General features: G+C 31.1%; 54 protein-coding genes, 1 pseudogene and 1 other annotated feature (1 of these 56 only partly in view). Of the genes and pseudogenes, 19 read left to right on the forward strand and 36 right to left on the reverse strand.

Annotation, left to right across the window (positions count from 1 at the left end):
- Positions 1-15 precede the first annotated feature (15 nt).
- The 8 genes from C7N41_RS01220 to C7N41_RS01255 all read right to left on the reverse strand — a co-directional run bounded on the left by C7N41_RS01220 (position 16) and on the right by C7N41_RS01255 (position 7,184).
- A complete protein-coding gene (locus tag C7N41_RS01220) occupies positions 16-1,059 on the reverse strand; it encodes a C39 family peptidase (RefSeq protein WP_167390220.1) in 1,044 nt (347 codons plus the stop codon).
- A 168-nt stretch (positions 1,060-1,227) separates the two neighbouring features.
- Positions 1,228-2,853, reverse strand: a complete 1,626-nt coding sequence (locus C7N41_RS01225) for an ABC-F family ATP-binding cassette domain-containing protein (protein WP_105963917.1) — start codon at positions 2,851-2,853, stop codon at positions 1,228-1,230.
- Positions 2,854-2,989: 136 nt separating this feature from the next.
- The gene (locus C7N41_RS01230) at positions 2,990-3,640 is read right to left on the reverse strand and encodes an SDR family oxidoreductase (RefSeq protein ID WP_105963918.1); all 651 of its coding nucleotides are present in this window, start codon (positions 3,638-3,640) and stop codon (positions 2,990-2,992) included.
- Positions 3,641-3,795: 155 nt separating this feature from the next.
- Positions 3,796-4,146, reverse strand: coding sequence for an iron-sulfur cluster biosynthesis family protein (locus C7N41_RS01235; protein ID WP_105963919.1), 351 nt, complete (start codon positions 4,144-4,146; stop codon positions 3,796-3,798).
- A gap of 96 nt (positions 4,147-4,242) precedes the next feature.
- Positions 4,243-5,664, reverse strand: coding sequence for a PH domain-containing protein (locus tag C7N41_RS01240; RefSeq protein ID WP_105963920.1), 1,422 nt, complete (start codon positions 5,662-5,664; stop codon positions 4,243-4,245).
- Complete coding sequence (locus C7N41_RS01245; protein ID WP_105963921.1) at positions 5,654-6,115, reverse strand: PH domain-containing protein; 462 nt, start codon at positions 6,113-6,115, stop codon at positions 5,654-5,656. The genes C7N41_RS01240 and C7N41_RS01245 overlap by 11 nt, the downstream gene beginning before the upstream one ends.
- A gap of 4 nt (positions 6,116-6,119) precedes the next feature.
- Positions 6,120-6,605, reverse strand: a complete 486-nt coding sequence (locus tag C7N41_RS01250; RefSeq protein WP_157944935.1) for a methylated-DNA--[protein]-cysteine S-methyltransferase — start codon at positions 6,603-6,605, stop codon at positions 6,120-6,122.
- Positions 6,606-6,707: 102 nt separating this feature from the next.
- Complete coding sequence (locus tag C7N41_RS01255; protein WP_105963923.1) at positions 6,708-7,184, reverse strand: C40 family peptidase; 477 nt, start codon at positions 7,182-7,184, stop codon at positions 6,708-6,710.
- A gap of 204 nt (positions 7,185-7,388) precedes the next feature.
- Between C7N41_RS01255 and C7N41_RS07725 the strand changes: the two genes are divergently transcribed.
- Positions 7,389-8,687, forward strand: coding sequence for a DUF3290 family protein (locus C7N41_RS07725; RefSeq protein WP_140936088.1), 1,299 nt, complete (start codon positions 7,389-7,391; stop codon positions 8,685-8,687).
- A 56-nt stretch (positions 8,688-8,743) separates the two neighbouring features.
- Here the strand turns inward: C7N41_RS07725 and C7N41_RS01265 are convergent, their stop codons facing one another.
- The gene (locus C7N41_RS01265) at positions 8,744-9,346 is read right to left on the reverse strand and encodes a nitroreductase family protein (protein ID WP_105963925.1); all 603 of its coding nucleotides are present in this window, start codon (positions 9,344-9,346) and stop codon (positions 8,744-8,746) included.
- A gap of 141 nt (positions 9,347-9,487) precedes the next feature.
- Between C7N41_RS01265 and C7N41_RS01270 the strand changes: the two genes are divergently transcribed.
- Positions 9,488-9,811 (forward strand): DMT family transporter, encoded by a 324-nt coding sequence (locus tag C7N41_RS01270; RefSeq protein ID WP_105963926.1) that lies wholly within the window; start codon positions 9,488-9,490, stop codon positions 9,809-9,811.
- A 33-nt stretch (positions 9,812-9,844) separates the two neighbouring features.
- Here the strand turns inward: C7N41_RS01270 and trhA are convergent, their stop codons facing one another.
- Entirely contained in the window at positions 9,845-10,516 is a 672-nt protein-coding gene (gene trhA, locus C7N41_RS01275; protein WP_105963927.1) for a PAQR family membrane homeostasis protein TrhA, read from the reverse strand.
- Between the two features lie 114 nt (positions 10,517-10,630).
- On the reverse strand, positions 10,631-11,017 hold the full coding sequence (locus C7N41_RS07760) for an aggregation-promoting factor C-terminal-like domain-containing protein (protein ID WP_225362831.1): 387 nt from the start codon (positions 11,015-11,017) through the stop codon (positions 10,631-10,633).
- A 226-nt stretch (positions 11,018-11,243) separates the two neighbouring features.
- Here C7N41_RS07760 and C7N41_RS01285 point away from each other — a divergent pair, with 226 nt between their 5' ends.
- The 7 genes and pseudogenes from C7N41_RS01285 to C7N41_RS01315 all read left to right on the forward strand — a co-directional run bounded on the left by C7N41_RS01285 (position 11,244) and on the right by C7N41_RS01315 (position 19,426).
- The gene (locus tag C7N41_RS01285; protein ID WP_105963928.1) at positions 11,244-12,155 is read left to right on the forward strand and encodes an ABC transporter ATP-binding protein; all 912 of its coding nucleotides are present in this window, start codon (positions 11,244-11,246) and stop codon (positions 12,153-12,155) included.
- Positions 12,155-12,901, forward strand: coding sequence for an ABC transporter permease (locus C7N41_RS01290; RefSeq protein ID WP_105963929.1), 747 nt, complete (start codon positions 12,155-12,157; stop codon positions 12,899-12,901). The genes C7N41_RS01285 and C7N41_RS01290 overlap by 1 nt, the downstream gene beginning before the upstream one ends.
- Before the next feature lie 133 nt (positions 12,902-13,034).
- The gene (locus C7N41_RS01295) at positions 13,035-13,832 is read left to right on the forward strand and encodes a hypothetical protein (protein ID WP_105963930.1); all 798 of its coding nucleotides are present in this window, start codon (positions 13,035-13,037) and stop codon (positions 13,830-13,832) included.
- 152 nt (positions 13,833-13,984) lie between these two features.
- A complete protein-coding gene (locus tag C7N41_RS01300; RefSeq protein ID WP_105963931.1) occupies positions 13,985-14,437 on the forward strand; it encodes a MarR family winged helix-turn-helix transcriptional regulator in 453 nt (150 codons plus the stop codon).
- A gap of 337 nt (positions 14,438-14,774) precedes the next feature.
- On the forward strand, positions 14,775-16,151 hold the full coding sequence (locus C7N41_RS01305) for an amino acid permease (RefSeq protein ID WP_225362832.1): 1,377 nt from the start codon (positions 14,775-14,777) through the stop codon (positions 16,149-16,151).
- Between the two features lie 349 nt (positions 16,152-16,500).
- On the forward strand, positions 16,501-17,823 hold the full coding sequence (locus C7N41_RS01310) for an amino acid permease (RefSeq protein WP_105964078.1): 1,323 nt from the start codon (positions 16,501-16,503) through the stop codon (positions 17,821-17,823).
- A gap of 125 nt (positions 17,824-17,948) precedes the next feature.
- Positions 17,949-19,426, forward strand: a pseudogene (locus C7N41_RS01315) (APC family permease).
- Between the two features lie 40 nt (positions 19,427-19,466).
- Here the strand turns inward: C7N41_RS01315 and C7N41_RS01320 are convergent.
- The 6 genes from C7N41_RS01320 to C7N41_RS01345 all read right to left on the reverse strand — a co-directional run bounded on the left by C7N41_RS01320 (position 19,467) and on the right by C7N41_RS01345 (position 25,820).
- A complete protein-coding gene (locus tag C7N41_RS01320) occupies positions 19,467-20,807 on the reverse strand; it encodes an FAD-dependent oxidoreductase (protein WP_105963932.1) in 1,341 nt (446 codons plus the stop codon).
- 125 nt (positions 20,808-20,932) lie between these two features.
- A complete protein-coding gene (locus C7N41_RS01325; RefSeq protein WP_105963933.1) occupies positions 20,933-22,156 on the reverse strand; it encodes an MFS transporter in 1,224 nt (407 codons plus the stop codon).
- A gap of 114 nt (positions 22,157-22,270) precedes the next feature.
- Positions 22,271-22,672 (reverse strand): hypothetical protein, encoded by a 402-nt coding sequence (locus C7N41_RS01330; RefSeq protein WP_105963934.1) that lies wholly within the window; start codon positions 22,670-22,672, stop codon positions 22,271-22,273.
- Between the two features lie 19 nt (positions 22,673-22,691).
- A complete protein-coding gene (locus C7N41_RS01335; protein WP_105963935.1) occupies positions 22,692-23,912 on the reverse strand; it encodes an MFS transporter in 1,221 nt (406 codons plus the stop codon).
- A 128-nt stretch (positions 23,913-24,040) separates the two neighbouring features.
- Positions 24,041-25,411 (reverse strand): hypothetical protein, encoded by a 1,371-nt coding sequence (locus C7N41_RS01340; protein WP_105963936.1) that lies wholly within the window; start codon positions 25,409-25,411, stop codon positions 24,041-24,043.
- A gap of 94 nt (positions 25,412-25,505) precedes the next feature.
- Positions 25,506-25,820, reverse strand: a complete 315-nt coding sequence (locus tag C7N41_RS01345) for a SemiSWEET family transporter (RefSeq protein WP_105963937.1) — start codon at positions 25,818-25,820, stop codon at positions 25,506-25,508.
- Positions 25,821-25,995: 175 nt separating this feature from the next.
- Positions 25,996-26,231: a binding site (T-box leader), on the forward strand.
- Positions 26,232-26,381: 150 nt separating this feature from the next.
- Here C7N41_RS01345 and brnQ point away from each other — a divergent pair.
- Positions 26,382-27,764 carry a branched-chain amino acid transport system II carrier protein gene (gene brnQ, locus C7N41_RS01350; protein ID WP_167390221.1) on the forward strand — a complete coding sequence of 461 codons (1,383 nt, stop codon included), beginning with the start codon at positions 26,382-26,384 and terminating at the stop codon, positions 27,762-27,764.
- Positions 27,765-27,801: 37 nt separating this feature from the next.
- On the opposite strand, the gene C7N41_RS01355 is transcribed toward brnQ, so the two are convergent.
- Both C7N41_RS01355 and C7N41_RS01360 read right to left on the reverse strand, forming a co-directional pair.
- Entirely contained in the window at positions 27,802-28,770 is a 969-nt protein-coding gene (locus C7N41_RS01355; protein ID WP_157944937.1) for an NAD(P)-dependent oxidoreductase, read from the reverse strand.
- 58 nt (positions 28,771-28,828) lie between these two features.
- On the reverse strand, positions 28,829-29,392 hold the full coding sequence (locus C7N41_RS01360) for a hypothetical protein (protein WP_105963940.1): 564 nt from the start codon (positions 29,390-29,392) through the stop codon (positions 28,829-28,831).
- 144 nt (positions 29,393-29,536) lie between these two features.
- Here C7N41_RS01360 and C7N41_RS01365 point away from each other — a divergent pair, with 144 nt between their 5' ends.
- Positions 29,537-30,322 carry a tyrosine-protein phosphatase gene (locus C7N41_RS01365; protein WP_157944939.1) on the forward strand — a complete coding sequence of 262 codons (786 nt, stop codon included), beginning with the start codon at positions 29,537-29,539 and terminating at the stop codon, positions 30,320-30,322.
- A gap of 19 nt (positions 30,323-30,341) precedes the next feature.
- On the forward strand, positions 30,342-31,277 hold the full coding sequence (locus C7N41_RS01370) for an alpha/beta hydrolase (protein WP_225362833.1): 936 nt from the start codon (positions 30,342-30,344) through the stop codon (positions 31,275-31,277).
- Positions 31,278-31,313: 36 nt separating this feature from the next.
- On the opposite strand, the gene purB is transcribed toward C7N41_RS01370, so the two are convergent.
- Positions 31,314-32,609 (reverse strand): adenylosuccinate lyase, encoded by a 1,296-nt coding sequence (gene purB / locus C7N41_RS01375; RefSeq protein WP_105963942.1) that lies wholly within the window; start codon positions 32,607-32,609, stop codon positions 31,314-31,316.
- 261 nt (positions 32,610-32,870) lie between these two features.
- On the opposite strand from purB, the gene C7N41_RS01380 reads away from it, so the two are divergent.
- Both C7N41_RS01380 and C7N41_RS01385 read left to right on the forward strand, forming a co-directional pair.
- The gene (locus C7N41_RS01380) at positions 32,871-34,169 is read left to right on the forward strand and encodes an adenylosuccinate synthase (protein WP_105963943.1); all 1,299 of its coding nucleotides are present in this window, start codon (positions 32,871-32,873) and stop codon (positions 34,167-34,169) included.
- A gap of 16 nt (positions 34,170-34,185) precedes the next feature.
- Positions 34,186-35,145, forward strand: coding sequence for a GMP reductase (locus C7N41_RS01385; protein ID WP_105963944.1), 960 nt, complete (start codon positions 34,186-34,188; stop codon positions 35,143-35,145).
- Positions 35,146-35,457: 312 nt separating this feature from the next.
- Here C7N41_RS01385 and C7N41_RS01395 read toward each other — a convergent pair whose 3' ends face one another.
- The 13 genes from C7N41_RS01395 to C7N41_RS01455 form a co-directional block, all read right to left on the reverse strand.
- The gene (locus tag C7N41_RS01395) at positions 35,458-36,390 is read right to left on the reverse strand and encodes a dihydroorotate oxidase (protein WP_105963946.1); all 933 of its coding nucleotides are present in this window, start codon (positions 36,388-36,390) and stop codon (positions 35,458-35,460) included.
- A 17-nt stretch (positions 36,391-36,407) separates the two neighbouring features.
- Entirely contained in the window at positions 36,408-39,584 is a 3,177-nt protein-coding gene (gene carB / locus C7N41_RS01400; RefSeq protein WP_105963947.1) for a carbamoyl-phosphate synthase large subunit, read from the reverse strand.
- A complete protein-coding gene (locus tag C7N41_RS01405; RefSeq protein ID WP_105963948.1) occupies positions 39,584-40,663 on the reverse strand; it encodes a carbamoyl phosphate synthase small subunit in 1,080 nt (359 codons plus the stop codon). The genes carB and C7N41_RS01405 overlap by 1 nt, the downstream gene beginning before the upstream one ends.
- Positions 40,663-41,931 carry a dihydroorotase gene (locus C7N41_RS01410; protein WP_105963949.1) on the reverse strand — a complete coding sequence of 423 codons (1,269 nt, stop codon included), beginning with the start codon at positions 41,929-41,931 and terminating at the stop codon, positions 40,663-40,665. The genes C7N41_RS01405 and C7N41_RS01410 overlap by 1 nt, the downstream gene beginning before the upstream one ends.
- The gene (locus tag C7N41_RS01415; RefSeq protein ID WP_105963950.1) at positions 41,931-42,851 is read right to left on the reverse strand and encodes an aspartate carbamoyltransferase catalytic subunit; all 921 of its coding nucleotides are present in this window, start codon (positions 42,849-42,851) and stop codon (positions 41,931-41,933) included. Before C7N41_RS01415 ends, C7N41_RS01410 begins: the two co-directional genes overlap by 1 nt.
- Positions 42,852-43,210: 359 nt before the next feature.
- Complete coding sequence (apf, locus tag C7N41_RS01420) at positions 43,211-43,786, reverse strand: aggregation-promoting factor (protein ID WP_105963951.1); 576 nt, start codon at positions 43,784-43,786, stop codon at positions 43,211-43,213.
- Between the two features lie 408 nt (positions 43,787-44,194).
- Positions 44,195-44,827, reverse strand: coding sequence for an aggregation-promoting factor (gene apf, locus C7N41_RS01425; protein ID WP_318530558.1), 633 nt, complete (start codon positions 44,825-44,827; stop codon positions 44,195-44,197).
- A 235-nt stretch (positions 44,828-45,062) separates the two neighbouring features.
- The gene (locus C7N41_RS01430) at positions 45,063-45,608 is read right to left on the reverse strand and encodes an aggregation-promoting factor C-terminal-like domain-containing protein (RefSeq protein ID WP_105963953.1); all 546 of its coding nucleotides are present in this window, start codon (positions 45,606-45,608) and stop codon (positions 45,063-45,065) included.
- Positions 45,609-45,957: 349 nt separating this feature from the next.
- Positions 45,958-47,343, reverse strand: a complete 1,386-nt coding sequence (locus tag C7N41_RS01435; protein WP_105963954.1) for a Na+/H+ antiporter NhaC family protein — start codon at positions 47,341-47,343, stop codon at positions 45,958-45,960.
- 412 nt (positions 47,344-47,755) lie between these two features.
- Positions 47,756-48,076: a thioredoxin gene (gene trxA / locus C7N41_RS01440; protein ID WP_105963955.1), complete on the reverse strand. Its 321-nt coding sequence runs from the start codon at positions 48,074-48,076 to the stop codon at positions 47,756-47,758.
- 11 nt (positions 48,077-48,087) lie between these two features.
- Positions 48,088-48,825 (reverse strand): TerC family protein, encoded by a 738-nt coding sequence (locus C7N41_RS01445; RefSeq protein WP_105963956.1) that lies wholly within the window; start codon positions 48,823-48,825, stop codon positions 48,088-48,090.
- A gap of 72 nt (positions 48,826-48,897) precedes the next feature.
- Complete coding sequence (locus C7N41_RS01450; RefSeq protein ID WP_105963957.1) at positions 48,898-49,563, reverse strand: glycoside hydrolase family 73 protein; 666 nt, start codon at positions 49,561-49,563, stop codon at positions 48,898-48,900.
- A 20-nt stretch (positions 49,564-49,583) separates the two neighbouring features.
- The gene (locus C7N41_RS01455; RefSeq protein ID WP_105963958.1) at positions 49,584-50,027 is read right to left on the reverse strand and encodes a MerR family transcriptional regulator; all 444 of its coding nucleotides are present in this window, start codon (positions 50,025-50,027) and stop codon (positions 49,584-49,586) included.
- Between the two features lie 231 nt (positions 50,028-50,258).
- Here C7N41_RS01455 and C7N41_RS01460 point away from each other — a divergent pair, with 231 nt between their 5' ends.
- Positions 50,259-50,726, forward strand: coding sequence for a C40 family peptidase (locus C7N41_RS01460; RefSeq protein ID WP_105963959.1), 468 nt, complete (start codon positions 50,259-50,261; stop codon positions 50,724-50,726).
- A 70-nt stretch (positions 50,727-50,796) separates the two neighbouring features.
- Here C7N41_RS01460 and C7N41_RS01465 read toward each other — a convergent pair whose 3' ends face one another.
- Positions 50,797-51,057, reverse strand: a complete 261-nt coding sequence (locus C7N41_RS01465; RefSeq protein WP_105963960.1) for a hypothetical protein — start codon at positions 51,055-51,057, stop codon at positions 50,797-50,799.
- Positions 51,058-51,261: 204 nt separating this feature from the next.
- Between C7N41_RS01465 and C7N41_RS01470 the strand changes: the two genes are divergently transcribed.
- Together C7N41_RS01470 and C7N41_RS01475 are read left to right on the forward strand one after the other, a co-directional pair.
- Positions 51,262-53,382, forward strand: a complete 2,121-nt coding sequence (locus tag C7N41_RS01470) for an LTA synthase family protein (RefSeq protein WP_105964080.1) — start codon at positions 51,262-51,264, stop codon at positions 53,380-53,382.
- 107 nt (positions 53,383-53,489) lie between these two features.
- Entirely contained in the window at positions 53,490-54,257 is a 768-nt protein-coding gene (locus C7N41_RS01475; protein WP_105963961.1) for a potassium channel family protein, read from the forward strand.
- On the opposite strand, the gene C7N41_RS01480 is transcribed toward C7N41_RS01475, so the two are convergent.
- Positions 54,254-55,249, reverse strand: a complete 996-nt coding sequence (locus C7N41_RS01480) for an NAD(P)/FAD-dependent oxidoreductase (RefSeq protein ID WP_105963962.1) — start codon at positions 55,247-55,249, stop codon at positions 54,254-54,256. The genes C7N41_RS01475 and C7N41_RS01480 overlap by 4 nt on opposite strands.
- 81 nt (positions 55,250-55,330) lie before the next feature.
- Between C7N41_RS01480 and C7N41_RS01485 the strand changes: the two genes are divergently transcribed.
- Both C7N41_RS01485 and C7N41_RS01490 read left to right on the forward strand, forming a co-directional pair.
- A complete protein-coding gene (locus tag C7N41_RS01485; protein ID WP_105963963.1) occupies positions 55,331-56,125 on the forward strand; it encodes an alpha/beta hydrolase in 795 nt (264 codons plus the stop codon).
- Between the two features lie 185 nt (positions 56,126-56,310).
- Positions 56,311-57,273, forward strand: a complete 963-nt coding sequence (locus tag C7N41_RS01490) for a nucleoside hydrolase (RefSeq protein WP_105963964.1) — start codon at positions 56,311-56,313, stop codon at positions 57,271-57,273.
- Positions 57,274-57,319: 46 nt separating this feature from the next.
- On the opposite strand, the gene C7N41_RS01495 is transcribed toward C7N41_RS01490, so the two are convergent.
- Positions 57,320-57,671, reverse strand: the 3' portion of a protein-coding gene (locus C7N41_RS01495) for a Cof-type HAD-IIB family hydrolase (RefSeq protein WP_105963965.1). The gene runs 452 nt beyond the window's last position; the window shows 352 of its 804 coding nt (coding positions 453-804); the start codon falls outside the window, past its right edge; its stop codon occupies positions 57,320-57,322.

Genomic DNA, 57,671 nt, shown 5'->3' on the forward strand with positions numbered 1-57,671 from the left:
TTTTTACTTAATTTTTTATTTAACTAAAACTGCTTTACGTCCTTCTTGATTATACAATTTCATAAATTGCTTTGTAGAAGTCCAGAAAACGGGTTTGTTAGTAGTTCTATAAGTGGCCCTCCATGAAGAAGGATCGGCCATTTTGAAGTATCCACGTTTATAACCAACTACTACTAAAGTATGACCAGTTGCTGTTCTCATACGATATCCAGTTGCAGCAATTACCGGATTACCATGTTGAACTTCATCAATAATCTTAGTCTTAGAAGCACCGGTTATATTATATACACCATCATAATATCTTCTACCAAATGGTGCTAACGCACTAGGATAAATGGTCCAATCTTGTTTAGTATGGTTTACAGCATATGGATTCCCCACAAATCCTTTATTAGGATCATATTTTGCACGAGGCATTTTTTTCAAAAAGCCATTTAAATTAATATTTTCTCCAACACCCTTAGTTGATAAAGCCATCTTTAAAGCCGTTGCTTCACAACCGTTAGGTGCATCAAATGGAAAATGTTGACTAGTATATGTAAATGGAATTTCATATACATTAGTCGTAGATAAATAAGTAGCATTAATCCAACCTTGATCTTGACCCCGATATTTAATTTGATAATAGGTTCTTTCTTTAGCTCTTGCGACATTCGTCAATTGAACTAATTGCCCCTTCAAGTTTAAAGTTTTTTTAACACGAGTACCACGATTATAAGGACCCACAAATGATTTGATTCCATTAACATTTACATTTCTGGCATTATAGTTAACTGCTGAAGAATATGTAAAATTAACATGATCAACAAATTTATTTTTTTCAGCTTCTTTTCTAGCCGCTTCCTGTTTCTCAGCTTCTTGTTTAGCTTGGGCTTGTTTTTCAGCTTCTTGTTGTTCTTTTTGCTTATCGTCATTATTTTGACTTTCATTACTGGTAGATTGAGCAGTAGCAATATTATTGCTATTAGTATCAGCATGTGCCAAAGAAGATTGACCACCTACAACAAATGCAGTAGCTAAAAACAACGTCAATGCAGATGATGACAATATTCTTTTCATATATTTCAACTCCATCCAATTATTGTATAACTACAATATAATACAAAAAACAAATAAATAATAATAATAACCACTTATGTAAATAAATTTTAATACTCAGGTAATATTATTGTTCTAATAGCAAAAAAAGACACAGTAAAGTCATATTTACTGTGTCTTTTTTATTTTTTATTTGTATAGTTGTTCTACTTGCTTTTGAATATCAGAATTATTCATAAAGTCATTGTAGCTAGTATCAGCTCTTTGAATCATGCCTTTATCGGATACTTCGATGATATGATCAGCAATAGTTTGAATGAATTCACGGTCATGAGAAGTAAAGACAATTGAGCCATCAAATGGAATTAAACTGTCATTTAAAGCAGTAATTGATTCCATATCTAAGTGGTTAGTAGGATCATCCATAATCAAGACATTACCCTTTTGCAACATCATCTTGGATAGCATGCAACGAACCTTTTCTCCCCCTGATAATACCTTAATTTGTTTTTGAATATTATCACCAGAGAATAACATACGACCTAAGAAACTACGTAGGAATGGATCATCACTTTCTTCTTTTGAAGCAAATTGTCTTAACCAATCAATAATGGTTAATGAGTCGTCATCAAAATCAGAGTTAATATTTCTAGGCATATAGGAACGACGGGTAGTTTGTCCCCAAACAACTTCTCCGGTATCTGGTTTAATTTTGCCAGCAATAATTTGCATTAAAGTCGTAGTAGCTAAATCATTACGACTAGTAATTGCAGTCTTTTCACCAGGACGAAGGGTAAATGTAATATTATCTAAAATCTTCTTACCATCAATAGTCTTAGATACATTATTAACACTTAATAAGTCATTTCCTAAGTCACGTTCTTTTTCGAACTTAATAAATGGATATTTACGTGAAGATGGTTTGATATCATCTAAAGTAATTTTATCCAATTGCTTTTTACGTGAAGTAGCTTGCTTTGATTTAGAAGCATTAGCTGAGAAACGAGCAATAAATTCTTTCAATTCTTTAATTTGATCTTCTTTTTTAGCATTTTCATTTTGTTGCATTTTAGTAGCTAATTGACTAGATTTTAACCAAAAATCGTAGTTACCAACATATAGTTGAATTTTTTGATAGTCCACATCACACATCATTGTACATACTTGATTTAAGAAATATCTATCATGAGATACAACAATAGCAATATTTTCATAATCAGCTAAAAAGTTTTGTAACCAGTCAATAGTATGGTTATCTAAACCGTTAGTAGGTTCATCAAGTAATAAAATATCTGGATTTCCAAATAAAGCTTGTGCAAGCAAAACTTTAACTTTTTGGCCTTCAGTTAATTCACTCATCTTTTGATGATGTAATTCTTCAGGAATTCCAACACTTTGTAGTAATTGGGATGCATCAGAATCAGCATTCCAACCGTCCATCTCAGCAAATTCACCTTCTAATTCAGCAGCTTTTACACCATCTTCATCAGAAAAGTCAGGCTTTGCATACAAAGCATCTTTTTCTTTCATAATTTTATATAGCTTTTCATAACCTTGAATTACAGTATCTAATACTTCGTAATCTTCAAAGCCATAATGATCTTGACTTAAACTTGATAATCGTTCATTAGGTCCGATTGAGATATTACCGCTAGTGGGCTCAATTTTACCTTCTAGCATCTTCAAAAAGGTTGACTTACCGGCACCATTGGCCCCAATAACTCCATAACAGTTACCGGGCGTGAACTTAAGATTAACATTTTCATATAATTTTTTACCTGAGAAATGTAATCCCATATCTGATACAGTTATCATTTCATACCTCCATCTAATTAAATAATAAAAAACGTCCCTAGTTCTAAATATAGAATCAAGGACGTTAATATTTTATTGATTCAATTTATAACTCTGATAACCTTATCACATGCAAATAAACAAAACAAGTTTATTATTATAGGACATCTGATATGTTCTTATCACCAGAAGTAATTTCGTAAATATTATTTACGGTATTATCATCACCTAAGATTTCAACAACTGAGTTAGCAACATCAGCTCTTGGAATATCCATCTTAGAGTCGGCTTCACTTGTTAAAACAATTTTACCAGTTTCAGCATTGTTAGTTAATGCAGTTGGACGTAAGATAGTATAATTTAGTCCACTATTCTTCAAATATGCATCAGCATAATGTTTTGCAACATAGTAACCTGGTAATCCTGAATTAGGCCAGAAGGAACGATTATCCGCACCAGCAGCACTAACCATTACATAACGTTTAATGCCAGCATTATTGGCAGCAATCATGGTCTTAATAGCACCATCTAAATCAATGCTTAAGGTCATATCATCACCTGTAGCTCCACCAGATCCAGCAGAGAAAACAATTGCTTCAGCACCGCTTTGTTTAAATGCTGTTGTCATGTCTTCAGGACTTGATGTTAAATCAAAAAGTGTTGGTTCAACATTTTCCATATCTTGATATTCATCAAATTGATTTTCATTTCTTACACCAGCCAAAGTAGCGTAACCTTGCTTGCCTAATTTTTCAACCATTTGTTTACCTACGTGACCATGAGCACCTACAACGAATACTTTTTTCATTTTAAACTTCCTTTCTTAAAGTAAGTACTAACATACTACCAGTCTATAAATCATATTTAAAATATTTAGTTCATAAGATTATAAAAACGTCTCTATCAATTTAGAGACGTTTTTATAAAATTGTTTTTTCGTTTAATTAAGTCGAGTATTTTTATTTATTTAACTTTTCTTTCATCTGAAATTGGAACATTTTCATCAATAATTCCAGCATCGCCAGATAATTGTAAGATGTTCATCTTAAGATCTAATTTCAAATTTTGATCCATATATGACTTGCTGTAGCCTTTAATATAAATTGGACCAAGATCTGAATCCATACTTTCATCAAAATCGTGGTCGTCTAAATCAGGGTCTACTGCAATGAAATCAAAAGATGTATCAATTGCACAAGAACCAGCATCAGAGTACTTTCCAACACCATCATCTAAACTTAAAAAGAATTTTGCATTACCAGAAATATTGTCTTGAATCTTTTTCTTTGCTGCATCTGTAATTGTTAATTTCATATCAATACCCCCTACAATTTATATTACAAAATACATTGTACACGTTATAAATCTTGTGTCAATGTTTTGTGTACAAAATATTTCGATATTTATAAATTATTGATTCTGATACCAATTATATATTGATCTAGCCACATTTAAATCAATATATTTAGCAATAATTTCGCCAGAAGCATCTCCTCTTCTTTCAGATATTTTTAAATGGGCTAAATTCTTTTTTTGCATCCAAATACTTTCCCTTAAAGTTATTGATTGAATACGATGCCAATTTATGAAATGTAAATGGCGATTAAATAATCGACAGTTTTCAATTACTAAAACATCATTTTTAATAAGCTTGACCCCATTATGAACATGTCGATAGAATCCGTTAAATATAACTAAACCTAACAGTATTACTTCTATAAAAATAAACATAGCTAACCAACTAGTTCCATTTAATAATAACGGTAACGGCATTAAAAGGATCCATGAACTATTTCTGATAAATAACCAAATAGAATAATTACGTTTACCAAAAATTTTAGGTTCTTCTTTTGGTAAATTGTCAAAAAATTGATTAGTAATTGGATATAACTTTTTAGCATTTAAAACTGGAATAATAACTGGGTCTTTAGTGTTGGTATTTTCTTTTTGATCAGAAATAATAGTTATTTTAACAGTGGTTATTTTGAATAAGCGTCGAATAATATTTTGCGTAAAATTTATGCTTTGAATACGATTAGTCTTTATTTTAACGGTTTCTTGTTTTAATAATCCCCTACTAAAGGTTAAATAGCCATCTTTTTTAGTAAGTGTAAAGCGATAGTATTGAATCCATATTGAAACATAACTAACAATAAAAGCAACTATCAATAAAATAAGAAATTCTATTATAACTATGATAATTCCCTTACTACCTAAATAGTTAAAAACTTCATCCTTATACTTAGAAGAAATTGCAAATGAATAACGTTGATAAAATTCACACAGAATGAAAATTCCAAATAAGCCTCTAAAACTAGTTGCGGCAAATAAATTCATTGAATGATTAGAAATATTATATTGTGCATCAAACTTATTATGATTGTCATCTTTTGCTTTATTACTAATATCTTCAGCAATATCATTATTTGCAATCAATCTTTTATGCTCTAGCATTTGGGCTACATTTTCATTCACCGCAACTAGATCGATATTAGAATCCGCATGACTAGCATTATCAACGATTACCTCTTCTAAATTAAATGGTTTCAAAAAGAACCATTGCTTGCGATGAATATTCTGGATTTTTTCATAAGGCATATGTATTTCTTTCTTAAAAAAAATGCCATGTTTTATCAATAATTGGTTATCCAAAATAGAATAACGATATGTAAAATAAGATATAATTTTATATGCTAATAAAAATAAAGCAAAGATGGGTGTTATCCAAATAAAATGAATCCATATACTTAATAGAAGTATTGAGATAACTTGCGAAAAATAATTTTTCAAACCGAATAATAATGCTAATGGATTTAAAAGTTTATTTTGCATTTCTGGCCTCCATTGCTAGATCCATTACTTGTTTTCTAATGGTTTGTGCTTCTTCATGTGTAACAGCTTCAATTTTATGATTATCACCAGCAGTATCAACATAAACACTATTTAAATTTTGCATTCTTAACAATGGTCCCTGATTCAAATTAACATTTTGCACTCGTGCAATTGGAATGGAAGATAACTTTCTGAAGAAAAAGCCCTTTTGAATCTCAACGTATTCTTCTGAAATTTTATATTTATTAAATGCATACCGGTATGGAATTAAAGATAATTCACATATTAGTTCTAAGATTCCCAAAGCTAAAATAATAAAAGATAACCAAATTGGCCATTTAATCAAAGTGAATAAAAATCTGGATCCTATAAAAGCTATCATCCAAAAAATAAAAGTAATAATTGAAGCTTGCATCCATATTTTTTTAACATTTTCAGGTAATTTTTTCATAAAACTACTCCTTTTCGATATTTAAAAGATATTTAATAAATGCAGAGTTATTTCTAAGGCTATTTTCGTAATCAACACCTGTAATTCGATGACTTGGGATTAAGATAATTAATGGGTTAGATAAAATTGCTGCTTCAACTTGTGATTTACTTTCAGCAAACTGATTGGCAAAATCATTTAAATCAATTGTTTCACCATATTTAATAGTAGTAATTTCTGACCATACTTTCTTTTGAAATTCATTACCTATTAAATTCATTGGTAAGTCAAAGTATTTTCGATTACCATCTAAATATTCACGGATTTGAATCTTATATTCTTCAGTTTGTTCATTTCCATATTTAAATTCTGCTGCTAAATTTGGAAAAAAATCATAAATCTCAGAAATACCACAATTAGGATTATTAACAAAACTTATACCACTATCATTAGCAGTAATTATTAATTGAATATTATTATATTCAATCTTGTCCCATAATAGTTGCTCCATAAACGCTTTTTCATTCCTATCTATATTATACATATGAACATATTACCATAGTATTAAGCAGCTACATAGCAATAGAAAAAAGCAGATAGAAATATATCTGCTTTATTTCATAATTCTAGAATATCCAACTGCATGCCACCAAGGAGCTTTAACATTTTCACGAACTACTCCCCTATTTTGTGAATCAATCATTTTTCCTTTTCCAATATACATCCCAACATGATAAATACTACGTTTATTACCACCAAAGAAAACTAAATCGCCTGGTTTCAAATGATGTTTAGAAACCTTTTTACTACTTTTATATTGACTTTGAGCTGTTCTAGGTAAATTTTTACCAACTCCATGTTTATAGACATATTTAACAAATCCAGAACAATCAAATGATTTGGGACCAGTTGAACCATATACATATTTTTTACCCAATTGTTTTTTAGCAATCTTATATACTTTATTAAAATTCTCTTGTTGACGGTGTTCATTCGCAGAAGCTGTCTGTGTATTAACTATACTAAATGTAAATAAGCCTATTAATAATGATACAAATAATAATATTTTAACCATCGGTATAGATTTCATTTATTTACCTTCCTTATTAATAATAGTTTTTCATACGTTCTTCAATTCAGTATTTAGAATTATAGGACAAAAATAATACCATTCGGATACACGTAGGTATCAAAACGATTAAAAAATTATTACTAAATATTACTTAGTAGCTTAAAGTAATGAAAGGACTTATAATATAAGGTGTAGCAAATCTTATTAATACAGGTGATTTTTTTGGATTTATATTCTTATCATTATTTAACTCACCCTAATACTTTTATCTATTACATATTACTAGTATTAGCAATTATCGTTGGTGGGTTTATTGTCTTTAACGGATTCAAATATATGCGTGATCGAACTAATTTAAAATATCGTGATATGTTTATCATGCTTATTTTATTTGCGGTATTAGCAATTAGTTTATTATGTGCTAATATATTGCAACAAAATAATTCTAATAGTCAAAATTCACAAACTGTGACTATGGTACAAAGAATTAGTAAAGACATGAAAGTTCCAAAGTCAAAAATATATACAAGTAGTACCCAACTAACTAATGGCATGACTATTTTAATTAATAAAAAGTATTATGAAGCTAACTTCAATTCAACATTTAATAGTTATAATTTAACCAAGAGTGGTTTGATTGATAATAATGTGAATATTCATAACGATGCACAATTAAATTTAGGACCAATTAATCAACAATATCTAACGATATTCTTTAAACTATTAATTGGGTTCGTAATGTTAGTAATTCAAATTAACCTTTCTGGGAAAGGTAATTTAGCACCTTCTAATGCCGTGGATCAACTACAAAACTATGTTCTTGGTGGTATTATTGGTGGTATGATTTATAGCGAATCAGTTACTACCCTACAATTCTTTATTGTGCTACTAATATGGTCATTAATTATCTTTGTTAGTCGTATTTTAATTCGCCAGAGTCAATTCTTCCGGAAAATGCTGGCAGGTGAACCTAAGAACATTATCAAGAATGGATTTATCAATGTTGATACTGCATTAAGAAATGGTCTTTCTGCATCTGATTTAGCATTTAAATTAAGAACTCAAGGTGTTCACAATTTTAAAGATGTCCAATCTGCAGTTCTGGAACAAAATGGTCAATTAACAGTTAATACATTTGGTGATGAATCAATGAGTTATCCGGTCATTACTGATGGTAGTGTCAATATGGATGTTCTTGAAAGAATGGGCCATAGTGAAGAATGGATTAATAACTTAGTAGAAGAAAGCAATAAAGAGATATCACAAATTTTCTTAGGTCAATATGTCGATGATCACTTAGTTATCATTTCATACCCTACTAAGCCTAGAAGACCTTGGTACTATGAACTTGGTGAACAAATGTCTACATTTAGTGCTAACCATAGTATTACCCCAGATCGTCTTAAAAGATCAAAATCAATGAAAAAATTGAAGGCATTTTCTCAAAGAAGACATCATGAAGGTAAAAATGATGAAAATCAAAGCGAGAAGAAAACCCCAAATCATCGTAATCGTAAATAACTAAATAAAAAGGACACTCACAAATAAATGTGAGTGTCCTTTTTTAATCAATAAGATTATTTAAAAATTTTGAAACGTTTATCATCATCCATGTAATCTTTGTCACCAGCTGGTGATTCAATAGAACCAAAGTCCATTTCACCACGTAATTTCCAGCTTTCAGGAATATCAAATTCTTTAGCAACATCTTCGTCAATTAGTGGATTGTAGTGTTGTAAGTTAGCACCAATTCCATTTTCAGCTAAGCCAGTCCAAACAGCATATTGAGCATTACCTTGTGATTGTTCTGACCAATCATAAAAGTTTTGTGCATATGATGGGAATTTATCTTCCAGGCCATGTACAACATCCATATCAGTAAAGTATAAAATTGTTCCAAATGCATTACTAAATGAATTAATCTTTTCAGTAGTTGCTTTAACTGCATCTTCTGATTTTAAATGTGGTTTTAAATTATTTAACACGATATCCCACAATTTTTTGTGATAATCATTAAATAAAATAACGGCACGGGTTGATTGACTATTAAATGGTGTAGGAGCTTGTTTAATAGTTTCCTTAATAAAATCAGAAATTTCTTCAGGAGTTTGATCAACATTTTTACCTAAAGCGTAAATAGTACGACGTTGTTTTTGTAAATCTAATAAACTTGTCTTCATAAAAAGATCCCTCTTTCTTAAATTATTAAATAAATTATAACACTTACTTTTTATAAGTAAAGTTTTTTAATAACTTTTTAAACATTTATAATTATCAATGTTATGATTTATTTATAATCATATTTTATTGAGGTAAAGAAAATGTTCTATTATTTATTCCTATTTTTAGCCATTATTGGTGAAATTATTGGCACCAATTTATTAAAAATGTCCATGGGATTTTCTAGAATCGTTCCAGCAATAGGTGCAGTTATTTCCTTTGTATTATGTTTTTACTTCTTATCAATTGCTATGATTAAAATTCCTTTAAACATTACATATGCTGACTGGAGTGCAATTGGAATCCTAGTAACTACAATTATCGCAATTTTTGTGTACAAGGAACCAACTAATATTGCATCTATTATTGGAGTTGCATTTATCATTGTGGGCGTTATATTACTAAATCTATTTAGTCCAAAATAAATACCGTTAAGTTAATAACTTAACGGTATTTTTTTAAACATATAAATAAATGGAAAAGTACATCATAATTGTTCCTAAAAGTACAAATAAGTGCCAGATAACATGACCAAAAGGAATTTGTTTAAAACTATAAATTACAGCTCCTAAAGTAAAGGCAATGCCTCCAAATAACAGTAAAAAGAAACCTGTAACTCCTAAATATTGATATAACCTAACAATTCCTAAAAGGCACATCCACCCCATTACTACATACATCACTGTGGATAAAGTTTTATATTTACCCATCCAAATTGATTTATATACTATTCCCATAATGGTTACTGCCCAAATGATTCCAAAAATAGTCCATCCTAGCCATCCTTGAATAGCAACTAAGCAGTATGGAGTATAAGTTCCAGCAATTAGTAGATAAATGGCTGAATGATCAAAAATTTGGAATAATTTTTCAGCACCTGTGAAATATAAGCTATGAAATAAAGTTGATGCTAGATAAAAAAGGATTAATATTCCACCATAAATTGAAAAAGTGGTGATTCGCATAGCACCACCTTCGAACGAACCATGGACAATTAGACAAATAGCTCCAGCTATCGCTAATAATACCCCTATTCCATGAGTAATGGCACTAAATATTTCATTTAATAAAAAATATTTTTTACTACCTACCCAAGTAATATTGTTAGCAGTTGTATTATCATTTTTCATTTAATCATTCCTTACGTGTTATTTATTTATATTATATAACCACGTAATCTAGTTTTCAATACTAGATAATAGATAGTAAAAAAATAATCCCCATAAATGGGAATTATTAAATATTTAATACCAACCATGTGAAAGCCAAAAGTTTTTGGCTCCAAGCCATGAACCATAACGACTATTAGCGTAATGATCAGCAGTAAGTTCTTGATTACGTGCTGAATAGTTTCCATGATAAGAAGCAATTGATAATTGATATTTACCATAACAAGTACCATTGCTTGCATTATATGATCCACCTGATTCACGAATAGCAATAAAACGTTTGGCAGCTGCATTAGCAGCAGATAAATTATTATGTTGACGTCTATGATGTCTATGTATATGTACGATATTTTGTCTATGTCTAGTATTAGCACTAGCATTATTTTGTGGTAATAAAAACAAAATCGCAGCGAATAATGTAACCACACTTAAAAGTGATATAAATGCTTTATTCGAATGCATATATGTTTTTCCCTCCTTGAAATTACATAACGTAGCTTACATTATATTTCTTACGAAACGATTATATTAAAGTTACATTTTGTTTACATTTCTTTGCAAATTGAAATATATTTACAAATTTAACCCATAGATTATCATACTCTAATAATTCATCTTGACTTTCTAATTAAATTGCAATATAGTTAGTTACATAAGTAAATAACTAATTAATAAAGGAGATTATTTTATGAAAGTGCTTGAAGTACAAAACTTAAACAAAAAGTTTGGGCAAAAGCAAGCTTTATTTAACGTTACATTTGACGTTGAACCAGGTACTATCTTAGGACTTATCGGTCCTAATGGTGCTGGTAAATCTACAATTATGAAAAGCATTGTTGGTTTAACCAGTTATAATTCTGGATCTATTAAAATTAATGGTGAAAGTTTAACTAAAAATAACCGTAAGAGTTTAAAAAATGTTGGTTCTATGATTGAATCACCTGCTCCTTATTTAAGCTTAACTGGTTATCAAAACCTAAAATTGTTCAATGATGGATCAACTACAGATGGTGAAATTCAAGAAATTATGAAAGATACACAAATTAATTCATTCTGTAATCGTAAGGCTAAAAAATATTCACTAGGTATGAAACAACGTTTAGGAATTGCTATTTCATTGTTAAATCATCCTAAATTATTAATCTTAGATGAACCTATGAATGGTCTTGATCCTCAATCAACGCATGACTTACGTGACTTATTATTGAAGTTATCAAAACGTGGTATTAGTGTATTGATTTCAAGTCATTTACTTGATGAATTAGCTCGTATTGCTGATTACTATGTTGTAATTAATCATGGTCGTGTTGTTAAGGAATCAGATGCTAAGTCATTCCTATCAAGTGGTAAAAACAATATTAAATTTACCACTAACGATAACGAAAAAGCATACAATGCATTATTACAAGCTGGTTTTAAGGCTAAGATGAGTGATAAGACCGTTGAGCTTAAAGACGATGGCGATTCAATGAATAAAGCATTAGCTGCTTTAAATGATGCTGGTCTTGAAATTCAAGATGTTTCTAAGGACAAAGCTGACCTAGAAGAATCACTATTAAATCTATTAACTGAAGATAACCAAAAGGAGGAAACTAAATAATGTTAACTCTATTAAGACAAGAAATTTATAAACAAATTCATGGTAAGTTTTATATTGGTTGGCCAATTGTAATGCTCTTGGCCTCATTAACTGCCGGATATTTTCTTACATCTGGAAAAAATCATGTTGATCATCAAGCATTTGCTTTTAATGTTTTTAACGATAATATGGATTTAGTACTTATTGCAATGGTTGTATTTGCAAGTACTATTATGATTGGTGATTTTGCAAATAACACCGTTAAATATTTATTTTCGCGCCAATTTTCCAGATTACAAATTTTCATTTCTAAACTAGTTACTACATTCTTTATGTATATTTATTTAATTGTAATGAGCTATATTTTCACATTTATATCAAAAATGATTTTTGATCGTTCTGGTGATATGGGAATAAAATATATTAATCAAAATTTATTTAGTATTTCATGGTTGCTATTATTAATAATTCCAATGGTAATGTTAGTAAGTAACATTGTTAAAAATAATGGTGTAGCCATTGCATTAGGAATTGTATTCTTCTTTGCTTCAAGCATTGTTACTGCATTCTCAATGGTTCTAATGAAAAAATGGGACATGTTAAAGTTTAATCCATTTAACTTTTTAAATGTATCTACTCAATTTGTTGATCATAGTGCAAAAACGGTAACAAATCTTTCATTAACTCAAATGGAAATTGGAACTGTTGTATATGCTCTAATTTTTACAGCAATTGCATACGTTATCTACAATCATAGAAACGTTTAATTCAAATTAAAAAATTAAATTAAAGCACCCTTTTTATCTTAATAAATTGGGTGTTTTTCTATTGACTAGTTTTATGAACGTGATAAACTCATGACATGATTAACTTTCGTTAAAGACCTAGGAGGTCAAAAAATTGAGTGATTTATTAAAACAAGAAATGAATAGTCGTAATCGTAGAATTTTTAGTTTTATGGCATTAGGACTATTCATAGTGACTATTATTATGGCCATTACTGGGATGGAAACTAGAACCTTAGATGGTTGGAAATGGATGAACCAATTTGGCGCTGTAACTGGTGTAATTGAATTATTAACTACTATTATCGTTGCTACCAGATTTGCCGGACAAGAAAGCAATGCTCAGGTTAAAGAGAACATGAAGAATCATAGCAAGTCTTCAATCTTTTTTTCAAAAGTAATTACAATTTTAATTTCATATTTGATTCTATTATTAGTAGCAATTATTGCTGTAATATTGATGAAGTACTTAGTATTCCCTCACAAGCCTTTGGCTGGAACTTTAGCCCAAGAATTAAGTTGGGCAGTTCTTGGTAACATTGCTTATTTCTTTATTTTTCAATCATTCGTCATGATGATAATTGGATTTTGTAAAACTTGGTATGGCGCAATTGCTTTTGGAGTTGCATGTACTTGGATTACAGAAATCATCGCTGGTATTTTCATGATTTTCATCTATACACACCGTAAATTAATTTACAATCCATTTAACTTCTTTTTCGTTGAAAAGCAAATTCAAGATGGTATGAAACATATGATGACTAGATTGCAATTACCAATGATCATTAAAGGATCATTATTATATGCCTTAATTTTCTTTATAATTGCATTTATCATCTTTGTTTATTTCCGTAAATTTAATACATGGAATGATGATGAAGAAAAAAATAACCAAGATACTAAAGAAGCATAATTAACAAATAAGTAAAGCATCGTAAATATTAATTTACGGTGCTTTATTTGTTTGCTTGACCAATTTTGATTTAGTGATATATTTTATATTGTATGCAATTTATTGATACGCTATACTTTTATACATACTAGCAAAGAAAGGAGTTATATAATATGACAAATAAGATCACATTAGATAATCAAATCTGTTTTCAAATTACCAGAGCACACCAATTATTTAACAAATTTTATCAAGAACCTTTAAGTAAATTCAATTTAACATATGTTCAATACATTACCCTATTATCATTATGGGAAAAAGATGGGGTTACTGTAAATTATCTTAGCCAAAAATTGGGCTTATCTAATGGGACATTAACTCCATTATTAAAGCGACTAGAAAAAGCTGGTTGGATTACCAGAACTCGTGATAAAAAAGATGAACGTCGAGTATTAATTAAACTAACCGAACATGGTGCTAAACAAGAAGAACCTATTACAAGTACTGTTCAAGGTTGTTTAAATAGTTTAGATTATGATGATGAAACTTTCAACAACACAATGAATACTATCTTAGACGTTCAAAATCGCCTTGAAAAATCTGAAGAAGCAAAAGAAAATAGCTAATATTGTTTTTATTATATTGACATCTGTCTATTCTCAGTATACAATTATAACAATTAATGAGAAAAGACATGACTATATTTACTAATGTTTCAGAGAGATTTAGCATCTTCTGTAAGTTAAATCATCATTAAAATATAATTACCACTTTTCAAAATATTTTTGGCGGATAATGCCAAATCAGATTGTTCTGTTAACGACTAATGAGAGTATATAGTGCTTTTTGCGCTATATAAATATGGGTGGAACCACGTAAAATTGCGTCCCTAGTACATTAATTTGTGCTAGGGACTTTTTTATTTTCCTATAAACTCAAATATTTTAAAGAAGGTGAATAGTTATGGCAGATAAAAACAATAATTTAGAAAGAAAACTTAGTGCTCGTCATATGAAAATGATTGCATTAGGTGGAACTATCGGTGTAGGACTATTTATGGGGGCTAAATCAACCATTGATTGGACAGGGCCTTCTGTTCTATTGGCATATGGAATCGCTGGATTATTCTTATACTTAATTATGCGTGCATTGGGAGAAATGCTATATGTTCATCCCATCACTGGATCATTTTCACAATTTGCTTCCATGTATATGCATCCTGTTTTTGGTTTCTTAACTTCATGGAGTAATATATTTCAATACTTAGTAGTTGGAATGTCCGAGGTAATTGCAATTGGTACATATATGCAATTTTGGTGGCCTAGTCTCCCTAATTGGTTACCAGGAATTGTTGCAATCATTTTCTTATGTATAGCTAACTTAATTTCTGTTAGTGCATTTGGTGAATTAGAATATTGGTTCGCACTAGTAAAGGTTGTAACTATTGTTGCAATGATAATTGTAGGATTGGTTTTAATTATCTTTGGCTTTAATGGAATCGGTCCTACTGGTATTTCAAATATTTGGAAATTTGGTTTCTTTGCTCATGGATTTAAAGGTTTCTTCTTTGCGTTAGCGATTGTAATTGCTTCTTATCAAGGAATTGAATTAATTGGGGTGACTGCCGGTGAAGCTGAAGATCCTAAACATACATTAGTGAAAGCTATTCAAGATACAATTGGTAGAATCTTAATTTTCTATATTGGTGCCATTTTTGTAATTTTAAGTATTTATCCATGGGATAAAATCAATTCTATTGGTTCTCCATTTGTCGAAACTTTCTCACAAATTGGAATTACATCTGCAGCCGCAATTATTAATTTTGTGGTTGTAACTGCTGCTCTATCCGGATCTAATTCAGGAATTTATAGTGCTAGTCGTATGTCATATCTATTAGCACAACATCATCAAATCCCTAAAGTATTTAAAAAGTTAAATAAACATGGTGTCCCCTTTGTAGCCGTTATTAGTATTTCGGCTGGTATTTTATTAGGACTTGTATTAAATGTTGTTCTTCCAATGATCAACCCTTCTGCGAACCAAATTTTCGTTTATGTATACAGTTCATCTGTATTACCTGGAATGGTACCTTGGTTTATCATTTTAATTTCACAAATTAGATTTAGAAAACAACATCCAGAAGAATTAAAAGGTCATCCATTTAAAATGCCTTTATCACCTTATACAAATTACATTACTTTAATTTTCTTACTAATTACATTGGTATTTATGTTTATTAATAATTCAACAAGAGTCCCATTAATTATTGGTATTATCTTCTTGATTATAATGACAATCATTTACTTTATGAAGTACAATAATAAATCTGAAAATAACTAATCGATAAATGCACAATAATTGACAGATTAAGATATATATAATATATTTCTTAATGCTAAAATTATGTAAAAGTAGAAATATATCTTACTGGGAAGTAACAATAAAAAGTTTATCAGCAAGGTACAAGCACAGTTTTTGAAAATTTTTTCGATAAAATGATTTGTATTTTATGATATATAAATAATAAATTTCCATTTTAGAACATTTATTAGTAACATTGTTACCCAATCCCTAGTACAATAGATAGTGTACTAGGGATTTTTCTACATAATATATTTATAGGATGGTGAAAATATTGGCAGAAAAGAAAAAAGAGGAAGAATTAGAAAGAAAGCTTAGCTCTAGACATATGCAAATGATCGCCCTTGGTGGAACCATCGGTGTTGGTTTGTTTATGGGTGCCAAGTCAACAATTGCTTGGACTGGTCCTTCTGTATTATTAGCATATGGAATTGCTGGAATTTTCTTATATTTAATTATGAGAGCCCTCGGAGAAATGCTTTACGATAATCCAATTAGTGGGTCATTCTCCCATTTTGCAACTGAATATATGCATCCAGTTTTCGGTTACTTAACCGCTTGGAGTAATATTTTCCAATGGATTGTTGTTGGTATTTCAGAAATGATTGCAATTGGAACATATATGCAATTCTGGTGGCCAGGAATACCATCATGGGTACCCGGCATCATCGCAATTGTATTCTTATGTATTGCTAATTTAATCTCTGTTAGCGCATTTGGTGAATTAGAATACTGGTTTGCACTAATCAAAGTTGTTACTATTATTGTTATGATTGTTATTGGTGCTGTTGTTATTGTTCTAGGTTTCAATGGAGTTGGTCCTACTGGAATTTCTAATTTATGGTCACATGGATTCTTTACAGGTGGTGTAAAAGGATTCTTCTTTGCCCTATCAATTGTCTTTGCTTCATACCAAGGAATTGAATTAATTGGGGTTACTGCTGGTGAAGCTGAAGATCCTAAGCATACTTTAGTTAGAGCAATTCAAGATACAATTGGTAGAATTTTAATTTTCTACATTGGTTCTATTTTTGTTATGTTAGCAATCTATCCATGGGATAAAATTGTTAATATCGGTTCTCCATTCGTTGAAACATTCGCAAGAGTTGGAATTAGTTTTGCTGCATCAATTATTAACTTTGTTGTTCTAACTGCTGCTTTATCTGGTTCTAACTCAGCTATTTATAGCTCAAGTAGAATGTCATATTTATTAGCACAAAATGGTCAATTACCAAAACGTTATAATAAAATGAATAAACATGGTGTGCCATACATTTCAGTTATTTCAATTGCTACTGGAATTTTAATTGGTGTTCTATTAAACGTAATCCTACCACTTTTCTATAAGGGTGCTAGTCAAATTTTCGTTTATGTTTACAGTTCATCAGTGCTACCAGGAATGGTTCCATGGTTCGTAATTATTATGTCTGAATTAAAATATCGTAAGTTATATCCAGAACATATTAAGAATCACCCATTCAAGATGCCTTTTGCACCTTTCTCAAATTATCTAACTTTGGCAATGTTAGCACTAACTTTAATATTCATGTTCTTTAACAATGATACTAGAATTCCATTAATTGTAGGAGTTGTATTCCTAGGATTTATGACAATTTTATACTTCGCTAAATTCAATAAAAAGAACAATTAATTATTTAAATAATTAGAATAGCCACCCTTGAATTATCTAATTTAAGGGTGGCTATTTTCATGATACAATGGTGTTTATAGTTATAATAAAGCAATTTTGCATAAAAAAAGAAAGAGGTAATGTTTATGGGGAATCTTTTTAAACGAATGAATAGAAAAGAAGATCCTAAAGTTTATGAAAATAAAGATGCTAAGATGACTAGATCTATGACAACTAAGGATTTCCTTGCTCTAGGTGTTGGAACCATTGTTTCAACTGCTATTTTTACATTACCAGGAGTAGTTGCCGCTAATAATGCCGGACCTGCAGTTACAATATCATTCTTATTAGCTGCCATTGTTGCCGGTTTAGTGGCCCTAGGATATGCTGAAATGGCTTCAGCCATGCCCTTTGCTGGATCTGCTTATTCATGGATTAATGTTATTTTCGGTGAATTTTGGGGTTGGGTTGCTGGATGGGCCCTTCTAGCAGAATATTTTATTGCAGTTGCATTTGTTGCTGCCGGCCTATCAGCAACTTTCGTGGCTTAATTGAACCAATGGGATTACATATTCCAACAGCTTTAGCTAATCCAATTAGTGCCCCTGGTGGCTTTGTTGATATCTGTACTATCATAATTATTTTAATTGTTGCCTTTTTAATTACTCGTGGTGATAGTAAAACTTCAAAAATTGAAAATGTATTAGTAGTACTGAAAGTATTAGCTATTTTAGTATTTATTGGGTTTGGTTTAACAGCTCTCCATATTCAAAATTACATGCCATTTGTCCCTGCTCCTCATACCAATCCTGATGGAACTGCATTTGGTGGTTTCGGCGGTATTTATGCTGGAGTATCGGTAATCTTCTTATCATACATTGGCTTTGATTCGATTGCTGCTAACTCAGCTGAAGCTAAGAATCCACAAAAGACCATGCCTCGTGGAATCATTGGTTCTTTAGTAATTGCGGTTACTCTATTCGTCGCAGTATCATTAGTATTGGTTGGAATGTTTAAATACACTAACTACGCTAATAATGCTGAACCAGTTGGTTGGGCATTGCGTCAAAGTGGTCATCCATACGTAGCTTCCGGGGTCCAAATTGTTGCAGTTATTGGAATGTTTACTGCATTGATTGGAATGATGATGGCTGGATCACGCCTATTATATTCATTTGGACGTGATGGCATGCTACCTAAATTCTTAGGTAAAGTTGATAAAAAACATAAACTCCCAATTAACGCCATTTTAACTATTACTGTGATTTCAGTATTAATTGGCGCATTCTTAACTTTTAATTTCTTGTCACAATTAATTTCTGCTGGAACTTTAATTGCATTTATGTTTGTATCAATTGGAATTTATCCTTTGCGTAAACGTGAAGGTAAAGATATTAATATGCCCGGATTTAAGATGCCTTTCTTCCCAGTATTACCTGCATTAGGTTTTATAGCTTCATTGTGGGTATTCTGGGGATTAGACTCCGATGCTAAACTATACGCTCTAATTTGGTTTGTTATTGGAATGATTGTCTACTTCGTTTATGGAATGAATAATCGTGCTAAAACTCAAGCTGCCGAATTAAGAGATAAAAATAATGATTTTGATAATAAAATTGAATAAAATAAAAGAGTTTGCGATTATGCAAACTCTTTTTTAATATCTAATTTTTGTCTTCTTTAGCTTGAGCAGCTTGTCCTAATAAATTTAAATAATTAAATGGGCGATCAAAATTTGGTTGGAATAACATATCAACCATAGCTAAATCATCAATGGTATTTTTATTTTGAATGCACATTGATAAAGTCCCTGCTGATTGTGATACATCATATTTACTCATTAGAGTGCCACCTAAAATACGACGAGTATCAGCATCATAAACTAATGACATTAGAATGGGTTCAGTTGATGGCATAAACTCGGGACGATAATTATCTTCAAATAAGACTGAATGGGCATTAATCCCTTCATGTTTAGCTAATTCAGCTGTCATTCCAGTAGATACAATTGAATAATCATATAATTGTAATCCAGATGATGATTGTGTCCCCATATATTTAGTAGTTGGTTTTTCAATATTGTTACCTACTAAAATACCTTGACGTACAGCGTTAGTAGCCAATGGAATATATGCATTTTTACCCGTTGGATTATAGTGCACAGCAACACTATCACCTGCTCCAAAAATGTCGGGATTTGATGTTTGCATATATTCATTAGTAATTAGCGCACCATTAGATAACATTTTTACTTTATCTTTTAATAATTCAGTATTAGGTCTAAAACCAACACACAAAATGGCCATATCAGCTTTGATTTCTTTCTTATTAGTAGTAATGGTTAACTCCTCATCACCAGCAAAACTTTGCACTAACTGCCCTAATTCTAAATTAACATGGTGTTTTTTGTATTCATTTTCGATTTTATCAGTGAATGGTTGATCAAAATATTTTGACATTACACGTTCATTGGTGTCAATAAGGGTAGTTTCATGGCCGTGATTAGAAAATGCTTCAGCTAATTCAGCACCAATATAACCGCCACCAATAATACTAATGCGCTTATTTGTTTTTGCCTTTTCAAATAAGGTTTGCGCATCATGCCAATTTTTACAGAAAAAGACATTTTGATTATTACGGCCTTCAATTGGTGGAGTTACTGGACTAGAGCCAGTTGTCATGACTAATTTATCATATTTATCATCAAAAACATCATGACTATCCATATTCTCTACTGTAACTTGTTTATTTTCTGTATCAATATTTTTCACATTGTGCAACATTTTAACATTAGCACCTAAATCAGTTAATTCTTTTGGATTAGAGTAAAATAGACCTTTTGGATCAGCTACTTTACCATCTAAATATAAAGCAATTCCACAAGATAGGAACGAAATATTATCATTGCGTTCATAAATAGTAACTTCTGCCTTTGGGTGTTCCTTCAAAATTTGTTTAACAGCATAAGTCCCAGCATGTGTACATCCAATTACTATAACTTTCATAGACATTACCTCATAACTAAATTTATTATTAACTCTATGTTCATAATTATATACATTGTGAAGATAAGCACAAACATTTTGACTCGCCAAAATAAAAAAGATGATTACTCATCAAAAGTAATCATCTATTCATCAAATTCATAACTATTTCGTAGTTCTGGAACCTTCCATTTAACTAAAATAAAAGTAATTAATACTACTAAAGCACTAACATAAAAGACAGTATTATAATCCCAAATTGATGAAACAACACTCCCTAGTATTGATCCAATACAAATTCCAACTGCTTGCGCACCTTGATTTAAACTAAACGCCATTCCAGTTGAACTAGCAGGAGTTCCTTTAGCTAGTAAAGTTTGTACAGATGGGAATAAAGCAGCATTCGATATTCCAGTTAAGAATCTGAAGAAACCAAAGAATAATACACTTGGTGCAAATCCTTGTGGAAATAAGAATAAGATTGCCAATAAGAAACCTAAAGTTAATACTTTATTAGTTCCATGACGGTCACCAAAACGACCAAATAATGGTGAAACCATTACCATTCCAATTCCAGGCATTGCAGCTACAATTCCAGATACCACTGAAATGTCACCACTACCACCCATCAATTCTTTAACATATAAAGTAATTAATGGGTTAATTGAATTATTCATAATTTGTAGTGCAATTGAAATTACCAAAATCCAAATTACAAAATGAGGATTAGAAAATCCTTGAATAATTTTAATAAATGATTGCTTCTTTTCTTTTAATTTGGCCACAGATGGTTTGAAATGCTCTTCTACAAAAATGAACGTTAATAGGAAAAAAGAAAATAGTAATAATCCAGTAACCATAAACGATACGCGAATACTTACAAGGCGTACTAAAAATCCACCAAAAATAGGTCCAACTAAGAAACCACTAGTATATCCAGTTGATAACCAGCTTAAAGCATATCCAGTATTTTTACGTGGGGTTCCTGTTGCCACTAAAGCAATCGAATTTGGAATCACCCCATCAAAGAATCCTTGTAGTGCTTTTAAAAATAGCAATTCCCAAATATTAGTACAAAAAGCCATCAAAAAGATAGTAATAGCTGATCCAAAAGATGTCTGCAGTACTAAACGTTTTCTTCCATGTCGATCAGCAAAACGCCCCCACATCGCTGAAGTAAATATAACCACAATAAATGGAGCCGCATAAATAATTCCACTCCAGATAGATAATTCACTTTTACTAAAATCACCTAATTGAGCAATATATAATGGCTGAAAAGGAATAATTTCACTAAAGGCCACTCCAGTTAGAAATGTCCCAAATAGTAATATCCACAAATTCTTACGCCAATATGAATTATCGTCCAAATTATAACCTCCTTATAAAAATTAATAGTACTTTCTAAGCTAACGATATTTACATATAAAAGCAAGAAAAAAGTAATGAAATCAACATTAAGATTTCATTACTTTTTTACAAATCTAAATTAAGTTACCTTTTTGATTAACTGTTACCATTGAATTTTTATCCTGGTGATTTTCAAATTTGCGATGTAACAAAGCAATACATTCATCAATATAATAACCTAGGGTCATTTCTTGGTGAAAATGTAATTTAGCAGTTTCATGAATACTTTTAAAATCATTTAAATAATTATCGATAAAGGCATCTAAATAATCATTATAATTTTGTACAACTGCAAATGTTTCATCGTTATTTTGACTATCAAATCTTGCCACATATAAGTCATCATTTGAATTTTGTGTTTTTTTAATCATTTTTTTTATTTCAGATTTATCAAAATTAATTGCTGGTTTAGTTAAATCTTCTTTTGATAGATTACTATCTGAAAGCTCCATGATATGTTGATTATGACGACGCATTTTATCAATCCCCTTATTATTAATGATTTTTTCTAATTTCAGGTACTCGCCATTCCAAAAGAATTAAGTTCACTAATAATAATAACGCGGTAAAGACAAAGACTCCACTATAATCAAAAATATTAGATATAAATCCACCCATCATTGAACCAACAACGGCACCAATAGCTTGCGCAGCTTGATTCAAACTAAAAACCATCCCTGTGGAGCCAGCTGGTGTTTTTTTAGCTAATAAGGTCTGAATAATCGGATAAATAGCCGCATTTGAAATCCCCACTAAAAATCTTAAGATTCCTAACACAATTACACTGGTAAAGAAGCCTTGTGGAAAGTAAAAAATAATAGAAAAAATAAACCCATAAATTAAAATTTTATTTGATCCAATGCGATCGCCCAAACGCCCCCAAAAAGGTGAAGCTATTAACATCGCAATTCCTGGTAGTGAAGAAATAATTCCTGCTACTACCGTAATTGGTCCATGATTATTCATTAATTCTTTTACAAATAGACTAATTACTGGATAAATTGAGTATAGTCCTGCTTGTACAATAATAGTTGAAACTAAAAGCCAAGCCGTTAATTTAGGATTAGGAAATTCTCTTAGAAAATGAATATCAAATAACGAAGGTTGATTTTTTATTTTTTTAGGATCAGGTTTAAAAGTTTCTTTAACCATAAATAGACTTAATAAGAATGATAAAAATAATAATCCACCTGTAATAAAAAAAGTTACTCGAATTGAGAATAATCCTGCTAAGAATCCACCTAAAATAGGCCCTAATAAATTACCGCCAACATAACCAGTCGTAATAATTCCTAATGCATACCCTTCTTTTTTCTTAGGTGTTTCAGCAGCCACTAATGCTGTTGCATTGGGAATAACACCAGCGAAAAATCCTTGTGCTGCTCTTAATGCAACTAATTGCCAAGCATTGGTAACTAATCCCATTAAAGTAATAGCGATTGCAGAACCAATTGTCGTCTGTAATAATAATCGTTTACGTCCGTGCCGATCAGCAAAGCGTCCCCACATTGGAGCAGTCACTGCTACTACCACGAAAGTGGCTGCATAAACTAACCCACTAACCATCGACAAGTTTCCATGCGAGAATTTGCCTAATTCACTAACATATAGCGATAAGAACGGAATCACTTCACTAAATCCTGTTCCTGCAATAAAAGTTGCGAACCATAAAACTAATAAATTTCTTTGCCAGACCGGCTGACCAGAATCACTCATAGAGTGAAAAAACCTCTTTTCTTAAATTCAATTAATATGTATAACAATAATAACTGAGTTATTATATCATAATATATTGACGTAAATAAGTAGATAAAAAAAGATTGATGAAAAAATATTCATCAATCTTATTTAATATTATCCATTTCGACATTATCAAAGGCCCCATGAAATAATTTTCGATTATCATTACCAAATAAATGTTTAATTTCAAAATCTTTAATTTTAGCTTTCTTATTAATTGAATCAATATAAACAATCTTTTGAGCAATTGCATTGGGGCTTTGATTAGGATTAACATTAATCGTATCGCGAGGGATGGCTTTATATCCATCAACTGATTCCATCAAATTAAAAGTTCTAAGATCATAATTTATAATTTGGCTTTGCAATGCAAATCCAACATTAGTAGCTATTAAAATAACTAATAATAATCCATATATGAAATTTAGAATATGACTAATGGAACGTTGCCAACTGCTGTCTAACATATGACCAATTATAACTACGATAAAGAAAATAAAAATAAAATAAATTGGATATCCATATCTGGCTAGATAAATGGGTCTAAATAGTAATGAAACCAAAAGTCCAGTAATTGCGGTTAGCATAAAATCAGCCATCACAAAGGAAAATAATAAATTAAATTTTTTAGGCATTTGACGATAACTCCAAATAATTGGATAGATACATAAAAGCATCAAAACAATTGCTGCCCATAAATCAAACATTGTTTGCGTATTTAGATCCGTAAATAAATCAACCAGATCAGTTAAAACGGTTTCCCAATTCATTGGTGGAATCCAATAATTTTTAGCGACTGATTGCACTTGAAAGTAAGCAACAATGCCCCATGGTACAAACATCCCTATAAATAATCCAATTGATATTTTTAGAGAATGTGTATCATATTTTTGAAAAGCAAACTTAACAAAATATAGTACTAATAACCACCCTGCTGAAACTGCCGCAAAATAGTGTGTGTAAGAGGCCAATGAAGCAAAAATAACCGCTAGAATAATATGACCAGGTTTATGTGAATTATCATAATGTTGTAATTGATTTAATAGTAATGCTAACAATAATGCTGCTAGTGCATACATTCTAACTTGTGTTGCATAGTGCATGATACTAGGAGCCAAAAATAATCCTGCCCATTGAATTGCATTACCACCAGTCACATTTAAAGATTTAGCTGTTTTTCCTAAAACAATAAAAGAAAGTAATGTAATTATATAGGAAAAAATACGAGCAAAAATTACTTTAATAAAAAGTGAACTAGTCCAGAAAGTAGTAATGCTTAAATAACATTTTAAAACTATGTAATAAAATGGTGGATGTACATCCATTGAATCAAGGTTAATAATATCAGTATAACTATGTTTTACTAACGCCATTGTAAAACTTTCATCTCGCCACAAAGTTGGATGCATAAAAAATACAGCATAAAGAATCGAGATTACAAACAGCCAAAATGTAATTTTGCCTTTTTTACTCATGTAGCTACTCCCTTCTTACCCAATAATATTATTATAATATATAAAAAAGTAAAGCAGACGAAAAATCGCCTGCTTTTACAAATTATTTTTATTATTAGTGAATGAAAATAGTTACTAAAGTAACTAGTCCAAAAATAACCCCCGGCACATTAGAAATAACTAGTGGCCAATCACGATAAGTCTTAAACCAACCATATAATGTCCACAAAGTAGCATTAATTGTAGCTACAAATGGTTGGATAGGACTAACTGGATTACCTGAGAGGTTTTGCATAATTTCAGGAATATATGCAATATACATTAGAGAAGAAGTCAAAATTGCAACTTTACTCATAAGTTTTAGATTTTTAATACGTTTATCTGAAACTTCTTTACGTTTATTCTTTGGTACATAATTATCAATCTTCATACAAAATTCTCCTTTTGGCGAGAGCGAAAATTTGATAAAAATAAATTAACTTGTCTCGTTTAAAAGCATATGTTTATTATAACACGAGAATTATATCTATTTTAAATAAAAAACACTAGCTAAAAATAATATTTGACAAGTTTAAATTAAAATCTTATGATAATTTATAAATAAACTAATTGCGATGAGAAAGTTGAGTAGCAACGACGATTTTTGAAGCGAGCTTCGTTAGGTGCAAGGAAGCATTAATCTAATTGTGAAAATCCCTTTCGAGCAATGTACTTAAACGAGTGGATTAAAGTACATGGGGTACACCCCTTACAGTGTCAGCGTATGATTGTACGTGGAGAAGTAGATTTTATTTAGTCTACAAATGTAAGGTGGTACCGTGTCACTAATGACGCCCTTAGTCCAGTAATGGATTAAGGGCGTTTTTTATTTACTCATTTATACATATTTTTACAAAGGAGATGATGGTTTTGGATAGTCCGATTCAGATTTTACATATAGCGATTCAATTCATAAGTAACCTATTTTTTAATATTTCGGAGGATTTTATTCATGGAAGATTTAAACAAGAAACCATTATCTTTAAAACAATACTTAGTCGTTAGTTCATTATTATTTGCATTATTTTTCGGTGCGGGGAATTTAATTTTCCCATTACATCTAGGACAATTGTCTGGTGCTAATTGGTGGTTAGCAATGCTAGGTTTTTTCTGTACCGCTGTTGTTTTACCACTACTATCGGTACTTGCAATTAGTGTTACTCACTCCAAGGGAGTTTATGATATTGGGAAACCATTAGGAGGCGCCTTTGCATTAGTATTTATGGTGCTAATTCACGCTACTATTGGCCCCTTATTTGGGACTCCTAGAACTGCTACCGTTCCATTTAGTGTTGGTGTACAACCATTATTACCTGCTAAATATGGACATTTAGGACTCTTAGTATTTTCATTTTTATTCTTCTTAACTGCATTTTTACTTTCATATAAGGAATCTAGTATCATGAAAAGTATTGGTAAATTACTAAATCCAATTTTCTTATTATTACTATTTGCAGTTTTCTTATTAGGATTCCTTCATCCCATGGGAAGTGCAGCAACACAAGCTGCCACTACAGCTTATCAAAATGGATCATTCTTCAATGGATTTCTACAGGGTTACAACACTATGGACGCCCTTGCTGGGTTAGCATTTGGTGTTACTGTCGTAACTGCTGTTAATCAATTAGGTAAAAACAATCCTTTAAGTAATGCTAAAGTAACTGCTAAGGCTGGTTTAATTGCAGAAGGCTTAGTTGCTACTATTTATGTAGTATTAGTATGGTTAGGTGCTACTACTTTAAATAAATTCAAAGGATCAGCTGATGGTGGAACTGCCTTCAATCAATTGATGGGCTATTATATGGGAAATGTCGGCCATGCTTTATTAGCAACTTTGTTAACACTAACTTGTTTAACCACTGCAATGGGATTAGTTGCCGCTTTTGCTCAAGATTTTCATAAACATTTTTCCTTTTTAAGTTATCGTCAATGGTTAGGTTTCATGTGTCTAACATCTTTTATGACAGCTAACTTTGGCTTGGATACTATTATTCAATGGTCTACACCCATGTTAATGTTCTTATACCCATTCGCAATGGTATTAATCTTATTATCTGTATTTTCACCATTATTTAAACATGATTCCATTGTTTATTTATTTGTTGTATTGTTTACGACTGTGCCTGCTTTGATGGACATGATTTCATCTTTCCCACCAGTTGTTTCCAAAAGTGCTTTTGGTAATACCGTAACTAATTTTCAACAAAGCTATCTTCCATTAGCATCCATTGGAATGGATTGGGTAGTTCCAGCAGTTGTTGGATTATTCATCGGATTGTTAGCACACTGTTTTAAATGTATGAAAAATAATGTTACTCAAGAAGTTAAAGAGTAAAAAAAGAAGCTATTAAAAAATAGCTTCTTTTTAGTCTTTAATAACCTTCAACAAGGTTAACTAAATTTTTGTTTGGTTTTCCATCATTATTAAATGCTTGCATATTTTCATCTAAAATAGCTAATGATTCATCCATATACTCAGCATGCAATCCAGAAATATGAGCAGTGATTAACACATTGTCCATCTTCCATAGTGGATTATCAGCGGGTAATGGTTCAGGATCAGTAACATCTAAAGCAGCTGAACCTAATTGTTGATTATATAAAGCATCAACTAAATCATCAGTTACAGTACTTGGTCCACGACCAATACTGATAAACATTGGTTGATTATTCAAAGCATTGAAAAATTTTTCATTGTAATAATGGTAAGTACTATCGCTTAATGGTAATGCATTAATGATAAGATCAGCGTTTAAAACACGATCATCATTCATGACATTGTCCATACTAACGGTTTGTGCAAAACCATCAGCTGGATGTCCACTATGATTAACACCAATGGTTTCAGCACCAAAAGCATCTAATAGTTCAGCAATTCTGCCGCCAATATGACCAGTTCCAAATACAACCGCATGTTTACCATTAATCATCTTAGGCATTACATTTGGTTGATACCATGATCTCTTACGTGCAGATTCGTTAATTGCACGATAATTACCTAAAATCATTCCAATAACAGTTTCTGAAATTGGTTCAGCATGAATACCACTAACCGTAGTTAAGTAAACATTCTTATCCTTTAGTTGATCCAATGGATAATAATCAACGCCTGCAGATAAAGCTTGAATCCATTTTAATTGAGCATTATCACTATTTAAAATCTTATCTAAAAGTTCTTTGTTATAACCAACTAAAATATCAATACTATCTAAGATATCTTTAGACAATGATTCATCTTCATAATAGATATTATCATTATCAAAATTTCCATTTTCTTTAAAATTAGTTTTAATTTTATCAATATCAAAATTGGTGTTTGGTGCAGCAACTAAAATATTCAATTTATCACCCTCCTTATATAATATATAAGTAAAAATGAATAAATACAATTATTTAATGCTACTTCTTATTTACATCCCTCATATTAAAGTCTGCTTTTCTAACATAATCTTGAATACCATGACCCAAATAAAAATGAAGTTTATCAGGATAAATTTTTAGTTTATATGGATAATATTGATGTTTTGAAACCATTTGATGTTGATCATTCAACTCATATTGAACACCACGGAATTGATAAGTATATCCACCTAAATATCTATATTCAATGTTTTTAACACCTTCAGCGGGTTCTTTTTCATAAAGGTTATCATCATCGTCTTTGTACATATAATTCCCAGAGCTCTTATAATTGTCGTATGTTATATATGCTTTAGTATCTCTACCATTATAGTACCAAGTTCCATGAACTCTCTTAGGTGTTCCTTTATACCATTTATTAACAACTGGTTTAAAAGTACGTTTCTTTGATTGCTTATGCGTTTTGTTTTTCTTATTAATCACTTTATGTACTCGTTTATGATGATTAGCATTAGCTGAAACATTATTATTACCGGTAGTTCCAACAAACAATAAAGTACTAGCAGTAACTAATGAAATTGAAATTATTTTTTTAAATTTCATAAACTTATCTCCTTATTAATTAATAAACTACATATTATAAATTAACACAAATTAATTTGTTAATAAAATATGTATATACTTTCAATAAAATAAAATTTCTTTTACAATTAACTATAAATATTAACACGATTAATGAGGGATAAGATGAATAATAAAAGACTTTTAGATGTTAAAAATGGTTATAATTTCAGAGAATTAGGTGGCTACCCTACTAAAGATGGCAGAACTATCAAATGGAATAAATTAATTCGTTCCGGTGAATTATCGGAATTATCCAAAGCAGATCAAGAATATTTAACTAACTATGGAGTTAAATATGATGTTGATTTACGTTCAGATTTAGAACGTAAAAATGCCGCAGATAAAATGCTTCCTAAAACTACTTTTATTCCTAACCCTGTCTTCAATACTGGCCATGACAAAACAGATGAAGAATATGCTAAACAATATAGTATTAACCCAAATTTAGGTACTGAAAATATGATTTTGTCTTATCAAAGTATGGTTACAGAAGAAAGTGCCAAAAAGGCCTTCAGAAACTTATTTGATACTTTACTTAAAAACAATCAAGATAAATCTTCTGTTCTATTTCATTGTGCCCAAGGTAAGGATCGAACCGGGCTATCAGCTGCATTTATCCTATTTGCTTTAGGAGTCAGCGAAAATGACATTAGACAAGATTACCTAATCTCTAAAGAACAAATGAAACCATATGTCCAATTAAAGATTAATGAATATTCAAAATATGGTATGAATGATATATTAAAAAATAATTTATCGAATCTATATAGTGTTGATGAAAAATATTTTGATGCCGCAATGGATATGATCAAAAAAGAATATGGTAATATTGATAATTTCTTACACGAATTTATTGGACTTTCAGATCAAGAAATTACAAAATTAAGAGATATTTATTTAACAGATTAACCAATAAGGAGGAATAATAATGAGTTTAAAAAAAGCTGCTGCTACAATTGGTATGTTATCGGCAACCGTTGGTGTTGGTGTTTTTACTTTCAGTGAATATTTATTTAAATTAGGCATGAGTCGTAAGGATACAGAACCAGTTCCTCAAAATAATCAATTAAAATTTGCTTATGAATATTATCGATATGTAGACTGGTTTCATGCAATTCCAAAAGATGAATGGATTTTGCATGAAGAAGAAACTGGTGAAAAAATGGTTGCATCATATATACCAGCTGCTGTTCCTACTAAAAAAACAATTATTATGGCTCATGGTGTTGGTTGTAATCGTGAAACCATGGCTAATTTTATGAAGTTATATCATGATCTAGGATTTAACGTATTAGCACCTGATGACCGTGCACACGGTGATAGTGATGGTAAATATGTCAGCTATGGATGGACTGATCGAATCGATTATAAACGTTGGATCAATATGGTTTTATATAAAGTAGGCTTGGATTCTGAAATCTTAATGTTTGGTATTAGTATGGGTGCTGGAATTGTAACCATGCTTAGTGGTGAAAAATTGCCAAAACAAGTTAAAGCTATGATTGCAGACTGTGGTTATACTAATGTAGGTGATGAATTCAATTATCTATTAAAAGAAAGATTCCATCTACCTCCTTATCCATTTGAACCATTAGTTAGTGCTATTAATTGGCATCGTGTAGGTTATCGTCTGCATAATGCTTCTTGTACTGATGCATTGAAGAAAAATACACTACCAACACTATTTATCCATGGTGGTAGTGATATTTACGTTCCTTCTTATATGTCATGCATTAATTACAATGCTTCAAAAGGACCTAAACAATTGTGGATTGTACCTAATGCTGGTCACGAAGAAAGTTTTTGGAAAAATCCAGTTGCTTATAAGGAAAAAGTTAAAGAATTTGTTAAAACTTATATGTAATAAAAGCTAGAATTATATGTTCTAGGCCTTTTTTTATTACATCAATCCAATACGTTTAAAAATGTCATCCACTCGACGAATATGATAATGATAATCAAAAGCATCTTCGATATCAGAGGTAGACAAATGTTCTCTGATTGTTTCATTATTTTCAACTAACGGTTTAAATTGTTTATCTTCATCCCATGAAATAGCAGTTAATGGTTGTACCAAATCATAAGCACTTTCACGTGACATCCCTGCATCAATTAATTTAAGCATTACTCTTTGTGAATAAATCAATCCATTAGTAGCATTTAAATTTTTCTTCATTTTGTCTGGAAATACATCTAAATCCTCAACAATCTTATTAAAACGATGCAACATATAATCCAATAAAATTGTAGTATCTGGTAGGATAATCCTTTCAGCAGATGAATGTGAAATATCTCTTTCATGCCATAATGGAATATCTTCATAAGCAGTCATAATATGTCCACGAACAACCCTTGCCAATCCACATATATTTTCAGAACCGATTGGATTTCTTTTATGAGGCATTGCGGAAGAGCCCTTTTGACCCTTAGCAAAATGTTCTTCCACTTCATGAATTTCCGATCTTTGTAAACTACGAACTTCAGTTGCAAACTCTTCAAGACTAGTAGCAATCAAGCCTAAACATGCAATGTAATCAGCATGTAAATCACGAGGTAAAATTTGACTAGTAATTTCTTGTGGACGAATCCCTAACTTATTACATACATACTTTTCAACAAATGGATCTACATTCGCAAATGTTCCAACCGCTCCAGAAATCTTACCTGCTTCAACCTCATTTGCAGCCATCTCAAAACGTTTCATATTACGTTTCATTTCTGAATACCACCGAGCGATTTTTAAACCAAAGGTAGTTGGTTCAGCTTGGACCCCATGAGTACGTCCCATCATGACAGTATCTTTATATTTAAGTGCTTTTTTAGCAATAGTATTCGTTAATTCTTCAAGATCTTGTTTTAAAATTTTATTAGCTTGTTTTAATCGATATCCTTGCGCCGTGTCCACTACATCGGTACTAGTCATACCAAAATGAATCCATTTCTTTTCTGGTCCTAATGATTTTGAAACATCACGAGTAAATGCAACTACATCATGATGAGTAACTGCTTCAATTTTAGCAATTTCTTTTTCATCAAATGTAGCATTTTCGCGAATTTTTCTTACATCGTCTTCTGGAACTTCGCCCAATTTAGCCCAGGCTTCATCAACGGCAATTTCTACTTCTAACCACGAAGCATATTGATTATGCTTAGACCAAACTGATCCCATTTCTTCTCTTGTATAACGATCAATCATTAATGACAACTCCTTAATCAAAATCATTTAATATATACATTTTAGCATATATAGTTCGTGTTTTCATATCATCTTTTATATTTTATATTAATTATTATCCTTTAAATTACAAAAAGCGAAATATTTTATGATATTTAAGCGATATAGTTCTTGATTTATTTTTAGAAACTGTTAGAATTTTTCCTTGGAGTGTTCTTTTAATACTCTAGTTAAATTAGAAACTATAAAACTAACTATACTTAAAAATTTGAGGTGGACTTTATGTCATCAATCGTAATCGTAGGTAGTCAATGGGGAGACGAAGGAAAGGGAAAAATTACTGACTTTTTAAGTCAAGACGCTAACATGATTGTTAGATATTCTGGTGGTGACAACGCTGGACACACTATCGTAATTGATGGAAAAAAATTTCATTGTCGGCTTATTCCATCTGGAATCTTCTACTCTGACAAACTAAGTGTGATTGGAAATGGCGTAGTCGTTAATCCAAAAACGTTGCTTCAAGAGATGAATTATTTAAAAGAAAATGGTTTAAGTTATGAAGGTTTAAGAATCTCTTCAAGAGCCCAAGTAATCATGCCATACCATATTTTATTTGATAAATTACAAGAGCAAGCTAAAAAAGTTAAATTAGGTACTACTCATAAAGGAATTGGTCCTGCCTATATGGATAAGTTAGAACGAATTGGAATTCGTATTGCTGACTTAATCGATAAAAATACTTTTGCTAAAAAACTACATCAAGCTTTAGATATCAAAAATAATATTTTAAATAAAATGTATGATTTAGAACCTTTTGATTTTGACGAAATGTTCAATGAATATTATGAGATGGGTAAAAAAATCAAACCATATGTCTGTGACACATCATTATTAATTAATGAATATTTAGACCAAGGTAAAAAAATATTATTTGAAGGCGCACAAGGATCAATGTTAGACATTGATCAAGGTACATATCCATTTGTTACCTCATCAAATCCGATTGCTGGGAATGCATCAATTGGAACCGGAATTGGTCCTAATCGCATTGATTCTGTTGTTGGAGTATGTAAAGCATATACTTCCCGTGTTGGTGAAGGCCCTTTTCCTACTGAACTTTTTGATGAAAAAGGTGATCATATTAGAGATGTTGCCCACGAATATGGAGTTGTTACTAAAAGGCCACGTAGAATTGGTTGGTTAGATACAGTTGTATTAAAACACGCTGCTAGGATTTCTGGTTTTACCCACCTATCATTAAATTGCCTGGATGTACTATCGGGATTTAAGACTATTCCTGTATGTACTGCTTATGAATATGAAGGTAAAGTTTTAAACTACTATCCTGCTAACTTAGATGTTTTGGATAAATGTAAACCAATCTATGAAGAAATGCCAGGATGGGACGAAGACATTACTAAATGTAAAACAATCGATGAATTACCTAAAAATGCACAAAATTATTTAAAACGAATTGCAGAACTAGTTGGTGTTAGTCTATGTACCTTTGCTGTTGGTCCTGACCGTGAATCAACCAATATTTTAAAGAATGTTTGGGAAGAAAACGAAGCTAAATAAAGTGAGGTAAAAAGATATGCAAACTTTTGATTACAATAATGTTCAACTATTACCAGAAAAATGCATCATTAAAAGCCGTAAAGAAGCTGATACAACAATTAAATTTGGTCCTCATACTTTCAAATTGCCGGTTGTACCTGCTAATATGCAAACCGTTATTGATGAAAATTTGGCTACTTGGTTAGCAAGCAATGATTATTTTTATGTAATGCATCGTTTTCAACCAGCAGAACGTTTGGATTTTGTAAAAAGCATGCATCGAAAAAAATTATTTGCTTCAATTAGTGTTGGTATTAAAGACTCTGAATATAAATTTATTGATGAATTAAAGGATGATAAAGAAAGTCCTGAATATATCACTATTGATGTTGCTCATGGCCATTCTGACTTCGTTATCAAAATGATTCACTATATTAAAGATAACTTACCCGAAACATTTTTAATTGTAGGTAATTTAGGTACTCCCGATGCTGTGCGTGAAATTGAACGTGCTGGTGCTGATGCAACTAAAATTGGCATTGGACCTGGTAAAGCATGTATCACTAAATACAAAACTGGTTTTGGTACTGGTGGTTGGCAATTATCTGCTCTTAAATGGTGTTCAAAAGTTGCAACTAAACCAATGATTGCTGATGGTGGAATTAGAACTAACGGCGACTTAGCTAAATCCATTAAATTCGGTGCTTCTATGATTATGATTGGTTCTATGTTTGCTGGTCATTTAGAATCTCCTGGTGAAATTGTGGAAAAAGATGGTAAAAAGTTCAAACAATATTGGGGATCTGCATCTGCTAAACAAAAAGGTGCTCGTCACAATGTTGAAGGACGTCAATTACTGATTCCATATCGTGGCAAAATTAACGATACTCTTACTGAAATGCAAGAAGATCTTCAATCAGCGATTTCATATGCTGGTGGTAAAGATCTAATGGCATTAAGAAAGGTTAATTATGTATTAGTTGATAGTATTGATTAGTTAAGCATATTATTATTTATAATCAATATAATATGATATAATTTTTAAGTTTGGTTAGGTTACCAATAGACATAAATCATATTAAAAGGTTGTATTATATAAATGGAAAAAATGAATATAACAAACGAAACATACAAAGACTTACAGATAGTTAAACATATTAATTGTATGACTTATGATCAATCAGTAATTCAAATGTTAATTGAGTTTTATCAAAAACATGCTAGTGATGGGGAAATAAGTGTCTTTAATACAATGAAAAAAATTTATAAAAATAAAGCGTTGAGAAATATTCTCAACGCTTTATTTTTATTATTCCTTTAATTTTCCCCTAAACTCATCTAATGAATGATATCCTTTGGCTTTCATTATTTCAATTAATTCATTATTGATACGTTGAAAGGCTCCAAGCCCTTCTTCATATAACTGCGTCCCAATTGAAACCATATTAGCACCACAAAGAACGTGCGCAAAAGCATCTTTACCACTGGTAATACCACCAGTTCCGATAATATTGATTGAAGCATTTAAACGTTGACGTAAAGCTCTAACATTAGCCAATGCAGTCGGTAACGCAATAGCACCGCCAATACCACCAAAACCACATTTAGGTTTCAAAACTACACTTTCTTTTTCCACATCAACCCACATACCATTACCAATAGAATTAATGGTATTCACATGACTAAGTGGATATTGGTTTAATATTTTAGCAATTTTATCGAAATGTACTAAATCGAAGTATGGTGGCAATTTAATTCCTAAAGGCTTTTTGAAAAATGCAAAAATCTCTTTTAACATTTGATTGGAACTTGCAAAATCATAGGCCATTTGTGGTTTACCAATTACATTAGGGCAAGAAAGATTCAATTCGGTTAATCCTTGATATTTGGAATCTTGAATTTGATGTAATAGTTCTAAATCTTCTTCTTTGGACATCCCAGCTATTGATAAAATAGTTGGTTTTTGGATGTTTGAATGAGTTACATAGTCTAAATAAAATTGAAATCCTTCATTAGGTAAACCCATCGAATTAATTGATCCAGCTGGTAGTGAATGATAACGAGGTAACGGATTACCAAAGCGACTGTTTGGTGTTGCACTCTTGGTTACTAAGCCACCAGAATAATGATCATTCATTAATTCTTCTAGCTCTTTTTTACTTTGACAATGAATGCCAGATGCATTTAAGAAAAGATTTTTAAATTGAGTATTTTGAATTTTAGATGATAAATCAACAGTCATATAAATAATTCCTCCTATTATAGCGCAGTTACGTCAAATGCTTGTGCTTCGAGTACTGTCAACAGTGATGCTACTGTATCTAAGGCTGTAAATAATGGTACTGAGCTTTCAATTGCAGCCCCTCTAATTTTAGCTTCATCATCAAATGTAGTATTCGAATTATCAATCGTATTAACAACTAATTGTAAGTGATGATTATATAATTCAGTTACTGGATTAATCGCATCTTTGTTAGCAACTTTTCCAACACATTTAGTTTTTAGGCCACCTTTTGCAAAATATTCTTGAGTATTTTTAGTGGCCTCAATTTGAAAACCTAAATGGCGAAAATGTTTTGCTAAATTCAAAGCCGTTGCTTTATCTTCATCAGCTACCGTAAATAAGATAGTCCCCGTATTTGGCACTTGAATACCTGAAGCAATAAATGATTTATATAAAGCTTTAGAAAAGCTCTTATCTGATCCCATCGCTTCACCGGTTGATTTCATTTCTGGTCCTAAAGTATTATCTACCAATGGCAATTTAGAAAAACTAAATACTGGTGATTTAACGCTAATCCTTTTAGCCTTCTTAACTAGACCGGTTTCATATCCCATTTCTGAAAGTTTGTGATTGAGCATCACTTTAGTTGCTAATTGAGTCATTGGCATCTTCGTCACCTTAGACATAAAAGGCACTGTTCTAGAAGCACGTGGATTAACTTCAATGATATATGCTTTACCATCTTTAATGACAAATTGAACATTCATTAAACCTTTAGTGTTTAAAGCTTTCGCTAATTTAATCGAGTCATCTTCAATTTGTTTTTGTACACTTTGATGCATTTGTTGTGGTGGATAAACACCCATTGAATCTCCAGAATGTACTCCTGCTCTTTCAACATGTTCTAAGATTCCAGGAATAACTACTGTTTCACCGTCAGAAATAACATCAACTTCTGCTTCTGAACCTAGTAAGTAGGAGTCAATTAGCACTGGATGATCATTAGAAACCTTCACTGCATTTTGCATATAGTGATTTAACTCATCATCGTTATTCACAATTTCCATTGCTTTTCCACCTAATACATACGATGGCCTAATCATAACGGGATAACCAATTCGATTAGCAATTTTTACAGCTTCCTTTGTGTCAGTGGCTGTATCACCCTCGGGTTGTGGTAAATTTAATTGCTTAATAACTTCATCAAATTGGTGACGATCTTCAGCACGATTAATATCATCAACGGTAGTCCCTAGTATTTTTACACCTCTTTTATGCAAGGCTTCAGCTAAGTTAATTGCTGTTTGACCACCAAATTGTAAAATGACGCCTTCTGGTTTTTCCAAATCTATTACATTTAATACATCCTCTAAAGTTAATGGCTCAAAATATAATTTATCTGAAATCGAAAAATCAGTCGAGACAGTCTCGGGATTAGAATTCATAATAATGGCTTCATATCCTAATTTCTGAATGGTTTGTACTCCATGAACAGTTGCATAGTCAAACTCAACTCCCTGACCAATTCTAATGGGTCCAGATCCTAAAACTAATACTGATGGTTGATTGGTTTTGATTGATTCATTTTCTTGTTCATAAGTTGAGTAGTAATAAGGAGTGTATGATTCGAATTCGCCCGCTGAAGTATCAACCATTTTATAAACAGGAGTAATGTTATTTTGTTTTCTTAAATCACGAATTTCATTTTCACTTTGCTGCCATAATTTAGCTATTTCGGTATCATTAAAGCCATATTGTTTGGCTGTTTCTAATAGTTCAATGGAATGATTGTTCTTTAATTCATTTTCAATTTCAATAATATGTTTAATTTTGTCTAAGAAGAAAATATTAATTTTAGTTATTTCGGATATCTTTTCAATTTTGATATTCCGACGAATTAATTCTGCTATTGAAAAGATCCGATCATCAGTAGCCGGCATTAAGTTAGCTATTAAATCATTTGTAGATATCTTTTTGTAATCTTCATTATCGAAATAGGTTTTACCAATTTCTAGTGATCGAATAGCTTTTAATATAGATTCTCCAAAAGTTCTACCAATGGCCATAACTTCACCGGTGGCTTTCATCTGAGTGCCTAGGTGGTTATCAGCACTAGTAAATTTATCAAATGGCCAACGTGGAATTTTAGTGACTACATAATCTAGAGCTGGTTCAAATTGTGCTAACGTTGTTTGAGTAATTGGATTTTTAATCTCATCTAGATTTAAACCAACTGCAATCTTAGCGGCCAATTTGGCAATCGGATAACCTGTTGCCTTAGAAGCTAACGCAGATGATCGAGATACCCTAGGATTAACTTCAATAATGTAATATTGCATGCTATTTTCACTTATTGCCATTTGAACATTACATCCACCTTCAATATGTAAATTCCGAATTATTTTCAAGGCGGCATCACGCATCATTTCATATTCACGATCAGATAGAGTTTGAACTGGTGAAGTCACAATTGAATCACCAGTGTGAATACCAACAGGGTCTACATTCTCCATTGAACAAACAATCATGGCGTTATCTTTATGGTCGCGCATAACTTCCATTTCAATTTCTTTGTATCCCATAATTGAACGTTCTACTAAGATCTGATTGATCGGTGATAATCTTAGTCCATTATGAGCAATTTCTTTAAATTCATCTAAATCATATGCAAAACCGCCACCAGTACCGCCTAAAGTATAAGCAGGTCTAATTACAAGTGGAAAACCAATTTTGTTAGCAAAGTTGACTGCCTCATCCATACTATTTACCGTCTTTGATTCTGGAACCGGCTCTGAAATTTTAAGCATCAATTCTTTAAATCTTTCGCGATCTTCAGCCTCTTCAATTGAATCTAATTTAGTACCCAGCAGTTCAACATTAAATTCTTTTAAGATTCCCGAATCAGACAATTCTTTAGCCATATTTAGACCTGTCTGCCCTCCCAATGTTGGTAGGATAGCATCTGGTAATTCTTGGCGGATGATTTTGCTAACAAAGTCAACGGTTATTGGTTCAATAAAAACTTTATCGGCAATTTCGGTATCAGTCATAATTGTAGCTGGATTAGAATTAATCAAGATTACTTGATAACCCTCTTCTTTTAATGATAGACATGCCTGTGAACCAGAATAATCAAATTCAGCAGCTTGTCCAATCACAATTGGGCCTGAACCAATCACTAAAATTTTCTTAATATCTGTACGTTTTGGCATTATTTATTCCCCACTTTCTGATTTGCATTCATTGCATCAATAAACTCATCAAATACATATTCTGCATCGTGTGGTCCTGGAGAAGCATCTGGATGATATTGAACAGAAAATGCTGGAAGATGTTTTAATTTTAGTCCTTCAACAGTCCCATCATTAATTTCTCTTTGTGTCACTTCTAAATCAGTGCCTTTTAATGATGATTCATCAACCGCATAACCATGATTTTGCGAGGTAAAGTTAGTCCTAATCTGCTTTTCATCTTTTACAGCATGATTAAATCCACGATGGCCAAATTTCATTTTGTATGTTTTGGCTCCGTTGGCTAGAGCAAATAACTGATGACCCATACAAATTCCTAAAACTGGTAATTGCTGTTCTAATGATTTAATCGTTGGTAAAGCATATGCAATACTTTCTGGATTTCCAGGACCATTTGATAGCAACAATCCGTCAGGATCAACTTTCATAATCTCTTCAGCGCTAGTATCAGAAGGAAAAACAATGACGTTGACATTTCGTTTAGCTAAGGCTCTTAAAATCGAATCTTTCAAGCCAAAATCTATCATCGCAACTCGTAATCCACTATTGGGAGCTTGATAGATACTATTAGTAGATGCTAATTGAGCAGATGAACTTGCTAATGGACTTTTAAAGGCATCATTGATAACTTTCTTGTCTAAGCTATCTACTATAATTGCTTCCATTGATCCATACAATCTTAATTCTTTTGATAACGCCCGAGTATCAATTCCTGAAATTCCTGGTAAATCTTCCCTTTCAGCATATTGTTGCAATGTCATCTTGCTTCGCCAATTACCAGTAAGACGGGCCAATTCTTTCACAATAATTGCATTTACTGCTGGGTGTAAGCTTTCCATATCATCTTGATTAATACCATAATTACCAATCAATGGATAAGTAAATACCAACATCTGACCATCATAACTAGCATCCGTCATACTTTCTTGATAACCTGTCATCCCCGTAGAAAAAACTAGCTCTCCATGAATCATTTTTTTAGAACCAAACCCATTCCCTTTATAAATAGATCCATTTTTCAATACCAAGTAACGTTTCATTAGTAATTACCCCCATTTTGATAAACTAATTTGCCTGCTACAAAAGTTGCCATTGTTTTTCCATAGACTTTTTCACCAATAAATGGTGAATTTTTACCTTTGGATAAAAAGTTTTTAGCATCAATCTTATACGGATGTACTAAGTTCATAATGGTTAAGTCAGCTGGTGACCCTACTTTTATTACACCAGCATTAATATTAAATTTTTGTGCTGGATTTTTACTCATCCAATTAATTAAGGTTTGCATATCAACTAATCCACTTTTTACAAAATTCGTATAAATTAAACTAAAAGCTGTTTCTAACCCAACAATACCGAATGCAGAAGTTAACATTGAACCAGATTTCTCTTTTTCACTATGTGGAGCATGATCAGTTGCTATCATATCAATGGTTCCATCTAGTAAGCCGCCAATTAATGCTTTTCGATCAGTAGGTGTTCTCAGTGGTGGATTCATTTTCATCATTGGATTATCCATTTCAATCATTTCATCGTCTAATAATAAATGATGAGGTGAAACTTCAGCAGTTACATTTACTCCTTCTTTTTTAGCAATTCTTAGTAAATCCACTGACTCTTTGGTTGAAATATGAGCAACATGGTAGTGAACTCCAGAAGCTTTAGCTAAAACCAAATCGCGTGCTAACTGACTAGCTTCTGATAATGGATTCATTCCTGGTAAACATAATTTGTCAGCAGCTGATCCTGCATTCATCACACCACCGTTGATTAAACTATCATCTTCAACATGGGCAGAAATTGGTTTATTCACTAATTTTGCTTGAAGCATCGCTTGATACATTGTTTCAGCATCTTGAACGCCATGTCCATCATTAGTAAATCCAATTGCTCCTAATTTAGCCATCTTTTCAATATCAGAAGTTTTATATGCAATTAAATTGCTCGAGATGGCAGCAAATTGATAAATATTGATCAAGCTCTTCTTTTTATTTCTTTCAAGCTGTTCTTTTAAAACTTCGGGATTATCAATTGCTGGCCTTACATTGGGCATGGCAAGGACACTAGTAAATCCACCATGTGCAGCTGCCTTACTACCAGTTGCAATTGTTTCTTTATAAGTTAATCCGGGGTCTCTAAAATGAACATGCACATCAACCAATCCTGGTAAAATCGTATGATGTTTGGCATCAAATATTTGAGCATCATCTTCCATAATTTCTGGTGCAATTGAAGTAATAACTCCATTTTCAATTAAAAGGTCGACTAAATTATTATTTAAAATTGTGTGCTTAATTAATAGCTTCATTATTTGTCCTCCAAGTATTTATTCAATACAGTTATAAGAATTGCCATTCTTGCGTAAACGCCATTGTTCATTTGTCTAAAAATTCTTGAATTAGATGATTCAACTAATTGCGAAGCAATTTCAACATCCCGATTAACTGGTGCTGGATGCATAATAATAGCTTTATTTTTCATTTTTGCTGCCCTTTGTTTAGTCAATCCATAATCTTCAAAATAATTTTGATTGGTAAATTTTGATACCAATTCATGATTTAGTCTTTCTAGTTGCACCCTTAACATCATTACAACATCTAATTTATCGATAATTTCATCAATGGTTACATAGGTGCCAAATTTATCAAAATCTTTTGGATACCATGCTTTGGGTCCAGCAAAATATATATTTGCACCTAGTCTTTGCAAAATTTCCGCATCTGATCTAGCAACTCTTGAATGCACTAAATCACCAATAATTCCAATACTCAATCCAGCAAATTTGTGGAATTCATCGTCAATAGTTACTAAATCTAACAAACTTTGTGAAGGATGTTGACCACTACCATCACCGGCATTGACCAATGAAATGTTGATATTAGGATCTTTAGATAATTCTTGATACCATCCTGTAAGTTTATGTCTAATCACTAGGCAATCCATTCCAATTGCTTGTAGTGTTTTAATAGTGTCTGATAAAGATTCACCTTTCTTCATTGAACTAGTTTGCGGATTAATGTTGAAAGTTTGTATTCCTAATTTACGCTGTGCCATTTCAAATGAGGTATGGGTTCTAGTACTATTTTCAAAAAATAAATTAGCTGCATATATTGGTTTTTTAAATTTAATTTGCTTACCATTTCTAAATTTATGTGCTAATAAAATCATTTTTTTAATTTCATCATTTGAAAATTCATTAATATTTAAAAAATTCATATCTAAAGTCATTGCAACTCCTTCCAAAATTATAAAAAAAGCACCTTACTACACAGAGTAAGGTGCTTTAGATGGACTGGTATTGTTACTTAAATCCAATGTACCCTCTCTGGAGTAACTTAATTGAAATAAAAAAGACTTTCTGAAAATTCAGAAAGTCCCAAGGTTGGTCTAAAAGTATCCACTTATATCCCATATTTTATAACCCTTGGTGACTCTCTGGTCAGCTATTAAAAGGTCTTTCGTATTTGTTATTTATAATAATAGCACAAATCTTAATATTTACAAGCTACAAAAAAAGACATGGATTAAAAAATCCATGTCTTTTTTATATCAGATGAGTAATTATAGTTAATGCTTAAGATTAAATCTTAGTACCAACCATTTTGTTGCCAGAATGATTGAGCATTTTCCCATGAACCATAACGTGATTGAACATATTGGTTAGCAACTCTTTCTTGATTTGCTTCAGAATAGTCACCATTTAAATAACTCTTATCTAGTTGGTAACGACCATAGTATTGGCCGTTTGAAGCATTGTATGAACCACTTGATTCATGAGATGCAATCCATTCTTTAGCTGAGTTATCACCAGTTGATGCAGATGTATTTTGAGTAGTTGTTGATTGTGTTTGTTGAGCTGGTTGAGTTTGAGCTGAGTTTGCTTGAACTGATTGTGATTGAGTAGTTTGTTGATTATTTGCACTAGCATTACTTGGTAATGTTAATTGTTCACCAACATAAATCATAAAATCAGATGTTTTGTTGTTTGCTTGTTCTAATGAATCTAATGAAACATTATTTTGTTGAGCTAAACTCCATAGAGTATCACCAGACTTAACAGTAACTTTTGTTTGGTCTGCATTTGTATTTGTAGTTTGATCAGCATTGGCAGAACCAGCACTTGCGATGAATAAACCTGCAGCAGCTGCAGTTACGACTAACATTGACTTAATATTGTTTAACTTAATAATAATAATTCACTCCTATAAAAATCTATATCTTGTAATTCGATAATTTTCCAAAGTGTTAATCGCTATTGATTAACTGTTTCATATAGTACATGCTAATCATTACATAGACTTCTCATGAAAATTAAAATAATAGCTTTTTTCGTAATAATGTCTTACTTATGTAATATAAAGACATACTAGTTGAACAAAACGCTATTAGATCAACATTTTAAAATTAAGCAAAATAAGATTAAAAAATATAATATTCATTAATTTTTTTATAAATAAGGGTTGATTTTTGAAAATAGCCCCCTTTGGGGTCATTAAAATTTATAATTTTAGAGAGTATTATATAAAAATGCATCGAAATTAATCGATGCATTTTTTAATTGGCATTTCTAATTAATACCAACCATTTTGTTGCCAGAAAGATTTAGCATTGTCCCATGAACCATAACGTGATTGAACATATTGATCAGCTGTTCTTTCTTGGTTAGCTGCAGAATAGTCCCCGTTTAATGAAGCTTTGGATATTTGGTATTTACCATAATATTGTCCATTTGATGCTCCATATGAACCACTTGATTCGTGAGATGCAATCCAATCTTTAGCAGAATTAGAACTGCTAGAAGAATTAGTAGAACTATTAGTTGATTGAGTCTGGTTAGTAGTTTGTTGTGAAGATTGTGCTTGTTGTGGTTGTACTTGCACATTATCACTAGCACTTGCTGATTGAGCAGTACTTGGTAATACTAATTTTTCTCCAACATAAATAGTATCATTGGAAACATTTTGATTAGCTTGCTTCAAAGCATCTAATGAAACATTATGATTTTGAGATAAGCTCCATAATGAATCACCAGATTTAACAGTTACTGTTTGTGTTTGTTGTGAATTAGAATTTGTGTTTTGATCCGCATTAGCGGCAGTGCCACCTGCAATGAATAATCCGGCAGCGGCAACAGTTGCAAATAAAATTGATTTGATATTGTTTGGTTTAAAAATAAAATCACTCCTGTAAGAAATCTTAAATATATTTTGTTTTCAATTGTTGTTTCTTAACCTTCGTCAATCAACTGACAACATCGTACAATTGTTTTTTTACATAACAGTTGCAAAACCGTTAAAAAATATAGATTATTTGTAACAATGTTTTTGTAATGTAACTTTATGAAACTATAATATTAATTATGCCTGTGACAATAGGAATGATAGTTTTACAAATAAAATTTTATATAAAAAAACATGTAGAAATTCTACATGTTTTTCATTAATACCAATTATTAGAAACCCAATGAGCTTTAGCATTAATCCAAGATCCATATCGATCTGATACATATTGGTTAGCCACCTGCTCTTGATTTTCTGGTGAATAATTACCACCCAAATAGTTTCTATCTAACTGATATCTACCATAGTATTGACCATTTTGTGCTGTATATGAATCAGTCGATTCATGAAAAGAAATCCAGGCCTTTGCATCAGCATTTGCTTGGTTCCATTGATTTTCAGCATTTTCTTTTGCATCCAAGTCTTGATCTTTAGACTTTTGTTGTTTATCAACAACATCTTTCTTCTCTTTTGAGTAAGAATTTTTATTATTCCCATTTAAAAGTAATAAATGATCTCCAGGTAGTAATTGACTATTGTCATATTTACCATTGGTACTTTTTAACATAGAAATAAATACATTATATTTATCTGATAGATTTTCTAAAGTATCACCAGATTTGACAGTAACTACAGAATTAGTATTGGCATCAGCAATATTATTTGTAGATTTACGATAAATAGAAATTGATACTATTGCTAGCATCGCGATAAAAAGGTAAAAAAAGTAACGGTTTCTTTCTGTAATGATTTAAACACTCCTATAAAAAAATATATAATTGCGAATTTTTTGCCCGTAATTGAGCAACAAAAAAATATTTTATAGGTTAAACATTACAAGCAGGTTTCCATAAAATTACAAATATAGACATACAGAAATAATATTAATGTAATTGTAATATATATATTTAAATAATTTATAAAGAGTTGATTTAACAAGGTTTAATTTTTTATCAATATATTATAGGTATATAAACATATCTTAAATATTAGGTTGCATATATAATAAAATGCAACTTAAAARGGATAGTTAAAAATTAACTATCCCTTTTTCATTATTTTGTTGTTTTAATATGTTTAATTTTGATTCCAGTAACCGCACTTAAAATTGAGAAAACTGGTGAAAGAATACTTAAAAAGACAAATGGAGCAAAATGACTTGCTGGCACGTTTAAAGTTGCTGAAATAAATGCACCGGCAACCCCCCATGGTACTAAGTAATTAATTACTGTTCCACCATCTTCTAATGCCCTACTTAATGCGACAGGAGCTAAACCTGCTTTTTTAAAGACTCCTTTAAATGCATTGGCTGGTAAAATTTCTGATAAGAATTGTTCACCAACGAAGATATTAACACCGATGGCTGTAAAGATTACACTAACAATTAATTTAGCATCAGTATTCAAATGTTTAGCCAAAGGAGTAATTACTGCATCAATAATGCCAAGGTGCATTAATAAACCACCGAAGGCTAAAGCAATCATAATCAATGCTATTGTTCCCATCATTGAACTAATTCCACCACGTGAAAGTAAAACATCAACTGATTTATTACCTGTTTTAGATACAAAACCATTCAAAATTAAATCATTCAATTTAATAATCCCGAAATGTGGATGTTCAATGAAAAGTAAAATTGAAGAAACTACGATATTAATAAATAATGTTGGAATAGTTGGAATATGATTCCATGCACAAATTAGAAGTAATGCAATTGGAATCACAGCCCAAAATGTAATGTTGAAATGGGTATTTAAAGTTGCAACAGTTTTGCTAACGTTCCCTAAATTAGCTGATCCGCTACTATGATTCAAAAATACAAAAATAATAAATGAACCAACCATTGCTGGAATTGTAGACCACATTAAATTTTTAATATGATCAATTAAATCTGCTCCGGCAACTGCAGAAGCTAAATTAACAGTTGCAGATAATGGTGAAGATTTATCTCCAAAAACAGCTCCAGAAATAACAGCCCCTGCAATCATTGCTGGATTCATCCCCATGGTAATTCCAATTCCCATAAAGGCAATTCCTAATGTAGAAATTACTGTAAAGGCACTCCCAATTGCAGTTCCGACTAAAGCACAAACTAGAAAAATTGATGGTAAAAACCAATTAACATTAATTAAGTGAAATCCAAAGACCATTAAACTAGGAATAACGCCAGATGCAATCCATACTGCAATTAAACTTCCGATTAAAATGAAGATAAATAATGGAACGATTCCATTTTTAACTCCTACAACAAATCCTTCATCAATATCATCCCATGCAAATCCTCTGAACTTTGCCCAAAATACTAATAACAAAATACTTACTAATATGGGTAGTTCAGGAGAAATACCCAATCCGATGACTCCAAATGACATCATGACAATCATAATTAACAAAACTATAATGCCTTCTAAAACACTAACTTTTGGTTTTTCATTTTCCATGATAAACGCTCCCTTATTTTTTATTCAGTAAATTATGTAATTAAATAGCGTTTATATATCGAGGATTACCTCCACAATTATTTTTATTCATAATCAATACCTCTTCTTTCCATAAAAAAAGTCCCTGTTGTTTAAAACAACAGGGACGAATTAATTTTTATTTTACCGTGGTACCACCCAAATTAGAAATCTATAATAACAAGATTCCTCACTCTCTAGAAAGTAACGGTTCTAGCTCCGTTCTTGGGTAGACACTATCCAACGTATTTCATCAAATTTAACCTGATCGACTCGCAGCAACCGTCGACTTCCTGACGCTCAGTTAAATTGTTACTTAAATTTGGAATAACTGTTTTATTAATATTCGATTAAATAAATATTAGCATCTTATATTTTAAAAGTCAATAAGAAACTAAATCTCTGCTAATTTACGCTTTAAGTAATGCGCCATTTGTTTAGCTGAGTAAATTCCAGTTACTTTTTCAACTGCTTTGCCATTTTTAAACAAGACAATGCTAGGCATACTCATTACTTTATACTGCTTGGCAATATCTTCATTACCATCAACATTCATCTTTCCAAAGTGAATGTTATCAGCAAATTGTTCTTCCATTTGATTCATAACTGGATCCATTATCTTACATGGACCACACCAAGGAGCCCAAAAATCAATAACGGTTATTTTATTATCAGTTTCTTGTTTAATATTATTTCTAGTAATTTCGGTTGAAATATATATCGCTCCTATTTTCTTATCTTACGACGAACAAAATGAATAATAATTGTAACTGCAAAAGTAAGTAGCACAATTAACCCAAAGTATACAGGTGGAATTTCAATATCAATTGCTGGAATTGAAAGAACCAATTTCAATGCAATGATTGCAATTAAGAAGTATGCCATTGATTTAAGCTCAGGAATTTTCTTCATAACAATCATAATAACTTCAGCAATTCCTCGCATACATAAAATGCCAATTAGACCACCAATTAATACAACAACTGGATTTGGTGAAATAGCAAGTGCCGCTAATACTGAATCTACAGAAAAAACAACATCCATAAACTCAATTTGTGCAACTGTCATCCAAAACTGTTTTCGACTACCAGGCTTAGCTTTATTAGAAAAATTCTTCTTTGATTTTTCACGACCAAAGAAATGTTTATAAGCTAAATAAAATAAATATAAACCACCTAAAATTTTAATTTCCCACAAGTGAATTAGGAACGTACCTAACCCAATAATTATAAAACGGAAAATATAAGATCCCCAGATACCATAAAATAGAGATTCTTCTTGCTCTTTTTTATCTGGTAAAACTTGTGTTTGGGCAGCTAATACAACTGCATTATCAACTGATAATAAACATTCAATTAAAACTAATGAAAGAATAACAATCCATGCATCTTCAGATGTAAGGACATTAATCCAATTACTCCCATCAAAAAATGGGCCATATAATTTACCTAATATCGATAACAACTAAGGTCTCCTTTACTTATATAATATAACTATATTATATATTAAATTAATTAAAAAATGACATAAAATGTCTTAATTGTTTATTGCCTCATTGTCATATTTTTCTAGATTATATTGACGAATTAATTTGATTAACGATTTTGCATAAGTAGGATCTGTCGCATAATTATTCTTTTGTAACATATTGGCTTGATCAACATAACTAGTAATATTCTTTTGTTTAATAAAGTTAAGTGCAATTACACGATCATGGTTTTCAACAGCTTCGGTAATACTTGGATATTTTCTAAAGGTTGCAGGAACTGACACTTTCTTTTGTGAACCTTCACGAACAACTTTTTCGCCCTTTTTGGTAGGTGTGTCATTACTTACATATTCATCAGTATAGTATCTGATAGATTGACCTTTGTACTTGCCCTTAATACCAAAAATATTATTAGCTTTCTTATACAATTCAGAAGTTCCCCAATTAGATTCTTGAATTGCTTGGGCAACCACAATACTTGGCAATACTTGATGGTTTTGTTTATAGACCTTAATTGAAGGCTCAGCAATACTTACAGCAAATTTATGCTTGGCTTCAGCTTCTTTTTTTTGTGTTTCTATAATTTGATTTTGATTATCTTTAGCAACTTGGTTTTGTTCCATATTATTGTAAACAGCTTTAGCACCTTTAAAACCAAAAAAGCCAATAATTAAAACAACTATTATTCCAAAAATCCATTTAAAAGTCTTCATTTAAATATTTCTCCTCAAAATTAGTCATTTTTTAATACTTTATAACTAATATTATTTTCTTCATCAATAAATCCATATAGTAATGTTTTCTTTTCTTTATCAAAATATCCCAAATTAACAGCAGGATGATTATTAATATTTTCGATTCCTTGAAACGAGTGTGTCATAAATTTTCTTATAAACTTCATGTTGTCTAGATTCTTTTTAGCCGATTCATGAGCAACAGCTAGAGTGAAACCCTTATCTAAATAATACTTCATTAGATTAGCGCACATGAAATTTTTCATATCAAAAACACGTGATGAATAAGAATTACTACGCATAGATTGAATGTATCCCCTTTGTTCCCAATATCTTAGTTGGCGAGCAGAGACATTCAATATCTTACTAACTTCACCTATTTTAAATATTAATTGATCTAAATCTAAGGCTTTGGGAAATAAAGGCTTGAAATTATTATCCATTGTGTTTTCCTTTCATTGCAATAATATAATTATGAAACCATTTATTAATTTAGCATAATTTTTGTTTAGTTTCATTAATTTTTATATCACAATTAATATTAAACAACAAAAATAACTTTATTACACTATTAATTGCATGATTTAATCGGAATGAAACTGCTTTGTTACACTTTTGCAACATTCTTTTACTATTATTATAAGTACAAATAAACGAGGAGGACATTTTTAGAGATGAAAAAGTATTTTACAAAGTTAGCAATGACCATGATTGCATTTACTTCACTATTATTTATGGGGTCAGCAATCAGCAACAACAATGTACATGCAGATGCAAATGATAATTTTAAACAAGTCTATACAGTTGCCAAATCAAAATTAGGTAGTCCATACATATATGGTGCAACTGGATCCAATGCATTTGATTGTTCAGGATTTACAGGCTATGTTTATAAGAATTCTCTAGGTGTTAGATTACCAAGAACTGCTCAAGCTCAATACAATGCTTCAACTAAGGTTTCACGTAATAACTTACAAAAAGGTGACTTAGTATTTATCGGTGGTTCAACTGCAAGTATCTATCACGTAGGTATGTATATTGGTCACGGTAAAATGATTGATGCACAAAACCGTGGTGTTGTTAAAGAAAGCATCAAAGCTCCTTGGTGGAACGTTGTCGGTTATGGTCATGTCGACGATTAAAAATCTCTAAAATGTTTATAATTAAAAAAGATGTTTCCTAAATTGGGAAACATCTTTTTTAATAGATATATTAACTTAGCTCCTCATGATAATACTTAGAAGCAATTTTGTGATATCTTAATTGGTCTAAGGTTCGATAAATAATCATTCTTAATTCATGTAATTTTATTAAATTGTAGGAGGCTAATTGTACCAAAATCAAACGTTCAGTTCGATAAACAATTTCTTGATTATTCGTTAAAGATAATAAATCTTTATGAATCATATCAGGCACAAATTGAATGATTTTGCCATCATTCAATTGAATATCAAGTTTCTTTTTTGCTTGCATTGTCTAAATAAACCTCCCCTAATAACTAACTTTTATTTTACAACAAATTATATAAATTTCAACTATATATAGATTTCAAAAATAAAAAAATCTATATATAGTAGATACTGAAATTTAGATTAAATAAAAGAATGTCATTTTTTTATTTGTCTGTTAATATTAAAACTATTATGAATTATCAAAGGAGCTATAAAATTGAAAGCGATGAATTATATTCGTCAAAAATTAAGTACTAGACTGGGATTCTTTAGTCTGTTGTTATTTCTTTTTTGGCTAAAAACTATATACGCATATTTTTATGATTTTCAGTTAGGATTAAATAGTCCTTTTGAATTCATAGTGGCTTTGATAAACCCTATTGCAACAACTGCCTTTTTATTTGGTATTGCAATGTATATCAAGCCAAGTCGTTTATTCTATCCTATTATATTAATCCTAGATATCGTAAATACTCTATTATTGTATTTAAACGTTATATATTTCCGTGAATTCACTGATTTTATGACGATTAGTACTATGACCGGTTATTCTAAAGTAAATCAAGGACTAAGTGGTTCTTCTTTAGCTTTAACTATGCCCCATGATATTTTCTTCTGGTTAGACATAGTATTAGTTATATTATTGATGTTATTTAGATTCATTAAAATCGACAAAAGGAATATTGGTTTTAAGGGATCATTCACAATCACTTCATTATCTATCCTATTGTTTACTGTAAATTTATCACTGGGTGAAATGGATAGACCCCAACTGCTAACAAGAACTTTTGATCGAACTTACATAGTAAAATATTTAGGAATTGACTCTTTCACTATGTATGATGCTATTAAACAACAACATAATAATGATTTAAGAGCAATGGCTACTAAGTCAGAAATGGATGATGTTTTAAAATATACACGTAAACATTATGCTGCTCCTAATAACAAAATGTTTGGTATGGCTAAAGGCAAGAATGTTTTTGTAATTCATTTAGAGAGTTTTCAGCAATTCTTAATTAATAAAAAGATTAATGGTAAAGAAGTTACTCCCTTTTTAAACAGTTTATACAAAAATAAGTCCACTTATTCATTCGATAATTTCTTCCATCAAGTTGGTCAAGGAAAAACATCAGATGCTGAGAATATGCTAGAAACCAGTACATTTGGGTTACCACAAGGATCATTATTCACCCAATTTGGTAGTGATAATATTTTCCAGGCAGCTCCAGCTATTTTAAAACAACAAAAAAATTATTCTAGTGCCGTATTTCATGGAAATGTTGCCAGTTTTTGGAATCGTAACAGTGTTTACAAAAATATGGGATACCAATATTTCTTTGATTCTAGTTACTATGATACTTCTGGTGATAAATCACTTGGCTATGGATTAAAAGATAAGTTATTATTTAAAGACTCAGTAAAATACCTGCAAAGATTACAACAACCTTTTTATGCTAAGTATATAACTGTTACCAATCACTTCCCTTATACTTTGGATAATGAAGATTCTAAATTTAAGACTACTAACACTGGTGATAGCAGTGTTGATAATTACTTTAAAACTGCTCATTATTTAGATCAATCTATTAAAGAATTTTATAGTTATCTTAATAAGGTCGGCTTATTGAAAAAATCTATCATTATGCTTTATGGTGATCATTATGGTATTTCAAATTCTGAAAATCCTAATTTAGCCAAAGTTATTGGTAAAAATCCTGATAATTGGAATGATTTTGATAATGCACAATTACAAAGAGTCCCATTGATGTTTAATATTCCTGGCAAAAAAGGTGGTTATGTTGACCATACTTATGGTGGTGAAATTGATGTGCTGCCTACTTTATTACATTTATTAGGTATTAATACTAAGAATTATGTTCAATTTGGAACTGACTTGTTCTCAAAAGAACATGACACAATTGTTGCATTTAGAAATCGAGATTGGGTAAGTACTAAATATACTTCAATTGGTGGTACTATTTACAGCAATAAGACTGGTAAAGAATTACAACCATCCCCTAATCAAAGACGAATTTTTAATAAAATGCAAGCACGTGTAAATACTGAATTATCGTTTTCAGATGAATTAAATGAACAAAACTTACTACGTTTTTACAATCCAAGTGGATTTACACCAATAAATCCTAGTGATTATAATTACACCAATGGATTACAAAAAGAAAAAGGTAAGGAAACCGAACTAGGTAAAAAATCCACTAGTATCTTTAGTCAAAATAAGAATCATTCTACTAAAGCATTGTATAAAACTGATGCCCCGGAATTAAAACATTATACTAATGGAAATTCTAAGTTAAATAACAAAAAGCAAGACCTTGATAATTAAATAAAAGCGAACATTTTAATCATAAGTGTTCGCTTTTTTATTTGAATTTTATAATTTTTATTCTAAAATGACTGTAATAAATTTATAGTAATAAGTGAGCGCTAAAAATGAAAAGATTTAAAAACAAAAAGATTGAATTATTATATAGTATTTTTATTGTTACGCTAGCAATTGTATCTGTTTTGCTTGTCATATTTGATTATTTTAATGTTATTAATATTTACCATGGACTTTTATTCAAAATATATTATGGTATTTGGATATTTTATATCATAGATTATGTAACTGGATTCTTTATGGCAAAAAATAAAAAGCAATTTCTTTTAGATACTGCTTTGGACTTAATATCATTGATTCCAGCACATCCCATTTTTGTAATTTTTCGCTTATACCGAGTGATAAGAATCGTAAGATATTACAATATCTTTTGGAAATTTGGCTGGGATGGTAAATTTACTGGCGGGTTACATCGTTTTATATATGATACTGGATTTATTTATCTATTTTCTGTCAGTATTGTAATTTTAATTTTAAGTGCATTAATTTTTGCATTTTTTGAACATTATAATCTATCCACTTCTTTGTGGTGGGCAATTACAACTGCTACCACTGTTGGTTATGGTGATATTGCCCCTCAAACTGGTGGCGGTAGGTGTATCGCCGTATTCCTAATGTTCGGTGGGGTTGGTTTTATTGGTTTATTAACATCTACCATTACTGATTTTTTCACTCATGATAGTAGTGACGCAACTGACGACAAAATTGATAAACTAAGTACACAAATTGAAGAATTAACCAAACAAGTTAACTATCTACAAAAAAACGTCAATAAAAAAAGTGCTCCTCAAAAAAGGAACACTAAAAATAAAAACTAATCATTGGTTAGCTGAGTACTATGAATTGGAGTATGATTATCAGGATATAAATCATTCATGATTGCATTAACTGCAATAGGAACTTCTCCAAAGCCAGTGGCGATAATAGTTTGTTTACCATTATATTTGGCTTGATCACCTACTGAATATATATTATGAATGTTGGTTTCTAAAGTTGGGTTAACTTTAGTAGCATGATGATCTTTTTCTAGGTCTAAATTCCAACCTTCCATATCTTTGTTGTTAGAAATAAAACCATAATTTACTAAAATTTTATCAACGTTAATATTTTTAAAATCATTATCGGTCTTCATCTTTTTAGCAACAACTGTAACTTGGTCATTATCAGCAGCTTTCAATTGTTTAATTAAATATGGGGTAATTAATTCAACAGAAGATTTTTTCAATAAATCCACCATATGTTCTAATCCTCTAAACTCATTACGACGGTGAAGTAAGTAGACTTTTTTGGCAGTCTTTTCTAACATTAAAGCTTGATCAATTGCTGAATCGCCACCTCCAGCAACTAAAACTGTCTTATCTTTGAATTGTTGAATATCTTTAGCAGTATAAAATAGTTGTTTGCCTTCAAAATCATCGGCACCATCTGCCATTAATTTACGCGGATTAAATGCCCCGTTCCCTACTGCAATAATAATGGCTTTCGATTTACTATTACCTTTATTGGTAGTAATATTAAACATATTTTCATCTTTGACTACATTGGTAACCGTCTCATTTAATTTAATATCACCATTCATTGTATCTAGTTGGCTTTGCAAATTACTTACCAAATCACGACCTTTAATAGCTGCTTGGCCAGGAATATCTAATAAAGTTTTTTCTGGATAAAGAGCATTTACTTGGCCACCTAATTCAGATAAGCTTTCAATAATTTGAAACTTAGCATCTCTTAAACCAGCATATAAACCTGCAAACATTCCAACAGGACCACCGCCAATAATTGTGATATCATAAGTTGAATCTGTCATTTTAAATTAACTCCTTTTATTTTGGTGTTATTTAATATATTATGTACCATATAGTTATACTTTAGCAAAGGAAGAGCACTTATGCACAGCAGAAGAAAAAGAAAGATTATCATCGGAATTGTTTTGTTTCTAGAAGCAATTGCGTTTATTACATCTACCCTTTGGGTTTTTAGAGGACGCGTCTTAAATGACGTTAAAGTCGAAAAAAGCAGAACCGCAACCATTTTCATCCCTGGTTATGGTGGAAATGCCGTTTCTACTGATGATTTCATAAACCAATTTAATGATCATGGAATTGCTAAACGTTCATTACGTATTTATATATCTAATGATGGTAAAGTTTCTACCATGAAACAATATGTTAAAAAGATTAAGAAAGATAACCCATTAGTGCAATTAATTTTCCAAGATAATACCCATCCTGAAAAACAAGCTGATCAAATGGTTAATGTAATGTCATACCTACATGATAAATACAACATTAAATCAGTAAACTTCTTAGGACATTCATCTGGTGGAACAATTGCCTATGAATATATGGTAAAGCATCCACATCAAAAGAATGCTCCAGAGGCTAATAAATTTGTAAGTATCGCTAATGATTATGATCCAAATGATAAACGTGTTAAGAATTTACCTCGTACTTTACATGTATTAAACATTGCTGGTGAAATTTATAATGTTGGTACTGATGGTGAAGAAGCCGTAAATATTGTTAAGCCTATGGGCAAATTGGTATCTCCATATGTTAAGAGTTATCAATTCTATCTCTATCGAGCTGATCCACTTTCAGCAGAACATTCAATGCTTCATGAAAACCCTAGCCTTGATAAGACGATTGCTGAATTCTTGTTTAACAAACACCCTAAATTATAATAAAAAGACTGAAGATATATGCTTCAGTCTTTTTTATTGTTCGGATTTAAAATAGTTTATTAAATAAATTGTATTAAAATGGTTTATTTTTTCAGTTTTTAGCAATATAATGAGTTTATAAATGAAAAATGTTCATGAAAAAATAATTTCATGAGGGGCAAAAAAACTTGGGAGGGTTTTTCATTATGGCAAAAAAGAAATTAATTCTTGATTTAGATACTGGTGTAGACGATGCAATGGCTATTGCTTATGCTGTCGCTGCACCTGATGCTGACTTAGTTGGTATCGTTAATTCTTATGGAAATGTAGTTGTTGAACAAGCGGCTAAAAATTCATTACAGATCCTTGATTTACTAGGTGCAAATGATGTGCCAGTATTTGAAGGTGAAAGTCATTCACAAACAAGTGATCATTTTGATGTAATGCCTGTTTCAGCTCACATTCATGGTAAAAATGGAATTGGTGAAGTTCAATTACCAGAAAGTAGCCGTTCAGTAGAAAAAGAATCTGGTGTTGATTTTATGATTGATGCTGCACATAAATATGGCAAAGATTTAACTATTATTCCTACTGGTCCATTAACCAATTTGGCAGCAGCACTCCGTAAAGACCCTGAAATTAGTGATTTAATTGGTCATGTTACTTTAATGGGTGGTGCTTTAACCGTTCCCGGTAATGTTTCAGATGCTGCTGAAGCAAACATCAACCAAGATGCTGAAGCTGCAAATGAAGTCTTTACTAACAAAGTTCCCGTTACTATGGTTGGTTTAGATGTTACATTAAGAACATTATTAACTAAAAAAGAAACTCAACAATGGCGTGATTTAGGTACAACAGCTGGCGAAAAATTTGCTGACATTGTTGATTATTACATTGGCATTTATGATGAAATGTATCCTGAATTAGGCGGTTGTTCACTTCATGATCCGCTAGCAGTTGGTGTTGCTTGTGATCCTACCTTTGTTCAAACATTGGATCTTGATATGATTGTACATCATGGTGAAGAAAATTATGGTCGTACTACTGGTGACACCGCTAAGTTAGATGATCCTAATCCTTCAGACCAAGCAGCAATTCAAGTTGATGACAAACGTTATCTAAAAACATTTATGCAATACTTAACTAAATTATTCGCTGATAATAAATAATAAAAAAGTTTCCTACTATAAAATAATTAGTAGGAAACTTTTTTATTTAGTCTTTAAAATATTTTTCTAAATAAGCAGCAACACCATCTTGATCATGATTCAATGTCACATCATCACCAATTGCTTTAATATCATCATTAGCATTGTCCATTACTATCCCTAATTGTGCCGCTTTTAACATTTCAATATCGTTTTCCGCATCACCAAATGACATTAGATTATCAAAATCTAAGTCAAAATGTTTCAATAATTGTTCTAAGCCAACTGATTTATTCATACCGTTTTGAATAAATTCCATAATCTTAGGTTGTGAACGTACGATATGATAATTATTTTGCACCTCTTCAGGCATATGGTCACGAGCCCAATCCAATTTAGCTGATTGTTCTGACATAATG

The organism is Apilactobacillus micheneri (assembly GCF_002993975.1).
GTDB lineage: Bacteria > Bacillota > Bacilli > Lactobacillales > Lactobacillaceae > Apilactobacillus > Apilactobacillus micheneri.

What these genes read in the sequence shown, in the direction of transcription:
- C7N41_RS01365 (WP_157944939.1), top strand. Translation starts at nt 29,537, where the DNA reads ATGAATAATAAAAGACTTTTAGATGTTAAAAATGGTTATAATTTCAGA.
- C7N41_RS01235 (WP_105963919.1), bottom strand. Translation starts at nt 4,146, where the DNA reads ATGAAATTAACAATTACAGATGCAGCAAAGAAAAAGATTCAAGACAAT.
- C7N41_RS01265 (WP_105963925.1), bottom strand. Translation starts at nt 9,346, where the DNA reads ATGAAGACAAGTTTATTAGATTTACAAAAACAACGTCGTACTATTTAC.
- C7N41_RS01285 (WP_105963928.1), top strand. Translation starts at nt 11,244, where the DNA reads ATGAAAGTGCTTGAAGTACAAAACTTAAACAAAAAGTTTGGGCAAAAG.
- C7N41_RS01465 (WP_105963960.1), bottom strand. Translation starts at nt 51,057, where the DNA reads ATGCAAGCAAAAAAGAAACTTGATATTCAATTGAATGATGGCAAAATC.
- C7N41_RS01230 (WP_105963918.1), bottom strand. Translation starts at nt 3,640, where the DNA reads ATGAAAAAAGTATTCGTTGTAGGTGCTCATGGTCACGTAGGTAAACAA.
- C7N41_RS01305 (WP_225362832.1), top strand. Translation starts at nt 14,775, where the DNA reads ATGGCAGATAAAAACAATAATTTAGAAAGAAAACTTAGTGCTCGTCAT.
- C7N41_RS01320 (WP_105963932.1), bottom strand. Translation starts at nt 20,807, where the DNA reads ATGAAAGTTATAGTAATTGGATGTACACATGCTGGGACTTATGCTGTT.
- C7N41_RS01460 (WP_105963959.1), top strand. Translation starts at nt 50,259, where the DNA reads ATGAAAAAGTATTTTACAAAGTTAGCAATGACCATGATTGCATTTACT.
- C7N41_RS01345 (WP_105963937.1), bottom strand. Translation starts at nt 25,820, where the DNA reads ATGAAGATTGATAATTATGTACCAAAGAATAAACGTAAAGAAGTTTCA.
- C7N41_RS01380 (WP_105963943.1), top strand. Translation starts at nt 32,871, where the DNA reads ATGTCATCAATCGTAATCGTAGGTAGTCAATGGGGAGACGAAGGAAAG.
- C7N41_RS01385 (WP_105963944.1), top strand. Translation starts at nt 34,186, where the DNA reads ATGCAAACTTTTGATTACAATAATGTTCAACTATTACCAGAAAAATGC.
- C7N41_RS01290 (WP_105963929.1), top strand. Translation starts at nt 12,155, where the DNA reads ATGTTAACTCTATTAAGACAAGAAATTTATAAACAAATTCATGGTAAG.
- C7N41_RS01450 (WP_105963957.1), bottom strand. Translation starts at nt 49,563, where the DNA reads ATGAAGACTTTTAAATGGATTTTTGGAATAATAGTTGTTTTAATTATT.
- C7N41_RS01475 (WP_105963961.1), top strand. Translation starts at nt 53,490, where the DNA reads ATGAAAAGATTTAAAAACAAAAAGATTGAATTATTATATAGTATTTTT.
- C7N41_RS01255 (WP_105963923.1), bottom strand. Translation starts at nt 7,184, where the DNA reads ATGAAATCTATACCGATGGTTAAAATATTATTATTTGTATCATTATTA.
- C7N41_RS01300 (WP_105963931.1), top strand. Translation starts at nt 13,985, where the DNA reads ATGACAAATAAGATCACATTAGATAATCAAATCTGTTTTCAAATTACC.
- C7N41_RS01270 (WP_105963926.1), top strand. Translation starts at nt 9,488, where the DNA reads ATGTTCTATTATTTATTCCTATTTTTAGCCATTATTGGTGAAATTATT.
- C7N41_RS01370 (WP_225362833.1), top strand. Translation starts at nt 30,342, where the DNA reads ATGAGTTTAAAAAAAGCTGCTGCTACAATTGGTATGTTATCGGCAACC.
- C7N41_RS01360 (WP_105963940.1), bottom strand. Translation starts at nt 29,392, where the DNA reads ATGAAATTTAAAAAAATAATTTCAATTTCATTAGTTACTGCTAGTACT.
- C7N41_RS01335 (WP_105963935.1), bottom strand. Translation starts at nt 23,912, where the DNA reads ATGAGTGATTCTGGTCAGCCGGTCTGGCAAAGAAATTTATTAGTTTTA.
- C7N41_RS01340 (WP_105963936.1), bottom strand. Translation starts at nt 25,411, where the DNA reads ATGAGTAAAAAAGGCAAAATTACATTTTGGCTGTTTGTAATCTCGATT.
- carB (WP_105963947.1), bottom strand. Translation starts at nt 39,584, where the DNA reads ATGCCAAAACGTACAGATATTAAGAAAATTTTAGTGATTGGTTCAGGC.
- C7N41_RS01310 (WP_105964078.1), top strand. Translation starts at nt 16,501, where the DNA reads ATGCAAATGATCGCCCTTGGTGGAACCATCGGTGTTGGTTTGTTTATG.
- C7N41_RS07760 (WP_225362831.1), bottom strand. Translation starts at nt 11,017, where the DNA reads ATGCATTCGAATAAAGCATTTATATCACTTTTAAGTGTGGTTACATTA.
- purB (WP_105963942.1), bottom strand. Translation starts at nt 32,609, where the DNA reads ATGATTGATCGTTATACAAGAGAAGAAATGGGATCAGTTTGGTCTAAG.
- C7N41_RS01405 (WP_105963948.1), bottom strand. Translation starts at nt 40,663, where the DNA reads ATGAAACGTTACTTGGTATTGAAAAATGGATCTATTTATAAAGGGAAT.
- C7N41_RS01430 (WP_105963953.1), bottom strand. Translation starts at nt 45,608, where the DNA reads ATGCTAGCAATAGTATCAATTTCTATTTATCGTAAATCTACAAATAAT.
- C7N41_RS01395 (WP_105963946.1), bottom strand. Translation starts at nt 36,390, where the DNA reads ATGACTGTTGATTTATCATCTAAAATTCAAAATACTCAATTTAAAAAT.
- C7N41_RS01225 (WP_105963917.1), bottom strand. Translation starts at nt 2,853, where the DNA reads ATGATAACTGTATCAGATATGGGATTACATTTCTCAGGTAAAAAATTA.
- C7N41_RS01250 (WP_157944935.1), bottom strand. Translation starts at nt 6,605, where the DNA reads ATGGAGCAACTATTATGGGACAAGATTGAATATAATAATATTCAATTA.
- C7N41_RS01485 (WP_105963963.1), top strand. Translation starts at nt 55,331, where the DNA reads ATGCACAGCAGAAGAAAAAGAAAGATTATCATCGGAATTGTTTTGTTT.
- C7N41_RS01245 (WP_105963921.1), bottom strand. Translation starts at nt 6,115, where the DNA reads ATGAAAAAATTACCTGAAAATGTTAAAAAAATATGGATGCAAGCTTCA.
- C7N41_RS01470 (WP_105964080.1), top strand. Translation starts at nt 51,262, where the DNA reads ATGAATTATATTCGTCAAAAATTAAGTACTAGACTGGGATTCTTTAGT.
- C7N41_RS01455 (WP_105963958.1), bottom strand. Translation starts at nt 50,027, where the DNA reads ATGGATAATAATTTCAAGCCTTTATTTCCCAAAGCCTTAGATTTAGAT.
- trhA (WP_105963927.1), bottom strand. Translation starts at nt 10,516, where the DNA reads ATGAAAAATGATAATACAACTGCTAACAATATTACTTGGGTAGGTAGT.
- C7N41_RS01415 (WP_105963950.1), bottom strand. Translation starts at nt 42,851, where the DNA reads ATGACTTTAGATATGAATTTTTTAAATATTAATGAATTTTCAAATGAT.
- C7N41_RS01435 (WP_105963954.1), bottom strand. Translation starts at nt 47,343, where the DNA reads ATGGAAAATGAAAAACCAAAAGTTAGTGTTTTAGAAGGCATTATAGTT.
- brnQ (WP_167390221.1), top strand. Translation starts at nt 26,382, where the DNA reads ATGGAAGATTTAAACAAGAAACCATTATCTTTAAAACAATACTTAGTC.
- apf (WP_105963951.1), bottom strand. Translation starts at nt 43,786, where the DNA reads ATGTTAGTCGTAACTGCAGCTGCTGCAGGTTTATTCATCGCAAGTGCT.
- C7N41_RS01480 (WP_105963962.1), bottom strand. Translation starts at nt 55,249, where the DNA reads ATGACAGATTCAACTTATGATATCACAATTATTGGCGGTGGTCCTGTT.
- C7N41_RS01220 (WP_167390220.1), bottom strand. Translation starts at nt 1,059, where the DNA reads ATGAAAAGAATATTGTCATCATCTGCATTGACGTTGTTTTTAGCTACT.
- C7N41_RS01330 (WP_105963934.1), bottom strand. Translation starts at nt 22,672, where the DNA reads ATGCGTCGTCATAATCAACATATCATGGAGCTTTCAGATAGTAATCTA.
- C7N41_RS01490 (WP_105963964.1), top strand. Translation starts at nt 56,311, where the DNA reads ATGGCAAAAAAGAAATTAATTCTTGATTTAGATACTGGTGTAGACGAT.
- C7N41_RS01240 (WP_105963920.1), bottom strand. Translation starts at nt 5,664, where the DNA reads ATGCAAAATAAACTTTTAAATCCATTAGCATTATTATTCGGTTTGAAA.
- C7N41_RS01410 (WP_105963949.1), bottom strand. Translation starts at nt 41,931, where the DNA reads ATGAAGCTATTAATTAAGCACACAATTTTAAATAATAATTTAGTCGAC.